At 52.9% G+C, this 57,313-nt stretch carries 54 protein-coding genes, 1 tRNA gene and 2 pseudogenes (2 of these 57 only partly in view); 38 read left to right on the plus strand and 19 right to left on the minus strand.

Annotation, left to right across the window (positions count from 1 at the left end):
• Together ABY734_RS06765 and ABY734_RS06770 are read right to left on the minus strand one after the other, a co-directional pair.
• A protein-coding gene (locus ABY734_RS06765) for an efflux RND transporter permease subunit (RefSeq protein WP_372778249.1) crosses the window boundary here: on the minus strand, positions 1 to 1,573 show its 5' portion. Its footprint begins 1,565 nt before the window's first position; 1,573 of the gene's 3,138 nt are visible here — the first part of the coding sequence; it begins with the start codon at positions 1,571 to 1,573; its stop codon lies off the left edge, out of view.
• 1 nt (position 1,574) lies between these two features.
• Positions 1,575 to 2,816, minus strand: coding sequence for an efflux RND transporter periplasmic adaptor subunit (locus ABY734_RS06770; RefSeq protein ID WP_372778250.1), 1,242 nt, complete (start codon positions 2,814 to 2,816; stop codon positions 1,575 to 1,577).
• Positions 2,817 to 3,039: 223 nt separating this feature from the next.
• On the opposite strand from ABY734_RS06770, the gene ABY734_RS06775 reads away from it, so the two are divergent.
• The 3 genes from ABY734_RS06775 to ABY734_RS06785 all read left to right on the plus strand — a co-directional run bounded on the left by ABY734_RS06775 (position 3,040) and on the right by ABY734_RS06785 (position 5,106).
• Positions 3,040 to 3,498 (plus strand): MaoC family dehydratase, encoded by a 459-nt coding sequence (locus ABY734_RS06775; RefSeq protein ID WP_372778251.1) that lies wholly within the window; start codon positions 3,040 to 3,042, stop codon positions 3,496 to 3,498.
• Positions 3,499 to 3,599: 101 nt separating this feature from the next.
• Positions 3,600 to 4,442: a peroxiredoxin family protein gene (locus tag ABY734_RS06780; protein ID WP_372778252.1), complete on the plus strand. Its 843-nt coding sequence runs from the start codon at positions 3,600 to 3,602 to the stop codon at positions 4,440 to 4,442.
• Entirely contained in the window at positions 4,435 to 5,106 is a 672-nt protein-coding gene (locus ABY734_RS06785; RefSeq protein ID WP_372747105.1) for an NUDIX domain-containing protein, read from the plus strand. Before ABY734_RS06780 ends, ABY734_RS06785 begins: the two co-directional genes overlap by 8 nt.
• A gap of 47 nt (positions 5,107 to 5,153) precedes the next feature.
• On the opposite strand, the gene ABY734_RS06790 is transcribed toward ABY734_RS06785, so the two are convergent.
• Both ABY734_RS06790 and ABY734_RS06795 read right to left on the minus strand, forming a co-directional pair.
• Positions 5,154 to 5,735, minus strand: coding sequence for a lytic transglycosylase domain-containing protein (locus tag ABY734_RS06790; protein WP_372747106.1), 582 nt, complete (start codon positions 5,733 to 5,735; stop codon positions 5,154 to 5,156).
• 1 nt (position 5,736) lies between these two features.
• Positions 5,737 to 7,461 (minus strand): proline--tRNA ligase, encoded by a 1,725-nt coding sequence (locus tag ABY734_RS06795; protein ID WP_372747107.1) that lies wholly within the window; start codon positions 7,459 to 7,461, stop codon positions 5,737 to 5,739.
• A 74-nt stretch (positions 7,462 to 7,535) separates the two neighbouring features.
• Here ABY734_RS06795 and ABY734_RS06800 point away from each other — a divergent pair, with 74 nt between their 5' ends.
• The 17 genes from ABY734_RS06800 to queC all read left to right on the plus strand — a co-directional run bounded on the left by ABY734_RS06800 (position 7,536) and on the right by queC (position 20,346).
• Complete coding sequence (locus tag ABY734_RS06800) at positions 7,536 to 7,940, plus strand: HIT domain-containing protein (protein ID WP_372747108.1); 405 nt, start codon at positions 7,536 to 7,538, stop codon at positions 7,938 to 7,940.
• 227 nt (positions 7,941 to 8,167) lie between these two features.
• Positions 8,168 to 8,638: an HU family DNA-binding protein gene (locus ABY734_RS06805; protein ID WP_372747109.1), complete on the plus strand. Its 471-nt coding sequence runs from the start codon at positions 8,168 to 8,170 to the stop codon at positions 8,636 to 8,638.
• A 175-nt stretch (positions 8,639 to 8,813) separates the two neighbouring features.
• A complete protein-coding gene (locus ABY734_RS06810; RefSeq protein WP_372747110.1) occupies positions 8,814 to 9,074 on the plus strand; it encodes an FmdB family zinc ribbon protein in 261 nt (86 codons plus the stop codon).
• A gap of 51 nt (positions 9,075 to 9,125) precedes the next feature.
• A complete protein-coding gene (aspS, locus tag ABY734_RS06815) occupies positions 9,126 to 10,901 on the plus strand; it encodes an aspartate--tRNA ligase (RefSeq protein ID WP_372747111.1) in 1,776 nt (591 codons plus the stop codon).
• 3 nt (positions 10,902 to 10,904) lie between these two features.
• Positions 10,905 to 11,651: a YebC/PmpR family DNA-binding transcriptional regulator gene (locus ABY734_RS06820; RefSeq protein WP_372747112.1), complete on the plus strand. Its 747-nt coding sequence runs from the start codon at positions 10,905 to 10,907 to the stop codon at positions 11,649 to 11,651.
• A 76-nt stretch (positions 11,652 to 11,727) separates the two neighbouring features.
• Positions 11,728 to 12,255 carry a crossover junction endodeoxyribonuclease RuvC gene (gene ruvC / locus ABY734_RS06825; RefSeq protein ID WP_372747113.1) on the plus strand — a complete coding sequence of 176 codons (528 nt, stop codon included), beginning with the start codon at positions 11,728 to 11,730 and terminating at the stop codon, positions 12,253 to 12,255.
• Complete coding sequence (gene ruvA, locus ABY734_RS06830; RefSeq protein ID WP_372747114.1) at positions 12,252 to 12,851, plus strand: Holliday junction branch migration protein RuvA; 600 nt, start codon at positions 12,252 to 12,254, stop codon at positions 12,849 to 12,851. Before ruvC ends, ruvA begins: the two co-directional genes overlap by 4 nt.
• A gap of 75 nt (positions 12,852 to 12,926) precedes the next feature.
• Positions 12,927 to 13,991, plus strand: a complete 1,065-nt coding sequence (gene ruvB, locus ABY734_RS06835; RefSeq protein WP_372778253.1) for a Holliday junction branch migration DNA helicase RuvB — start codon at positions 12,927 to 12,929, stop codon at positions 13,989 to 13,991.
• On the plus strand, positions 13,991 to 14,392 hold the full coding sequence (ybgC, locus tag ABY734_RS06840; RefSeq protein ID WP_372747116.1) for a tol-pal system-associated acyl-CoA thioesterase: 402 nt from the start codon (positions 13,991 to 13,993) through the stop codon (positions 14,390 to 14,392). Before ruvB ends, ybgC begins: the two co-directional genes overlap by 1 nt.
• Before the next feature lies 1 nt (position 14,393).
• Positions 14,394 to 15,077, plus strand: coding sequence for a protein TolQ (gene tolQ / locus ABY734_RS06845; protein WP_372747117.1), 684 nt, complete (start codon positions 14,394 to 14,396; stop codon positions 15,075 to 15,077).
• 9 nt (positions 15,078 to 15,086) lie between these two features.
• Positions 15,087 to 15,506 (plus strand): protein TolR, encoded by a 420-nt coding sequence (gene tolR, locus ABY734_RS06850; RefSeq protein ID WP_372747118.1) that lies wholly within the window; start codon positions 15,087 to 15,089, stop codon positions 15,504 to 15,506.
• A gap of 3 nt (positions 15,507 to 15,509) precedes the next feature.
• Positions 15,510 to 16,238, plus strand: coding sequence for a cell envelope integrity protein TolA (gene tolA, locus ABY734_RS06855; RefSeq protein WP_372747119.1), 729 nt, complete (start codon positions 15,510 to 15,512; stop codon positions 16,236 to 16,238).
• Positions 16,235 to 17,530: a Tol-Pal system beta propeller repeat protein TolB gene (tolB, locus tag ABY734_RS06860; protein WP_372747120.1), complete on the plus strand. Its 1,296-nt coding sequence runs from the start codon at positions 16,235 to 16,237 to the stop codon at positions 17,528 to 17,530. The genes tolA and tolB overlap by 4 nt, the downstream gene beginning before the upstream one ends.
• A gap of 118 nt (positions 17,531 to 17,648) precedes the next feature.
• Positions 17,649 to 18,158 carry a peptidoglycan-associated lipoprotein Pal gene (gene pal / locus ABY734_RS06865; RefSeq protein WP_372747121.1) on the plus strand — a complete coding sequence of 170 codons (510 nt, stop codon included), beginning with the start codon at positions 17,649 to 17,651 and terminating at the stop codon, positions 18,156 to 18,158.
• 22 nt (positions 18,159 to 18,180) lie between these two features.
• On the plus strand, positions 18,181 to 18,933 hold the full coding sequence (gene ybgF / locus ABY734_RS06870) for a tol-pal system protein YbgF (RefSeq protein WP_372747122.1): 753 nt from the start codon (positions 18,181 to 18,183) through the stop codon (positions 18,931 to 18,933).
• A gap of 63 nt (positions 18,934 to 18,996) precedes the next feature.
• Positions 18,997 to 19,647: a 7-carboxy-7-deazaguanine synthase QueE gene (gene queE, locus ABY734_RS06875; RefSeq protein WP_372747123.1), complete on the plus strand. Its 651-nt coding sequence runs from the start codon at positions 18,997 to 18,999 to the stop codon at positions 19,645 to 19,647.
• Between the two features lie 3 nt (positions 19,648 to 19,650).
• Positions 19,651 to 20,346 (plus strand): 7-cyano-7-deazaguanine synthase QueC, encoded by a 696-nt coding sequence (queC, locus tag ABY734_RS06880; protein WP_372747124.1) that lies wholly within the window; start codon positions 19,651 to 19,653, stop codon positions 20,344 to 20,346.
• Positions 20,347 to 20,359: 13 nt separating this feature from the next.
• On the opposite strand, the gene ABY734_RS06885 is transcribed toward queC, so the two are convergent.
• Positions 20,360 to 21,355: a formylglycine-generating enzyme family protein gene (locus ABY734_RS06885; protein WP_372778254.1), complete on the minus strand. Its 996-nt coding sequence runs from the start codon at positions 21,353 to 21,355 to the stop codon at positions 20,360 to 20,362.
• 432 nt (positions 21,356 to 21,787) lie between these two features.
• Here ABY734_RS06885 and ABY734_RS06890 point away from each other — a divergent pair, with 432 nt between their 5' ends.
• The 5 genes and pseudogenes from ABY734_RS06890 to ABY734_RS06910 form a co-directional block, all read left to right on the plus strand.
• Positions 21,788 to 27,151 (plus strand): hypothetical protein, encoded by a 5,364-nt coding sequence (locus ABY734_RS06890; RefSeq protein WP_372778255.1) that lies wholly within the window; start codon positions 21,788 to 21,790, stop codon positions 27,149 to 27,151.
• Between the two features lie 115 nt (positions 27,152 to 27,266).
• The gene (locus tag ABY734_RS06895; RefSeq protein ID WP_372747127.1) at positions 27,267 to 27,935 is read left to right on the plus strand and encodes a hypothetical protein; all 669 of its coding nucleotides are present in this window, start codon (positions 27,267 to 27,269) and stop codon (positions 27,933 to 27,935) included.
• A 624-nt stretch (positions 27,936 to 28,559) separates the two neighbouring features.
• On the plus strand, positions 28,560 to 28,892 hold the full coding sequence (locus tag ABY734_RS06900) for an antitoxin Xre/MbcA/ParS toxin-binding domain-containing protein (RefSeq protein ID WP_372747128.1): 333 nt from the start codon (positions 28,560 to 28,562) through the stop codon (positions 28,890 to 28,892).
• A 199-nt stretch (positions 28,893 to 29,091) separates the two neighbouring features.
• Positions 29,092 to 29,466: pseudogene (locus ABY734_RS06905) on the plus strand (helix-turn-helix domain-containing protein); the annotation flags it as partial.
• A gap of 10 nt (positions 29,467 to 29,476) precedes the next feature.
• A pseudogene (locus ABY734_RS06910) lies at positions 29,477 to 30,007 on the plus strand (transposase); the annotation flags it as partial.
• A 362-nt stretch (positions 30,008 to 30,369) separates the two neighbouring features.
• Here the strand turns inward: ABY734_RS06910 and ABY734_RS06915 are convergent.
• From ABY734_RS06915 to ABY734_RS06930, 4 genes are all read right to left on the minus strand, one after another.
• Positions 30,370 to 32,040, minus strand: a complete 1,671-nt coding sequence (locus ABY734_RS06915; RefSeq protein ID WP_372747129.1) for a GMC oxidoreductase — start codon at positions 32,038 to 32,040, stop codon at positions 30,370 to 30,372.
• Positions 32,041 to 32,165: 125 nt separating this feature from the next.
• Positions 32,166 to 33,440, minus strand: coding sequence for a cytochrome P450 (locus tag ABY734_RS06920; protein ID WP_372747130.1), 1,275 nt, complete (start codon positions 33,438 to 33,440; stop codon positions 32,166 to 32,168).
• A 20-nt stretch (positions 33,441 to 33,460) separates the two neighbouring features.
• Positions 33,461 to 33,781, minus strand: coding sequence for a 2Fe-2S iron-sulfur cluster-binding protein (locus tag ABY734_RS06925; protein ID WP_372747131.1), 321 nt, complete (start codon positions 33,779 to 33,781; stop codon positions 33,461 to 33,463).
• A gap of 227 nt (positions 33,782 to 34,008) precedes the next feature.
• On the minus strand, positions 34,009 to 35,046 hold the full coding sequence (locus tag ABY734_RS06930; RefSeq protein ID WP_372747132.1) for a helix-turn-helix domain-containing protein: 1,038 nt from the start codon (positions 35,044 to 35,046) through the stop codon (positions 34,009 to 34,011).
• A 427-nt stretch (positions 35,047 to 35,473) separates the two neighbouring features.
• Here ABY734_RS06930 and ABY734_RS06935 point away from each other — a divergent pair, with 427 nt between their 5' ends.
• From ABY734_RS06935 to ABY734_RS06955, 5 genes are all read left to right on the plus strand, one after another.
• Positions 35,474 to 37,951 carry a TonB-dependent receptor gene (locus ABY734_RS06935; RefSeq protein ID WP_372747133.1) on the plus strand — a complete coding sequence of 826 codons (2,478 nt, stop codon included), beginning with the start codon at positions 35,474 to 35,476 and terminating at the stop codon, positions 37,949 to 37,951.
• A 110-nt stretch (positions 37,952 to 38,061) separates the two neighbouring features.
• Complete coding sequence (locus ABY734_RS06940) at positions 38,062 to 39,306, plus strand: cytochrome P450 (protein WP_372747134.1); 1,245 nt, start codon at positions 38,062 to 38,064, stop codon at positions 39,304 to 39,306.
• A 110-nt stretch (positions 39,307 to 39,416) separates the two neighbouring features.
• Positions 39,417 to 39,899, plus strand: a complete 483-nt coding sequence (locus tag ABY734_RS06945) for a hypothetical protein (protein ID WP_372747135.1) — start codon at positions 39,417 to 39,419, stop codon at positions 39,897 to 39,899.
• A 44-nt stretch (positions 39,900 to 39,943) separates the two neighbouring features.
• Complete coding sequence (locus tag ABY734_RS06950) at positions 39,944 to 40,837, plus strand: transglutaminase family protein (RefSeq protein WP_372747136.1); 894 nt, start codon at positions 39,944 to 39,946, stop codon at positions 40,835 to 40,837.
• Positions 40,838 to 40,920: 83 nt separating this feature from the next.
• Complete coding sequence (locus ABY734_RS06955; protein ID WP_372747137.1) at positions 40,921 to 41,733, plus strand: alpha/beta fold hydrolase; 813 nt, start codon at positions 40,921 to 40,923, stop codon at positions 41,731 to 41,733.
• A gap of 230 nt (positions 41,734 to 41,963) precedes the next feature.
• Here ABY734_RS06955 and ABY734_RS06960 read toward each other — a convergent pair whose 3' ends face one another.
• The gene (locus ABY734_RS06960) at positions 41,964 to 42,581 is read right to left on the minus strand and encodes a TetR family transcriptional regulator (RefSeq protein ID WP_372747138.1); all 618 of its coding nucleotides are present in this window, start codon (positions 42,579 to 42,581) and stop codon (positions 41,964 to 41,966) included.
• A gap of 198 nt (positions 42,582 to 42,779) precedes the next feature.
• Here ABY734_RS06960 and ABY734_RS06965 point away from each other — a divergent pair, with 198 nt between their 5' ends.
• The gene (locus ABY734_RS06965; RefSeq protein WP_372747139.1) at positions 42,780 to 43,910 is read left to right on the plus strand and encodes an alkane 1-monooxygenase; all 1,131 of its coding nucleotides are present in this window, start codon (positions 42,780 to 42,782) and stop codon (positions 43,908 to 43,910) included.
• Positions 43,911 to 43,985: 75 nt separating this feature from the next.
• Positions 43,986 to 46,547, plus strand: a complete 2,562-nt coding sequence (locus ABY734_RS06970; RefSeq protein ID WP_372747140.1) for a TonB-dependent receptor — start codon at positions 43,986 to 43,988, stop codon at positions 46,545 to 46,547.
• A gap of 631 nt (positions 46,548 to 47,178) precedes the next feature.
• Here ABY734_RS06970 and ABY734_RS06975 read toward each other — a convergent pair.
• Positions 47,179 to 48,594 carry a cytochrome P450 gene (locus ABY734_RS06975; RefSeq protein WP_372747141.1) on the minus strand — a complete coding sequence of 472 codons (1,416 nt, stop codon included), beginning with the start codon at positions 48,592 to 48,594 and terminating at the stop codon, positions 47,179 to 47,181.
• 14 nt (positions 48,595 to 48,608) lie between these two features.
• Entirely contained in the window at positions 48,609 to 48,920 is a 312-nt protein-coding gene (locus ABY734_RS06980) for a 2Fe-2S iron-sulfur cluster-binding protein (protein ID WP_372747151.1), read from the minus strand.
• A 134-nt stretch (positions 48,921 to 49,054) separates the two neighbouring features.
• On the opposite strand from ABY734_RS06980, the gene ABY734_RS06985 reads away from it, so the two are divergent.
• From ABY734_RS06985 to ABY734_RS06995, 3 genes are all read left to right on the plus strand, one after another.
• A complete protein-coding gene (locus tag ABY734_RS06985) occupies positions 49,055 to 50,125 on the plus strand; it encodes an AraC family transcriptional regulator (protein ID WP_372747142.1) in 1,071 nt (356 codons plus the stop codon).
• Positions 50,126 to 50,461: 336 nt separating this feature from the next.
• The gene (locus ABY734_RS06990; RefSeq protein ID WP_372747143.1) at positions 50,462 to 51,400 is read left to right on the plus strand and encodes a cytochrome-c peroxidase; all 939 of its coding nucleotides are present in this window, start codon (positions 50,462 to 50,464) and stop codon (positions 51,398 to 51,400) included.
• A gap of 190 nt (positions 51,401 to 51,590) precedes the next feature.
• A complete protein-coding gene (locus ABY734_RS06995; RefSeq protein ID WP_372778256.1) occupies positions 51,591 to 51,797 on the plus strand; it encodes a hypothetical protein in 207 nt (68 codons plus the stop codon).
• Positions 51,798 to 52,185: 388 nt separating this feature from the next.
• On the opposite strand, the gene ABY734_RS07000 is transcribed toward ABY734_RS06995, so the two are convergent.
• From ABY734_RS07000 to ABY734_RS07020, 5 genes are read right to left on the minus strand one after another with little or no spacing between them, the layout of a single operon-like run.
• Positions 52,186 to 52,491: a hypothetical protein gene (locus tag ABY734_RS07000; RefSeq protein ID WP_372747145.1), complete on the minus strand. Its 306-nt coding sequence runs from the start codon at positions 52,489 to 52,491 to the stop codon at positions 52,186 to 52,188.
• Positions 52,469 to 53,392, minus strand: a complete 924-nt coding sequence (locus ABY734_RS07005) for a hypothetical protein (protein WP_372747146.1) — start codon at positions 53,390 to 53,392, stop codon at positions 52,469 to 52,471. Before ABY734_RS07005 ends, ABY734_RS07000 begins: the two co-directional genes overlap by 23 nt.
• Positions 53,393 to 53,394: 2 nt before the next feature.
• Positions 53,395 to 53,934, minus strand: coding sequence for a hypothetical protein (locus tag ABY734_RS07010; RefSeq protein ID WP_372747147.1), 540 nt, complete (start codon positions 53,932 to 53,934; stop codon positions 53,395 to 53,397).
• Positions 53,931 to 55,172: an Arm DNA-binding domain-containing protein gene (locus ABY734_RS07015; protein ID WP_372747148.1), complete on the minus strand. Its 1,242-nt coding sequence runs from the start codon at positions 55,170 to 55,172 to the stop codon at positions 53,931 to 53,933. Before ABY734_RS07015 ends, ABY734_RS07010 begins: the two co-directional genes overlap by 4 nt.
• Positions 55,165 to 55,398 (minus strand): hypothetical protein, encoded by a 234-nt coding sequence (locus tag ABY734_RS07020; RefSeq protein ID WP_372747149.1) that lies wholly within the window; start codon positions 55,396 to 55,398, stop codon positions 55,165 to 55,167. The genes ABY734_RS07015 and ABY734_RS07020 overlap by 8 nt, the downstream gene beginning before the upstream one ends.
• 87 nt (positions 55,399 to 55,485) lie before the next feature.
• Between ABY734_RS07020 and ABY734_RS07025 the strand changes: the two genes are divergently transcribed.
• On the plus strand, positions 55,486 to 55,752 hold the full coding sequence (locus ABY734_RS07025; RefSeq protein ID WP_372778257.1) for a helix-turn-helix domain-containing protein: 267 nt from the start codon (positions 55,486 to 55,488) through the stop codon (positions 55,750 to 55,752).
• Between the two features lie 175 nt (positions 55,753 to 55,927).
• Here the strand turns inward: ABY734_RS07025 and ABY734_RS07030 are convergent.
• Positions 55,928 to 56,003: transfer RNA gene (locus ABY734_RS07030), tRNA-Lys, on the minus strand.
• 197 nt (positions 56,004 to 56,200) lie between these two features.
• Here ABY734_RS07030 and grxD point away from each other — a divergent pair.
• Positions 56,201 to 56,536: a Grx4 family monothiol glutaredoxin gene (gene grxD / locus ABY734_RS07035; protein ID WP_372778258.1), complete on the plus strand. Its 336-nt coding sequence runs from the start codon at positions 56,201 to 56,203 to the stop codon at positions 56,534 to 56,536.
• Between the two features lie 100 nt (positions 56,537 to 56,636).
• Here grxD and ABY734_RS07040 read toward each other — a convergent pair whose 3' ends face one another.
• Positions 56,637 to 57,113, minus strand: coding sequence for an Lrp/AsnC family transcriptional regulator (locus ABY734_RS07040; protein WP_372778259.1), 477 nt, complete (start codon positions 57,111 to 57,113; stop codon positions 56,637 to 56,639).
• A 75-nt stretch (positions 57,114 to 57,188) separates the two neighbouring features.
• Here ABY734_RS07040 and ABY734_RS07045 point away from each other — a divergent pair, with 75 nt between their 5' ends.
• Positions 57,189 to 57,313, plus strand: partial view of an acyl-CoA dehydrogenase family protein gene (locus ABY734_RS07045; RefSeq protein WP_372778260.1) — the 5' portion only. 1,024 nt of this gene lie beyond the right edge of the window; only the first 125 of its 1,149 coding nucleotides appear in the window; it begins with the start codon at positions 57,189 to 57,191; the stop codon falls past the right edge of the window.

The raw sequence follows: 57,313 nt of genomic DNA on the forward strand, positions 1-57,313 counted from the left end.
GTTTGTAAACACCCTGGACAAAGGTTTGCAGCAGTCCGTTACAGCCCTTTTGCAGTCTGTCGGTTAGGGCGAAAAAGCCTTTTTTTGACGGTTTGGAGTGAACCAGGTGGGCCGGCAGAATCAATTTCGATTCAATCAGCGAAAAGCTCAGGCAGCACAACACCACCCAGCCAAAGGCGGCGGGGAAGGGGGCAAATACGCCATCGGCAAAGAGGGTAGGCAGGAAGGCCATGATGGTGGTGAGTACACCGAAGGTGGCGGGGGTGGCGACCCGCTTGGCACCGGCAATAATCGCGTCGGTACTGTGGCCGTATTGCTGCGAAAAATTGCCTGCGCTTTCGCCGATGATAATGGCGTCGTCAACCACGATACCCAGCACCAGTATGAAGCCAAACAGGCTGATCATATTGAGGCTGACATCGATCATCGGAGTGCTCATCATGGCGAAGGTGCCGAGGAAGCACAGCGGCAACCCCACCATCACCCAGAAGGCGAGTTTGATATCGAGGAACAGGGTCAGAATGATAAACACCAGCAGCGCACCCATGCCGAGGTTTTTCAGCATCATGCCCAGGCGCCCTTCGAGGTAGTAGGAAATGTCGGCCCAGTAGGCGATGTTCACGCCCTCGGGCAGTTCGAGTTTCTTGCGCTCGACGTAGGCCTTGGCAGAGTCCGCAACTTTCAAAAGATCCTGTTCGTCGGCGGCGTAGACGGTAACGCCCATGCTGAAACCGCCGTTAAACAGCGAGAAGCCGTTCGATTCTTCAAAGCCGTCATTGATCGTGGCGATATCGCCGAGATTGAGGCGGGTGCCGTCCGGGTAGGTAATTAGCGGAATGCGCTCAAATTCGTGCTGGCGATAGGCCTGCCCCTTGGTGCGCAGCATAATCTCGCCAGTATCGGTTTTGATTGCGCCGCCCGGCAGGTTTAATGACGAGCCGCGAATGGCGGCGGCCACCTGAGCGAGTGACAGGTTGTATTTGAGCAGGTTGGCCTCGGGCACTTCGACCGAGACTTCGTAATTTCTGCCGCCGAAAACGTCCGCTATTCGGATCTCGGGCTCCTGCAAAAGCTCGTTTTTAATCTGGTCGACCAGCGATTTCATATCGCGCTCGGACAGGTTGCCCCATATCTGGATATTGGCTGCGTGCTCCTTGAATTCCAGATGTTTGATGACGGGCTTTTCCGACTCTTCCGGCAGATTGGCGATGCCGTCAACAGCGCTTTTAACTTCGTCCAGAACCTCGTTGATATCGACCTTGTCATTGATGTCGAGAGTCAGGGTAGCCATGGATTCCTGAGCGGTTGCCTGCAGGCTCTCGATGTCGTCGATATCTTTCAGGGATTCTTCTATTTTCAGAATAATGCCCAGCTCGACTTCTTCTGGCGACGCGCCGGGGTAGGGCACGGTGATCTGAATGGTGCTGGTTTCAAATTTAGGTTGAACGGTTTTGGGGAGCTTCGTGATCGCACCAATACCGGTAACCAGAATAAGCGCCATCAGCAGGTTGGCGGCCACAGAATTGCGTGCGAACCAGGCAATCAGGCCGCGGTGGGTATCGATGTTTTCCATCTTAAGCCCCTTTATCCGCGCCGCGACTGTTTGAGGTGGTTGCTGACTTGGCGGACAGCAGCGAACTGGTTTTGACGGAGCTGTTCAGTTTTACTTCAGTCCCGGCCACCGCATGGGGCGCGGAAGACAGAGAGACCCGCTCGCCATCTTCCAGCCCCTGATAGATATAAGCCAGCGTGCCATCGGTGCGCAGCAGCTTTACCTGGCGGTTGATCAGGCGGTTGCGATCATCCACTACCCACACCTGATTGCCGGTGCGCAGAATGTGTCGCGGCAGTACCACAATGTCAGACATGGTTTTGCCGGAAATCGAGGCCTGAACAAAGGTGCCGATTCTGAGCGGGCTGGAACGCTCGGTTTTCATGCCGTAGGGGTCAGATACCTCGGCCACTGCGAACAGCACGCGGCTGCGCTCGTCGAGTACCCCTTCCGTGCGCACCAGTTGCGCGGGCCACTCAAGCACCTGATCACCCATTCGAGCGCTCAGGGTCACCGCCGGCAGCTGCGTCGGATCGGCAGCGATGGAGGGCAGGTTAAGGTAGTTCAGGCGGTCGTCGGGGATCGGCAGTCTGACTTCAACGCGATCGATCGCAAAGGTTTTGGCGAGTTGGGTGCCCACGCTGACATATTGGCCGATGTCCACGTGCTTCTGCTGCACCATGCCGTCGTAGGGCAGACGTAAAGTGGTGCGTTCGAGATTGTCGCGGGCGCGGATCAGGTCGGCTTCGGCGGAGTCGAGTTGGGCCTGGGCTTCGGCCAGTTGTGGCTTGCGCTGAGCCAGGGCATCGGCTTCGCTGTTGCGCTTGACGCCATTGGAGAATTTGAGCCAGTCCCGGTAAGCCACTTCGGCGCGGCCTTTTTCGAGTGCGAGATTGCTTTTCGCGCTGGCAACGGCGGCTTCGGCGCGCTTGAGTTCCGCCCGGTAGTCTCGGTCGTCGATCTGCAGCAGCATATCGCCGGCTTCGAAAAAGCCGCCAGCCTTGAATTTGTCGGACACCTCAACCACCCGGCCCGATACCTCGGCAATCAGCAGGGTCTGGGTGCGGGCACTTACCGTGCCTTGAGAGTCAATACTGATGGGAACATCCTGCTTAACGACTTCAGCGACATCCACCACCAGCGGTGTGGATTCGACTTCCACCTTGGCAGGCTCTGGGCGATTGAGATAGAGGACAACAGCGCCTGCAACGGCCAGACCGAGAATGGCGCTACAGACAAACAGATTGGAAACGACTCTACCCACAGGATGCTCTCAAAAAAATTATAAGGATTACAGCGTTTTATAGCACGCCGGTGGGTGTGGATCATTACCGGAGGCTTACCGACGGGTTACTGTTGGTGCACTGGCGTGGCGCTATTTTACGGCAATCTGGCAAAAACGGACGATGTTTTTACCGGCGTGGCCAATGCTATAGTCCGCCCTCGGACAAAACCCCATCAACACGCTTGGATAACAGGACATCATCATGACCAGAGTTTTCACCCATCCCGCAGAGCTGAAAGAAGCGCAGGGCGAACACCTCGGCTGCAGCGAGTGGCTGGAAATCGATCAGAATCGCATCAATCTGTTTGCGGATGCCACCGGCGATCACCAGTGGATTCACGTCGACCCCGAGCGCGCCAAAGACGGCCCCTTCGGCAAATGCATTGCCCACGGCTACCTGACTTTGTCGCTGGTTAACCTGTTTCTGCCGCAGATTATCGACGTGCAGGGTATTTCCATGGGGGTGAATGTAGGCTGCGAGAAAATCCGCTTCCCCTCACCGGTGCCGGTGGGCTCGCGGGTGCGCGGCAGTGGTGAGCTGGTATCGGTAGAAGAAGTGAAAGGTGGTATTCAATCGGTGGTGCGCGTTACCGTCGAAATTGAAGGTCAAGACAAGCCCGCCTGTGTGGTTGATACCATCAGCCGCTATTTTCCGGAATAGGGCAGCGCGCCCGGCCGCTATCGCGACATGCGATAGCGGCGTTTGGCATTCACCGGACGCTCGGCAATAATGGTCGCATAATCATAATAAGGCAGCCGCTCATGCAGCATCTCAAACGCTATTTTGTCGTTCCTTTTCTGCTGTGCTGTGTTCTGGCCAGTGCGCATACGCTTTGGCATATCGCGACCACGTCGTCGGTTGATCCCGCCTGGTATGGCGCGGCTATCGCACTGCTACCGATGCTGGGCTTTATGATTTTTCTCGGAATCGGTTCGCGGGCGCGAACCTCTGCGCGGATGCCTCTGCAATGTCTGGCGGCAGTGGCAGGTGCGCTGCTGACCTTGATGGGTGAGCAGCCGGCGCTGCCGATGGTGTATGCCTGGCTGCTGGGGCTGGGCGGCGTCAGTGCCTACGTTTTCTGGTATTCGCGTTTGGGGCGTGATGCCAACAGCGTTCTGGTTGTAGGCGAGCCACTGCCGGAGTTTGAACTCGAGGATACGGATGGCAATGCCATTAGCTCCAGGCGCTTTCTCGGTCGCAAAGCAGTGCTGCTGTTTTATCGCGGCAACTGGTGCCCCTTGTGTGTCGCCCAGGTGCGCGAGCTGGCCGATCAATACAGTGAGCTGGCCGATCGCGGCGCCGATGTGATACTGATCAGTCCGCAGCCGCACAAGCAGACCCGAGAGCTGGCGGCGCGTTTTGATGTGCCGCTGCAGTTTTATGTGGATCGGGGTGGTCGCGCCTCGCGGCAATTGGATATCCTGCACAAGGATGGCATAGCGCTGGGCATCAGCGGTTACGGCAATGACACGGTGCTGCCCACGGTACTGATTACCGACGAGGCGGGTACGTTGTTATACGCGGACCTGACCGATAACTACCGGGTGCGACCCGAGCCCGCTACTTTTCTCTCGATACTGGACAAGGACACCGCACATGCCTGAAGGCACTGCCATACGCCCGGCGGCGACGCTGGTTTTGCTGCGCGAATCGGCGGGGCAACTCGAAACCCTGTTGCTGAGACGCAAAAGTAAAAGCGGCAAGGGGGCCTGGGTTTTTCCCGGCGGTGTGGTGGAGCCGCAAGACGGTAGTGAAGGTGACGAGGAACTGGCCGCCCGTATGGCCGCGGTGCGTGAAACCCGGGAAGAGGCGGGGATCGACGTCGACCCGGAGTCGCTGCAGTTTATTTCCCACTGGACCACACCCGATGCACCGGAAGTCTCGAAGAAACGGTTTTCTACCTGGTTTTTTCTCAGCGCTCAGCCGGTGGCGGACATCGAAGTGGACAATGAAGAGATCGACGCTTACCGCTGGGTAATCCCCGAACAGGCGATTGCAGAGCACGTGGCGGGCGAGCTGAAAATGCTGCCGCCAACGATTGTGACCCTCACCGAACTGGCTGATTGCATTGACGCGGCAGCGGCTGAAGCGTTTTATCGGCGACGCGAAGTGCCTTATATCGCACCGCGACTGGCCACCGTCGATGACAAGATTTGTATGTTGTACGCCGGTGATGCGGGCTACGAGTCGACAGATGCTTCGGTGCCGGGCTCACGCAACCGCTGTTGGCTGGAAGGCCATTGCTGGCGCTACGAGTACGAGGACTGACCGCGGCAGCGGCGTTTTCGCTTTTAGGTAAGACATCCGACCGCCAATCAAAGATTCCCCACTCGCCAGCGCCGCTCCCAGGCATCAAAGACCCGCCGGGGATACCAGTATTTGCCGTAGCTGCCGTTATAACGCGCCAGCGCATGCATCAGGTTGCCTTTTTCTTTCTCCACATAATATTGAAGAATGCGACAGCCGTAGCGCAGGTTGGTGTATGGGTCGGTGAGGTTGTCTTCCGGGCGGCCAATTTCATTTTTCCAGAAAGGCATAATCTGCATTAGACCCTGGGCGCCGGCACTGGAGACCGCGTAGCGGTCAAAGGCGCTTTCCACCTCAATCAATGCCAGCACCAGATCGGGTTTCAGATTGGCGGCGCGGGCTTCCTGATGCACGGCCCGGAGCAAGTCGAGGCGGGTTTGCGGGTCGTCGATAAAACGCTCCAGCCGCCCGGACATATCCAGAAGCCAGACCTCGGCGTCAAAGCGATCCCGAAAGCTGCTTGCTTCATTAATCGTGCTGATCAGGAACTGGCGCAGTTCAGTGCGCTCTGCATCGCCGCTCGCCGGCTGGGCGCCCACAGCTGCGGCCCAGAACCACAACAGCAGAACCAGCAGTTTTGGGCCCGGCAATTCAGGCCTCAGCGAGTTTGTTGGAAATAAAGCTGACCACATCGTCTAGGCGGATATCTTCGTTATTTTCGGCGCGGCGATGCCGGTATTCCAGTGTACCGTTATCCAGACCGCGATCGCCAATGACGATGCGGTGCGGAATGCCAATCAGCTCGATGTCCGCGAACTTTACGCCCGGGCGTTCATTGCGATCATCCATCAGCACATCGATGCCCGCCGCGGTAAGCTCCCGATAGAGCTTTTCAGTGGCTTCTTTTACCTGTTCGGATTTCTGCATATTCAGCGGTACCAGCGCCAGCTGGAAGGGAGCAATGGCCTCTGGCCAGATAATGCCCTGGGCGTCGTGGTTCTGCTCGATAGCCGCCGCTACAACCCGGGTTACGCCGATGCCGTAGCAGCCCATGGTTACAGTGGCTTCCTTGCCGGCTTCGTCCAGCACTTTGGCATTCAGCGCTTCGGAATATTTGTAGCCGAGCTGGAAAATATGGCCCACTTCGATACCGCGCTTGATCAACAGATTGCCCTGGCCATCGGGGCTGGGGTCGCCCGCCACCACATTGCGGATATCGGCGATGTTGCTGAGCTCTGCGTCGCGCTCCCAGTTGGCGCCTGTGTAGTGAAAATCGTCCTCGTTGGCGCCGCAGACAAAGTCATTGAGTTCGGCGGCACTGCGGTCAATGACCATCGGCAAGGTGAGGCCGACCGGGCCAATAGAGCCGGCACTGCAGCCGAGGACTTTCTTGATTTCTTCGTCGGAGGCGAGCGTCAGCGGTGAGAAAACGCCGGGCTGTTTTTCCGCCTTGATTTCGTTCAGTTGATGGTCGCCGCGCAATACCAGTGCAATCAGGCCCGCTTTTTCGCCCTCGTCATCGGCGCCATGCACCAGCAGGGTTTTCACTGTTTGACTCGGGCTTACCGACAGGGTTTTACAGACTTCCTCAATGGTCTTGGTGGCGGGCGTGGATACTTTTTCCAGTGCTGCGCTGGCAGTCCCGCGCTTGCCCAGAGCGACGGCTTCGGCCATTTCGATATTGGCGGCGTAATCGCTGCTGTCGGAAAAGGCGATATCGTCTTCACCGGAATCAGCCAGCACATGAAACTCGTGGGAGCCTGTGCCACCGATAGAGCCGTTGTCGGCGATAACCGGGCGGAAATCCAGGCCAATGCGTTTGAAGATGGCGGAATAAGCCTGATACATCTTTTCATAGGTCTCGGCCAGCGAGTCCTGATCCAGATGAAAGGAGTAGGCATCTTTCATAATGAACTCACGTGAGCGCATTACGCCAAAGCGGGGGCGGATCTCGTCGCGGAACTTGGTCTGTATCTGGTAGAGGTTGATCGGCAGTTGCTTGTAGCTGCGGATCTCATTGCTGACCAGCTGGGTAATGACCTCTTCGTGGGTCGGCCCCAGGCAGAAGTCGCGATCATGCCGGTCCTTGATGCGCAGCAGTTCCGGGCCGTATTGCTGCCAGCGTCCCGACTGCTCCCACAGCTCGGCGGGCTGAACCACCGGCATCAGCACTTCCAGCGCGCCGCTACGGTTCATCTCCTCGCGAATGATGTTTTCCACTTTCTGCAGTACCCGCAGACCGGCTGGCAGCCAGGTATAAAGGCCGGAGGCGAGCTTGCGGATCAGGCCCGCCCGAAGCATCAGCTGGTGACTGATAACCTCGGCGTCGGCAGGGGTTTCTTTCTGGGTGGCAATAAGAAATTGACTAGCTCGCATGCGACTCTTAGCCTTGCTGGAGAATTTTGCCGCATTTTACACGCTTCCCCGCTGGGATTGTTAGAGGATTGCTTATGTTTGAACTGGATGACCGGCTCAGGGCCGATACGGTGGAAATTGGCGAGCTGAGCCTGTGTCGGGTTTTGCTGATGAACGACGCTCAGTACCCCTGGGTGATTCTGGTGCCCCGGCGTGAAAATGTGCGCGAGATTTTTGAATTGAGCGACGCCGACCAACATCAGTTAATGATTGAGTCCAATGCGGTTGCCAAAGCCATGGCAGATCAATTTAAAGCGGAAAAAATGAATGTGGCAGCCTTGGGGAATATGGTTCCGCAATTGCATATACACCATATTGCGCGCTTCAGTAATGATGCGGCCTGGCCAAAACCGGTATGGGGTTTGCACCCTCCGATTGCCTATGGCGAAGCTGAACTGGCTGAGCGCATAAGCGTACTGAAACGCGTTTTGTTGGGCTGATTTCCTGCGAGAGCTTTGTTGTTTGAAGTGAATGCTGAAATTCTGGTCAAATCGAACAAAAAATAGGCCTTTTTTCCCTGCAAACCCTTGTATTACAGTGCGGGATGCGCTTATATCTTGCGCAGGCTCTATATATACAGTGTGAAATCAACAGATTGTCTACTGATATATGACCTAACGACCTGTCGGGGAAACCTACTCAAACAAGACAAATGGGACTATCACCAATGGCAAAGAAAGCTGCTCCGAAGAAGAAAGCACCAGCCAAAAAAGCTGCTGCTAAAAAAGCACCCGCTAAGAAAGCACCGGCTAAGAAAGTTGCTGCCAAGAAAGCACCCGCCAAAAAAGTAGCTGCTAAAAAAGCAGCACCGAAAAAGGCCACCGGCCCAATCAAAGAGAAAATGACCAAGAGTCAGATTCTCAACGAGATTGCTACCGCTACCGATCTGAACCGCAAGCAGGTATCTGCGGTGATGGACGAGCTGGAATCTCTGATTGCGCGCAGCGTGTCCAAGCGTGGCCTGGGTGAGTTCACTGTGCCTGGTCTGATGAAAGTGGTTACCGTGAAGAAGCCTGCTCGCAAGGCACGCAAGGGTATCAACCCCTTCACCGGTGAAGAGACCACCTTCAAAGCCAAGCCAGCCAGCATTGCTGTTAAGGTGCGTCCGCTGAAAAAACTCAAGGAATTCGCTTCCTGATAGTCTGCCGGCCCCATTCGGGGCCGGCTTTCCCCCTCTTACACCCTCCTTCTGATCCCGGCATTTATCCTGCAGAGCTGTTTACGGTATAATCCGCGTCCATTTTTGGGGCTTCCTCCCCCAATTGGTCTCTGAACGACGTAGCGACAGTATTAAAAGCAGCGAGGATCTCGTTATGCCAATTTATGAATACAAGTGTGAAGATTGCGCCCATGAGCTGGAAGCCATCCAGAAAATGAGCGATGCGCCACTGGTGGATTGCCCCAACTGTGAAAAACCGGCCCTGAAAAAGCTTATTTCGGCGGCAGGATTCCGCCTGAAGGGCGGCGGCTGGTATGAAACTGACTTTAAATCCGGCAAGCGCAAGAATATTGCCGGCGAGACGTCGTCCAGCAGCAGCGACAGTAAAACAAGCTCCAGCACCGACGCCAGCTGATACAGCGGCACAACTAATAGCGGCACCACCGACTCAGACAGGACACAACGCATGCGAAGCCATTATTGCGGCACCCTCCGCAAAGAGCACATTGATCAGGAAGTTACCTTATGTGGTTGGGTAGACCGGCGCCGGGATCACGGCGGCGTTATCTTCCTGGATCTGCGCGATCGCGATGGCATTGTTCAGGTGGTGTTCGACCCGGATACCGAAGAGCACTTCCAGCGCGCTGACAAAGTGCGCGGCGAGTATGTGCTGCAGGTAAAAGGCCGGGTTCGCGCCCGCACCGAATCCACCGTCAACCCGAATATGGGTACCGGTGAAATTGAGGTGCTGGGCAAGGAACTGGAGATCCTTAACGCGTCAGAGACACCGCCCTTCCAGCTCGACAGTCACACCGATGTAGGTGAAGACGTGCGCCTGCGCTACCGTTTTCTGGATCTGCGCCGCAACGAGATTGCCGACAAGCTGCGACTGCGCAGCAAAATCACCTCGATTCTGCGCAATTACCTGGATGGCAACGGCTTTCTGGATATTGAAACGCCGATCCTCACCCGCGCTACGCCTGAAGGCGCTCGCGATTATCTGGTGCCCAGCCGCACCCATGCGGGCAAGTTTTTCGCGCTGCCCCAGTCGCCCCAGCTGTTCAAGCAGCTGCTGATGGTGTCGGGCATGGATCGCTACTACCAGATCGCCAAGTGCTTCCGCGATGAAGACCTGCGCGCCGACCGCCAGCCGGAGTTTACCCAGATCGACCTGGAAACCTCCTTTATGGATCAGGACGAGATCATGGCTATCACCGAAGGCATGATTCGCCAGCTGTTCCAGCAGGTACTGAATGTTGATCTCGGCGACCTGCCGCGCATGACCTACGCCGAAGCCATGCTGCGCTTTGGCAGTGACCGCCCGGATCTGCGTATTCCGCTGGAACTGACCGATGTGGAAGACCTGATGAAGCAGGTGGACTTCAAGGTCTTTAACGGCCCGGCCAATGATCCCAAAGGTCGCGTCGCCGCACTGAAAGTGACCGGCGGCGCCAAACTGTCCCGCAAGGAAATCGACGAATACACCAAATTTGTCGGTATATACGGCGCTAAAGGTTTGGCCTGGATCAAGGTCAATGAACTGGCCAAGGGTGTTGAAGGCCTGCAGTCACCGATTCTGAAATTCATGCCCGATGATATCGTGCTGCAGATGATGGAGCGTCTGGCGGTAGCCGATGGCGATATTGTTTTCTTCGGCGCCGATAAAACCAGCGTGGTCAACGAAGCCCTTGGCGCGTTGCGTGTGAAACTGGGCGAAGATCTGGACATGATCGAGCGCGAGTGGGCGCCGCTGTGGGTAGTCGACTTCCCGATGTTTGAGGAAGACGGCAACGGCAACTGGACCTCACTGCACCACCCCTTTACTGCGCCGACCTGTTCACCGGAAGAGCTCGAAGCCAATCCCGGCGCGGCGCTGTCCAAGGCCTACGATCTGGTGTTGAATGGCACCGAGCTGGGCGGTGGTTCCATTCGTATTCACAAAAGCGATATGCAGCAGGCAGTATTCCGCATTCTGGGTATCAGCAAGGAAGAGGCCGACGAGAAGTTCGGCTTCCTGCTGGATGCCCTCAAATACGGCTGCCCACCCCACGGTGGTCTGGCCTTCGGTCTGGATCGCATCGTGATGCTGATGACCGGCGCCAAATCCATCCGCGACGTGATTGCCTTCCCCAAAACCCAGACGGCCGCCTGTCTGATGACCGATGCGCCGGGTGCGGTGGAGAGCAAACAGCTCACCGAACTTAATATCCGTCTGCGCAAAACTGAGGAAAAACAGGGGTAAATCATGGCGGGTCACAGTAAATGGGCCAATATCAAACACCGCAAAGCCGCTCAGGACGCCAAGCGGGGTAAGGTTTTTACCAAGATCATTCGTGAAATCGTGGTCGCCGCCAAGCTGGGCGGCGGCGTGCCGGAAGACAACCCCCGGTTGCGCGCAGTCATGGACAAGGCGCTAGCCGCCAACATGAAGAAAGACACCATCGAAAAGGCGATTGCCCGCGGTACCGGCGATGGTGACGACAGCAACTACGAAGAAGTGACCTACGAGGGCTACGGTTCCGGTGGTGTAGCGGTTTTGGTGGAATGCATGACAGACAACCGCAATCGCACGGTGGCGGAAGTGCGCCACGCATTCAGCAAGCGCGGTGGCAATCTGGGCACTGACGGTTCGGTAGCCTATCTGTTCAGCCGTGTGGGCCTAATCAGTTTCGAACCCGGCGCCGACGAAGACGCGCTGATGGAAGCGGCGCTGGAAGCCGGAGCCGATGATCTGGTCACCAATGACGATGGTTCTATCGACGTTTACACGCCCTGGGAAGAATTCACGGCGGTAAAAAACGCCATCATTGAAGCCGGTTTCGAGCCTGTCAGCGCAGAAGTGACCATGAAGCCGTCGACAACCGTGGAGCTGGATCAAAGCGGCGCGGAAACCATTCTTGGCCTGATCGATATGCTGGAAGATCTGGACGATGTGCAGAATGTTTACACCAACGCCGAGATCCCCGACGCGGTGCTGGAAGCCCTTTCCTGATACACTGCCCTGCATAGAATAACGAAGGCCGCTCGCCCGTCTCAACGGGTGGGTCTGGCCGCCGCAGGCGGTGATCATGCGCATCATTCTGGGGATAGACCCCGGCTCCGTAAAAACCGGTTTTGGCCTGATTGCCTGTCAGGGCAGCCAGCACACGTATATCAGCAGTGGTGTTATCCGCCTGCCGGTCGGCCCCTTGCCTGCCCGCCTGAAAGTTATCTTTGACTGTATTTCTGAAATTCTGGAAGAACACAGCCCCACGGAAGTGGCGGTGGAGGAAGTGTTTATGGCGAAAAGTGCCGGCAGTGCACTCAAGCTGGGGCAGGCGCGCGGGGCGGCGGTGACTGCCTGTGTCAGCCGGGGGCTGCCGGTGGCGGAATACACCGCGCGGCAGATCAAACAGTCCGTGGTGGGTACTGGAGCTGCCAGCAAGGAGCAGGTGCAGCATATGGTAAAGACCCTGCTATCGCTGCCGTCGGCACCACAGGAAGATGCCGCCGATGCACTCGCCGCAGCCCTGTGTCACGCCCACAGTCAGCAGAGCCTGAATAAATTGAATCAGCCGACCGTACGCGGTCGAATGCGCAGGGGAAGATTGTCTTGATCGGAAGAATTCGCGGCACCTTAATTGAAAAACGCGCGCCGGAAGTACTGGTAGACTGCGCCGGAGTGGGTTACGAAGTGCTGGTGCCCATGACCACACTCTATCAGTTGCCGGAACTGGGCGCGGAAGTGATCCTGCTAACACATCACGTTGTGCGCGAAGATGCCCAGCAGTTATTCGGTTTTATCGACGCCCACAGCCGCGCTCTGTTTCGCGATTTGATCAAGGTCAACGGTGTCGGCCCCAAACTGGCGCTCACCGTGCTTTCCGGGGTCGATGTCGGCGAGTTTGTGGCACTGGTGCTGGCCGGCGATGCCGCCTCGCTAGTGAAGCTGCCCGGTGTCGGCAAGAAAACGGCCGAGCGCCTGGTGATTGAAATGCGCGACAAGCTCAAGGATTACGAGCCTGCGGCTGGTGCCAGATTGCCGAACGTAGCGCCGGCAAAAGTGGATGCTGCCAGCGAAGCTGAAGAAGCTCTTATTTCTCTCGGTTACAAACCGCAGGAAGCGGCGCGGGCGATAGCTGCCGTGGAAGGCGAAGGCTTGCCGGTAGAAGACTTAATCCGTCAGGCTTTGAAAGCTATGATAGGCAAATAGCCCCCTCTTCCTAAGTGGAGAGGGCCGGGGTGAGGGGAATCTCGCTCGCAGTGAACCACTAGTCCAGCGACGAACATGATAGAAACTGACCGACTGATAGCGCCAGAGCAAACCGATCCCCAGGAAGAAAGCCTGGATCGCGCTATACGCCCAAAGACGCTGGCCGACTACGTAGGTCAGGAAGCGGTGCGCGAACAGATGGAAATCTTTGTCAGCGCCGCCCGCAAGCGCAGTGAGCCCCTCGACCATACCCTGATCTTTGGTCCGCCCGGTCTGGGCAAAACCACCCTGGCCTCTATTCTCGCCAATGAAATGGGCGTCTCCCTGAAAACGACCTCGGGCCCGGTATTGGAAAGAGCCGGTGATCTCGCCGCGCTGATGACCAATCTGGAGCCGGGTGATGTGCTCTTTATCGATGAAATCCACCGCCTGAGCCCCCATGTAGAAGAAGTGCTCTATCCGGCGATGGAGGACTACCAGCTCGATATCATGATCGGCGAAGGGCCGGGTGCGCGCTCCATCAAGCTGGATCTGCCGCCGTTTACGCTGGTCGGTGCCACCACGCGGGCGGGTCTGTTGACCTCACCACTGCGCGACCGTTTCGGCATCGTGCAGCGGCTGGAATTCTATCAGGTCAAAGATTTGACCCATATCGTCAAACGCTCCGGCGGCATTCTCGGTATTGAGATTGACGACGAGGGCGCACTCGAGATTGCCCGGCGGGCCCGAGGCACACCGCGTATCGTCAACCGCCTGCTGCGGCGGGTGCGCGATTACGCCGAAGTGAAAGGCGACGGCGTCATCGACAAGGGCATTGCCGATCGCGCGCTGGATATGCTGAAAGTGGATGCGCTTGGCTTTGACCGGCTCGACCGCCGCCTGCTGATGGCGATGATCGAGAAATTCGACGGTGGCCCGGTGGGCGTGGATTCACTGGCGGCGGCGATCAGCGAAGAGCGCGGCACGATAGAGGATGTACTGGAACCCTACCTGATTCAGCAGGGCTATATTGTGCGCACCCCGCGCGGGCGGATGGTGACCCGGAGTGCCTACCGCCACTTTGGCTTAAAACTGCCTCAGGCTCAGGATCAGTTACCCTTATCTGATGATGGGCCAGTGTCGGATGAGGGCGGGACTTAATGCGTGAATATTCCCTGCCGCTGCGCGTTTACATCGAAGATACTGACGCCGGTGGCATCGTCTATTACGTCAATTACCTCAAGTTTATGGAGCGGGCCCGCACCGAGTGGATGCGGGCTGCGGGTTATGACAAAACCGCCATTTTCAGTCACGACAGCATGTTTGTGGTGACTGAGACGGCAGTCAACTATCTGAAGCCGGCGACACTCGACGATGAACTTGTGGTCACGGCGGCAGTCTCTTCTGTGCGGGGCGTGGGCATCACATTTGAACAGAGTGTGAGACGTGGCTCTGATATTTTGTGTCAGGGCACTGTTCAGGTGGCCTGTGTTGACCGTCAGAGCTTGAAACCCCGCAGAATACCTGCTGATATGCGCGCGCAATTGCAAAACGGAGAATAAGGTGAACCACGAACTCACAATAATGGATCTGATTCTGAATGCCAGCCTGTTTGTACAGTGCATCATGGGCATTCTGGTGCTGGCTTCGGTGGTGTCCTGGTTTGTCATCATCCAGCGTTGGTCTTACTTCAGCGCCGCCCAGCGAGCCTACCGCCTCTTCGAGCAGCAGTTCTGGTCGGGGATTGATCTGGGTGATCTGTATCAGGAGGGCAGTGCCAAGGCGGAAAAGGGTTATCGCGCTATTGGTACCGAAAGTATCTTCCGCTCCGGTTTTAAAGAGTTCAATCGCCTGCGCCGCAAGAACGCCAGCCCCGAAGTGATTATGGACGGCGCCGAGCGCGCCATGCGGGTTGCGATGTCCCGGGAAGACGACAGCCTGGAAAAGAATTTGCCCTTTCTGGCAACCGTGGGCTCAACCAGCCCCTATGTCGGACTGTTAGGGACGGTGTGGGGCATTATGGGTTCCTTTCAGGGCCTGGCCACCATGCATCAGGCGACGCTGGCGGTGGTAGCACCGGGTATATCTGAAGCGCTGGTGGCTACCGCGATGGGCTTGTTTGCTGCGATTCCGGCGGTCGTTGCCTTTAACCGCTTTTCGGCTACGGCCGATTCTCTGGAAAACAAGTACCAGACCTTTGCCGAGGAATTTTCCAGCCTGTTGTACCGTCAGGTACACAGCCGCTAAGGGGGCGCCATGAAAGCTGCGCGCAAGAAACGCAAGCCGATGGCGGAGATGAACGTCGTTCCCTATATCGACGTCATGCTGGTTCTGCTGATCGTGTTTATGGTGACTGCACCACTGTTGATGCAGGGGGTGCAGGTCGAGCTGCCCAAAGCGCCCGCTGAACCGATGGGTGAGCAGAACGACGAGCCGCTGATTGTCTCGGTGAAGGCCGACGGCAGCCTCTATATCAATATGGGCGACGCCGAGAAGGCCCGCCCGCTCGATGATATTACCGAGCGGGTGCGCAAGGTCATGAAGCAGAAACCCGAAACCAAGGTGTTGGTGTGGGGCGATGAAGCCGTACGCTATGGTGAGGTGGTTACGCTGATGGCTGCATTGCAGAGCGCGGGTGCCCCGTCCGTCGGCCTGGTGACGGAGAACCCTCGCTAGCCTATGTGGCGCTCATTTGTTAAACCGCTCCTGCTAACCTTGCTGATGCATGGGCTCGGCATCGCGCTGCTTATATATGGTCTGCCGGATGCCCAGGATAAGTTGCTGGTGCGGCCGATGCCCAAGTTCGTCAATGCCGAGCTGGTGGTTCTGGAAAAGCCGAAACCCAAGCCGGCGCCCAAGCCAAAGCCTCAACCTAAGCCAGAGCCAAAGCCGGCACCGAAACCTGAACCGAAGCCCGAGCCCAAAAAACCGGAACCCAAGCCTGAGCCGAAACCTGCGCCCAAGCCCAAGGTCGATGAGGCAAAGCAAAAGGCGGAGCGGGAAAGGGCTGAGCGAGAGCGTCAGGAAGCCCTGAAAGCGCAGCAGCGCCGGGAGCTGGAAAGTGCGCTGTCTGAGGATGAAGAGCTGTTTCAGGAGCAGGAGGACGTGCAGGCGGCGACAACCTATTCACAGAAAATTCGCCGGGCGGTCAGTCTCGCGTGGAGCCGGCCGCCGAGTGCTCGCAATGGCATGGTGGTTAAGTTGCGTATCCGCCTGATTCCGACAGGTGAACTGGTGGATGTGCAGGTCATCGACAGCAGCGGCGATTCGGCTTTTGACCGCTCGGCGGTGCGCGCTGTTCAGAAAGTGGGCGGTTTCCCAGAATTGAAAGAGCTGGAATACCGGGTGTTCAAAGAGTATTTCGAGTCATTTGTATTTGAGTTCCGACCGGAGGATTTGCGGCGATGAGAAAGATAGTGGCCAGCCTGCTGCTGTGTGGCGGCATGATAGTGAGCGCCCTGGTGCAGGCGGAATTGACTATTGAAATTACTCGAGGCAGCGACCGACCGGTATCGATAGCCATCGTGCCCTTCGGTTGGGAGGCCGGCATTGCCCCGCCCGACAGCATCGCCACTATTATCGGTTCGGATCTGCATCGCACCGGTCAGTTTGAGCCCATGAGTCCGGCTGACATGCTAAGTCAGCCCAAGTCGGAGAGCGAGGTGTTCTACCGCGACTGGCGTTCGCTCGGCGTCGATTACCTGGTTATCGGTAAAACCCGGGCTCTGCCGGAAGGTGGCTATGCCGCCGAGTACAGCCTGTTCGACGTTAACCTGCAGCGCAAGATGCTGTCCGGAGAGGAGCGCGGTGGGCGAGCCAACATCCGCGATATGGCACACGGCATCAGTAATCAAATATATGAAAAAATAACAAATATTAAAGGCGCTTTCGCGACCAAGCTCCTGTATGTTTCCGCGCGCAGACTGGAGGGTGGGAAGCAGATTTTCCGGTTGGTGATGAGTGATATTGACGGCGCCCGCGAGCAGGTGCTGCTTGAGCAGAGTGAGCCAATCCTCGCACCAACCTGGGCACCCAACGGCAGAGTCATTGCCTACGTGTCCTTTGAAACCACCCGTCCAGCAATCTATTTGCACAACCTGGATACTGCGCAGCGTGTTCAGTTAACGAATTTTTCCGGCATAAACGGTGGTCCGGTTTGGTCGCCCGACGGCAAGTCGATGGCCATGGTGCTGTCCAAGGACGGCAACCCGGAGATTTACGTGATGGACTTGGCGACGCGCGCCCTGAGGCGAGTAACCAATCACTTCGCGATTGATACCGAGCCGGACTGGATTGACAACAACTCGCTGATCTTTACCTCGGATCGGGGTGGCAAGCCGCAAATCTACCGCGTTGATTTGCGCTCCGAGCGCGTCCAGCGCCTGACCTTTGAGGGCGACTACAATGCCCGCGGTCGGGTGCTGGAAGGCGGCGAAGGCATTGTTATGGTGCACCGTGTGAATGGGCAGTTTCACATTGCACTGCAGGATTTGAAGCGCAACCGGGTATCCATCCTTACCGAAACCACGCTGGATGAATCTCCGAGTATGGCGCCCAACAATACGATTTTGCTCTATGCGACAAAGCATGAAGGCAGAGGCGTATTGGCAGCAGTATCCGTTGATGGCAGCGTGCACTACCGCTTGCCGTCAGATTATGGCGATGTCAGAGAGCCGTCCTGGTCGCCATTTTTAAAGTAATTGTTGGCTACTTCACGAGTTTTCGTTGACAGTAGTCGCAAAGCGTCACATTCTTTTGAACCAGCTGAATGTGGTATTGTCTAGCCAGAGACACTTATTGGAGAAATAGAGGAAGTCCATGGAAATCAAAAAATTACAGATGTTGGGTGTGGTGTTTGCGGCGATGATGCTGGCGGCCTGTTCTAGCACTGACGTAGAAGAAGGCGGTGAAGTAGACAGCGGCCAGTCTCTGTCAGGCTTTGATGGGTCTGTGTCCGGCAATCAGGATGCGGCGAGCAAACCTCAAAAACCGGTTGAGCCAGCCGTTCAGCTTGAAAGCGTTTTCTACTTCGAATTCGACTCTTCAACGCTGACTGCCGATGCGCGTGACGATCTGGATGCGCAAATCGCGCGCCTGAAAGACACCGTTGGCACTATCCGCCTGGAAGGCCATGCCGATGAGCGCGGTACTCGTGAGTACAACATTGCACTGGGTGAGCGTCGTGCCCAGGCTGTTGCGGACTACATGGTACTGAATGGCATTTCCCGCTACCGCATCGAAACCGTTAGCTACGGTGAAGAGCGTCCGGTGGCCTTTGGTCAGGGCGAGTCTGCCTGGTCTCAAAACCGTCGCGTCGAGCTGAAGTAATTCAGCCAGACATAGCGGTACAATGAAGACACTGAAATACCTGATGCCGGCAGCAGCAATGCTGTCGGCACAGTTGTGGGCGCAAGCCCCGATCTATGATGCCTCTCAACCTCCTGCCCGCAATAAGCCCGCGCAAGCCGCTGGTGACATCCCGACCGAACAATCCCTGCAGATGGAAATCTACAGTCAGTTGAAAACCCTTCAACGGGAGCTGATGGAATTGCGCGGTATTGTGGAAGAGCAGGGGCACGAGCTTCGAACCCTCAAGCAGCAAAGTCTTGATCGCTATATCGAACTGGATCGCCGAATCGGCTCCGGGGGTGGCAGTGCTTCCTCCAAGGCAGATACCGGTTCCAGTCGGAGCACTGCCTCAACGGGTGCTGTGCCGGCCGAGGAAATCGATGCCTACCGAGAAGCCTACGAGCTGGTTAAAGCCAAGCAGTTTGAACAGGCCATCAGTGGGTTTGAAGATTTTCTGCGCCGCTTCCCCCAGGGTGAATACGCTCCCAATGCGATTTACTGGACGGGTGAGTTGCAGCTGGTCAAATCCCCGCGCGACCTCAAGGCTGCAGAAGCCGCTTTTTCTGCGCTGTTGAAGCAATACCCGGATCACAGCAAGGTGCCCGATGCCATGTACAAGCTCGGCAAAGTGCATTTTCTGTCGGGTAATAAGGCGGCATCCAAGAAAATCCTGAATGAGCTGATAGCCCAGCACGGCAACAGCGGTCGCTCCGCGATCAAGTTTGCCCGGCAATTCCTGCAGGATAATTTCTGACGATCGGGTATCATTGCCTTCCCCGGACTTCCTATCCCGGCTAATGCCGGGATTTTTGTATTTATGACCGACACCAGCCTGCGTATCACCGAAATTTTCTATTCCCTTCAGGGGGAAGCCCTGACCGTGGGCCTGCCTACGGTGTTTGTGCGCCTTACCGGCTGCCCGCTGCGCTGCCAGTACTGCGACACGGAATATGCTTTCCACGGCGGTGAGCGACTCACCCAAGCCCAGGTGCTGGAGCAGGTGGCCGCTTTCTCGCCACGTTACATCTGCGTAACCGGGGGTGAGCCCTTGGCGCAGCCCTCATGCATCCCTTTGCTCAGCGCGCTGTGTGATGCGGGCTACCAGGTCTCTCTGGAAACCAGCGGGGCGATGCCCATCAATAAAGTGGATGCGCGGGTCTCGCGGGTGCTGGATCTGAAAACGCCGGACTCGGCGGAAAGCAGTCGCAACCTGTGGGACAATATTCCGCTTTTGACCAAACATGATCAGGTGAAATTTGTGATCTGTTCCCGTCGCGACTATGACTGGGCGCGACTGCAGCTCGACCAGTACCAACTGAGTGAGCGGGCTGGGGAAGTTCTGTTTTCACCGAGCTTTGGCCAGCAGAATGCCACCGAACTGGCGGACTGGATCGTGCAGGACAATCTGCCGGTGCGCTTTCAGTTGCAACTCCACAAACTCCTCTGGAATGATGAACCCGGGCACTGAGGTATGACGACACCCAAGCGCGCAGTAATACTGGTATCCGGCGGTCTGGATTCCGCCACGGTTCTGGCGATGGCCCGGGGTGAGGGCTATGACTGCTACACCTTGGCCTTCGACTATGGTCAGCGCCATCGCGCGGAATTGCTGGCAGCAGAGCGCGTATCGAAAGCCCTCTGCGCTGTCGAACACAAGGTAATTCCTCTCGACTTAACGGCCATCGGCGGCTCTGCCCTCACCGACAACAGCATCGCCGTGCCCGATCACAGCGAAGAGGCGGGTATTCCGGTGACCTACGTTCCGGCGCGCAACACCGTGTTCCTGTCGATTGGTTTGGGCTGGGCCGAAGTGTTGGGCGCCGACGATATTTTTATTGGCGTGAACGCGGTCGATTATTCCGGCTACCCGGATTGCCGCCCGGACTTTATTGAGGCGTTTGAGCGCATGGCGAATCTGGCGACCAAAGCCGGTTCTGAAGGGCACAGCCTGCGCATTCGCACGCCGCTGATCGACCTCAGTAAGGGAGAGATAATCCGGCGGGGTATGGCGCTTGGAGTGGATTACGCGTTGACCGTGTCCTGCTATCAGGCTGACGCGGATGGCCGGGCCTGCGGCAAGTGCGACAGCTGTTACTTGCGCCGCGAAGGCTTCGCGGCGGCGGGTCTCGATGACCCGACGCGGTATTGGGGCAGTGTCGCCGAGTAGGCAGCGCAGGCTGTCAGTTCAGATCCTGCACCAAACGAAAGCCGACATGGTTGCTGCTGGTCAATGGGTCTCCGTGGCCGCGGGCACCAGGCCGGAAGCGAGCGCAATAGTCATCGGTACACATAAAAGACCCACCCTTCTGTACTTTTTCCCGCAGGGTGCCGTTAAGGTTTTTGGGCCCCCCTGGGTTGTCAGCGACCGGGGTCGAGCGAAACTGTGAGTAGTAGCCAGGCGAATACCAGTCACTGACCCATTCCCATACATTGCCGCTGACGTCATAGAGACCGTAACTGTTTGGCTCGTAAGAACCTACCGGGGCAGTGAAGGCATGGCCGTCTTCGCCAGTGTTGTTGTGTGGAAAGTCTCCCTGAAAGGTATTGGCCATTATTTTTCCGTCAGGTCTGGCGTTGTTGCCCCAGGCAAACTCGGCTTGGGATAACCCGCCGCGTGCCGCGTATTCCCACTCTGCTTCGGTCGGTAGCCGTTTCCCCGTCCACTCCGCGTAGGCGGTCGCATCCTCCCAGGCGATATGGACAACGGGATGGTTTTCGCGTCCCTCCAGGTTGCTTTCCGGGCCTTCGGGGTGTTTCCAGCTCGCTCCCGGAACGTAGCGCCACCACTGGGAATAGTTGCTCAGATTGACAGGGTGCGCCGGGGTAACAATCACCAGCGAGCCCGGTACCAGCAAGGCCGGGTCGACACCGGGGTAATCCTCGGGATTGATTGGTCTTTCGGCGACCGTTTTATAGCCGGTGGCATCGACAAATTTTGCAAAGTCGCTGTTCGTCACTTCTGTTGCGTCGATAAAAAACGGCGAAATTCGGACCTTATGCAAGGGCGCGGCCTCAGGCATCATGGGGTGCTCCAGCCCCCTGGTATACTCGCCGCCGGGAATATAAACCATGCCCTCCGGTGACTTCGGGCGGCTGTCACTACATGCGGTAATGAGCGCCGCCAGCAGCACTGCAACAATGATCAAGAACGGCTTAAAGGTATTGTCGGTCAACATGTGGAGCCATGTGTTAGCGTTATCAGTGAGATCAGTATAGTGCAGATCGGCCTGTTCTCGGCAGCTACCGAGCTCGGTAATCGATATAGGTCGGAGATTATTTAGCCGCGTAGCGCCGGGTCAAACAAAAAAGGGGCTACCTTGGCAGGCAGCCCCTTTTATGTATGGTGGGTCGTGCTGGATTCGAACCAGCCAATTGGTTAAAAGACAAGTTTTCCTAGTAATAATAAATATATTTAAATACCTTTATAAATTTAAAAAAACATTATAAGTAAATAAGTAATTGATATTTAATAATATTATATATATTACGATAAACTTAACATTAGATAAATAGAGTGGTTTCGGCATTCCGGCCAGCATCAGCAGCGCAAATAATTCAAAAATTCTAGTTATCGTAATAGACTGTGACAAGTTGCCCGGTTGGGGCTTGTGGCCGTTGCTGCAACAGATTCCCTCCCAAGCAGCCAAAAGGACAAAAGCAAAAGAGGCTACCGAATGCCAAGGCTCTTGGGCTGGAGAGAAGGTGCTGGAACGCCGCCATACTCGGCCGATATTGCTCTAGAGATAAGGTCGATAATTGAGCAGTTTCCTGATTTTTTTGACGGTTACCCCGGAAACCCGACACACAGGGAAAAGCTCGAAAGGGTCGCCCTCGCTCTTGAGCAAGCGGAGAGATATGAGCCAGACCGGCCAATAAGAAACGAGCACCGTTTAACGCTTTCAGCCAAAGACAGTCCTGTTTACGCCAGCCTCGACCCGGACCTCATGTTCGTCAGCGGGCCCGCTGGCGTGCGCCCCATACCGGACCAACTGCAGATAGAGCGACTCGGTCGGCTTCTTTTGTTGCTCAGTTTCTGCGGCGCCCGGCCGCTAACTCCCACAACCATCGAATCCATTGATATTTTCTGTCGCAACTTCCCGAAAGCGCTTCGATCTGGGCTGGGTCGAAAGATAAAGCCGCTAGAAAGGGCCAATATAAGTAGATACTTAGAAATACAGAACGATGCGGCCGCTTATATTAAAAAACGAGACTGGTCTGGGCTAAGTGTCTTTATCCGGTCGCTCGACGATTCCACTTTCCATGAGACTTGGCGAAATCGCGTCGAAAATTTGGACATCATCATTGGTGAGCTTAAGGCCATCCAGGAAGAGCGGCCAAAGCGAGAGGCCAGGCGCACGAAAACAGTAAAAGCAGCTCCATCAGAAGACGAAATCAAAGCAAGGCAGCGGAAAAAGCAGGCAGCTCGGGTTAAGGCGATTGTAGGTGAACACTCAATCCCGGGGCTGGAAGATCACCCCGAGGAAGCCCCGGAAACGGCGTCGATTTCAACACTTCCGGTGGATCCGGATAGCGATGACTGCCCCCCAACAGGGGCTATCATCACACCGAGGCCGGAACCTAGAACTGCAGACCTGCCTGAAAGCTCGCTGGAAAAGGTCTCAGTTCGGGGTAGCCAGCTTCGATTCAATTCCATCTGGAGCGGCCAAAGCGTCGAGGCACTCACCGCCACAGAAGCCCGCGTGTGCATGGAGGCGCTACTAGGATATAAAACCAACAGCGACGCTCATGAGATTGCGCGGGTTCTACTGATTGTCAGCGGCCTAACAAGCCATAAGGTCAATAATTTGCTCGTCGGATTTGGGCCTTCGTTCCCACACGATGAACCTGCGCCCAAACTGAGTCTGGCTATCAAGGGAAGCGATCTTGAAATAGAGCACGGAGTGCTTGGGTGTGAAGAGTTTGCTGATCTACCCGGCTCCGATGCTTTGGATAGGTTTGTTGATGGTGTATCGCAGACGGTTAAGGTCCGTGTAAATCTGGCAGAAATCACCCGCAGGCCGGAAATCCTAGCTCGTATTAAACGGATTGATAGCCTGCAATCTCCGCTTCTCGCAGAAATTATTGCAGGGGTGGGCACGCTCAAGCGGCACTTGAGGGAAACAGCAACCGATCGATTTACGATGCACCGCTGGCGGAGCACCATAGTTCAAGCGACCGTACAAGCCACCTCGGATCTACCTCTTGCACAGTTATTGTTGTGTGAAGATCTTGGCGTGAATGCTTCTGCCCAGCACTACATCGCTCGTGACTGCGAGCAAGTTAACCAGATGATGCGCGAGATTCGCCACGAGATTTGGGGAATCGAGCTAGCTGACGCCGTCAGCATCGCTGGAACCGAATTGATTGGGGCGCCTTGGGGAGGGCAGCGCCTTGATCCTATTCGGGAGGTTTCTAAAAGACTACAAAGTCTAGCGACAACTGACAAAATCGAGTTCGAGGGTGTCATTCCAGTAGAACATCACAATGCGCGGGTTGATTGGGTGGCCTGGCTGCTCATGATCACTACGGCGTCTAGAAACCATCGCGATTTTGGCGAATTAAAGCTCGATCAGCTCAGTCTGCCAAACGGACTGATTGTCTATGCCGACAAACCCGCGGACCCGAGCATTTATCGTAGATTGGCCGCTTTCCCTAAATTTGTTGCAGCTGAAATCGAGCGCTTACTTCACTACTACATCCAGCTGAGAGACTACACGCGCAGATTTAATGCGGCCAAGAGTGAGTACACGCTTTCGCTGGAGGTGGATAAAATCCTCAGTGGAAAAGCACCTTTGCTACTGAGGCTCAGCGATAAAGGGAGGGCTGGAAGCGACGACAAATATCCCAAAAAGACGATTCAGCGCGTCCCTTGGAAGGCCCGTGAATTTATTAACCGCTACCTTTCCGATGACTATCGACTCAATTTTAGCCGCACCCTTTTCTCCAGCCATGCCAGGCGACACAATCTACTCAACCCTCTGCTCATCGAGACGCAGTTAGGACATGTATTTGGGAAGTCGCTGTTCGCCAGCGACTCGGTTATCTCTCCGCTCGAATTTTCCAAGGCTCTCGAAGACCCGCTAACCTGCTATCTGCAACTCTGCGGGGTGGATACAACGCAAGTCTACTTAAAGCCATCTTACCGTTTGAAGGGGTTGAACCAAGTCTCAAGCATTGACGAGATATTTGAGGGCGTCAGGGAAACTAGAAAGAGTGATACTCAGCTGATAAGGCGGCAGCGCGGACTCGACTCGTCGTCAATGGAAGGTGAAAAAGCTCGCAAAGCGATTGCTGCTGAGCTGCGCAATCACCTCGGACTCACTGAAGATGCTGCTTTCCCAAAGGGTATTTCACTCAGTCAAGAAGAATGCATTCAATTATCGAAACGAGTGCTTACACAGGTATCTGGGGGTGAGCGAGCGCTGGTTTCAGCATTAAAGCAGTTTCGACACAGGCTCAAGGAGCTAAAGCAATCATATAACTGGAATATCGAATTTCCTCCGCCCATTTACTGGCATATACAAAGCCCGATCCAGGTTACGAAATTCCATCTTCAGGCTAAAGACCTAGTAGACAAAATGCAGCGGGAAATTGCTCAAAAGTTTTCGCAGGCACCTCCCGATAGACTGCATGAGATGACCGCCCTCTTTTTGGTGATGTGTGATTATTTGCCCTCCTTTAAATTGGCGTGGGAGCTACTTAACGCTAAACCGAAACCGTACCAGATAGACAGCTTCAAATGCTGGGCAGTAGATTTTAAGCTAAATAGTAAGACGGAGGACGTGATGGCGCGTTTTTTTCCGAAACCCGCTATCGCCGCTCTGGATAAAACCTTCTCATCTACCGTACCGGTTCCACCGCTCGTTGAGTTCTACCGAAACATCAATGGGCTTCTGCCCAAAAGCGTACGTGATCACCGTAAGTACAGCCGACGAAACCTCGAAAAGATAGAAAAACTCCTCGAAATATCACGCCTAATCAGCTGTCCGCAACTAATTGCCGATGTGGTGAGTGGGCGGCTCCTGCAGCGCGAGCTGCCAGCAAAGCGAGCAGCCGAGCTCTATTCGGGTGGGGGTAGCGCCGACATGCTGGAGGATTCCGGTAAGACCCTGAAGCGTACGCATGCGGAAAGACTGTCGGTTCGCAAAAAAATCGGGCAATTTGAAGAAGAAATTCCTCTGGTCAAAAGTCGTCTCCCCACGACTAACTCCCCCGGAGAGCGCCCCTGGCGTACGGCAAAAAAGGAGCTCGGCGAACTGTTAGAAGATGAGCTTCATCCAACGACTGAACTCTTGCTGAAATGGACATTTAAACTATTTGAACCGACAGCGAATCGTAAGACCGGCGGGAAGCTGCGCTTTAAGACAATACGTGACTACGTGACTGATACAGCGGATATTCTCGCCGCAACGCTGGGTAGCACGTGCATCTGGGATCTAGATGAAGAAGAGATACACGACTTAATAAGCGACTACCTCGGCCAGCCGGGTAAGGCGAGGGAGAAATCGCATGAACATATAAATCGCTTCTTTAGTGACATGCATGAGCTAGAAGATCTCCCGCTGCTTAGATTTTCCGGTGGTGGTACTACACTTGATAGTATCGATGCAGACGTCATTACTAATTCCGAACATCAATACGCTATTAAGCTTCTAGACGCGTGGCACAGCCAAGGCCAATTGACAACTGCCGAACAATCTGCATTAAAACAAGTATCCGCTTATCTCAATACGGCATCATCCACAGGCACAAGGCGAAGCGAATTACAGTTTTCAAAGAACAAGGACTTACAAGAAAATACCCACGTTTTAGCTATTCGGTATAACCGGACTCGATCACTAAAAACATCTGCCGCTCGGCGCTTACTCTTGCTTGAAAAAAACCAGCTGGCATGGCTGAATGCTTTGTTAGATGTCGATAGAGAGTGGCTCTTTAATGATATCAATAGAGCAGATTTGCGTTTTCAGGCACTTAGTTTGGCAACAGAAGCTCTTCGCCTGGCCTGCGGAAATCGTAGAGCAAGAATACATCGCTATCGGCACACGGTTGCAACCACGGCGTTACTTGAGGCCATGCGTGAGGACGATATCCTACATCGATGGCGCCGGACTTCCCAGCTATCAACCCAGCTTGGTCATACTACGTTGCGAACGACAGTGACACACTATACCCACAGCGCTCAAATTCTGTTCGCGTTAGCCTATTCTGGGGCGCGAGACCCAATCACCAAGAGAATGCTCGAATACTTTCAAAACACAGAGGACGTCCGTCGTATTCGGACTGGGGTAACTTTCCGAACCTTCACTCGTCGACTTTCTTGTGGTGCGATGTTGCCGAATACTTATACGAAAACATCTATCCATCCACTACCCGTCGACCTGTCACGGCGAAGACGTAGCAGCGTCCACAGTGCCATAGATCTATTTGAAAGCATGTTTCGCGGTAAGTCGGGTGCGAAGTTGATAGAAAGTGTGATGGAAGGTGAGGTGAAAACTCGCGTTCTAAAAGCGCTATCACGGCTACAGCACGAGACTAACTTTCAATCAGTCCCAAGTGGCGTGCTACAAAGCTGGATCGTTGGAGAGCTTATCCCTGCGAACCAACTCCCACGGCGCAACCTGCCGAGTTACGTTTTCAGAGAATGGCGACAACGTATTGAAGAATTGAGCGATGAGCACATTCTCAGTGCATCTAGTGAATTGATGGCTTTCGCTCGGGGAATACGCTGGTGCAGCCGGCCGGTTGTATGGAATTGTGCGCCTGAGGATAGCCCACGGGTCGGCCAGCTTATTGAATCACTTGGTCTGCCTATAGATGCAATCTCAGAAACGACAGCAGAAAACCGTTTGATCCTTGTCCTTAAGAGAGATGCCGCTACGCCCGCTAGTGCGGCAATAACGATTCGCTGTCTATTGCAACTTGCGCTTTCTCTCTCCGCCATTGCGGAGTCAAGAGTTAAATTTACAGCATAAGCACGTATTTTTTTGCCAACCTCGGTGAAACGGTGTTTTCGACCCGTTTCACCGAGGTTGTCCCCCGAATCCCGGAGTTATGCTTGGAGTAACTATATTCTCTCAGGGGCAGTCCATGGCGGAAATTCACTCGATATCGATAGTTCATAGCGATCTGGAGATCGTGAAAAAAGTTACCAAATTGATTATCTCACCATTTATTTTCCGCAATGATTTTACGGTTGCTTATCTCATAAAAACTGAACCTCGGAGGTCAGTCATAGAATTGGGCTATTCGGCGTTACTTACAGACCATTCAGCGCAATTGCTCATTGAAGAGACCATCCACAAAGTGCTGGGTAAGAAGATTCAGAGGAGGTCAAATTGGGCCGCGCTTGAAATAAACGTAAATGATGACAAATTATTGCTTCCGTCTGAGTGTGAGACTAAGGAGGAAAAAGAGTATGGTCTGACAAGAGTCGGGTCGGGTTGTTTTAGAAAAGGATCTCCGATAGAGAATGCAAGTAGATTGTATTCCGATATACATGGTAAGGAAAAGCCCGTTGAAGGAATGCCCCTTTGCGGAATCGTAGTCCGGGCAGCTTATGAGCAGGTGTTTACGATCCGAGAAATAGGCAATACGCTGACGCTGGATTCGGAAGAAGACGTTGAGAACTTTGTCGAGATCTTTTCGAGTATCAACGACTCTCTAGAGTTTTGCGTCGAGATTGAAACTATGCCGAAAGCCGAAAAGGAGAGGCTTAAGGATATACTCAGTGAAATCATAGCTCGCCTATCGAGCTAGCATGCGTCAGCGAGGAGGTCGAATGCGCATGTATGATGCTTTCCTAGATGTTAGTCAGAGTGTTTCTGTGTGTTTCGTTCAGTTTGTCCGTTGTGCCAAGAGTCGGCTATCTGGGCGAAGAGCCAGTTTCCTAAAAGCTATTTCTTTTGAATCCACAACAGACACAACGCAAAGCTCTTTCCCCTTTAAAGATCGGGACGGAATATTTAGGGATGGAGTTTCGATTTGCGAGGCTGGTCAGTGTTCGCTCTCGTCAAGAAATGCTGTTCGTAATCGGTTATTCGGAAAGGCGCTTGAGACGCTTGTTTCCAGTACGGCTCATAATGTCGGTGCCAGACAGCTTAGTTTTGGGTATAACTCGGCTAGATAGCGTATCTGCGACATGTTATGACGCTCGTGCGGTTATGCTTAACCAATTCATGCCCAAAAAACTCACCTTCAGTATGGTACTTTTCTCTAGGAGCCCCTCAAGGCGTATTTTCGGGGTGGAAGTTTGGAGCGGATTGTCGCTGTCACTGACGAACTAAATAAAGGAAGGCACTTCGGGGTTGCTAAATGCAGGATTTCGCAAGCACCGTCGACGCTTTATGATAAGGCATAATCCAATAAATCGGAGAGAGGCCGGTGGGGAAAACCGAGAAAGAAGGCGTAGACCGGAGAGCAGTCGCAATCAAAGCTGTATTTACGATATTAGACCGCTGGGGTATTCCAAAAGAGGACCGCTTGCCGTTATTGCATATCGCGTCAATGGATGAGCTAAACACACTGCCGCTGGAAAAGCTGGTGGTTTTTGTAACCATCCATCGATACGCACTTGGTCTTCTAGGGGAAGACCGCGCCTACCTTTGGATGACCAACCCCAATCGCGACTTTGATGGGAAGACTCCAGCTGAGCACTGCATTGAAAACGAAGGAGGCGCCCATGAGGTGGAATCATACCTGGCTAGGTTTGTGTAGGGTATATAAGGTGCTTTACGGCGAAGCCGGACGGCGAACCGCAGAGATATCGAGCGACCGAGGCCTGTCACTGGCCTTCCTTTGATTTAGGTGGATTAGTTCAGACCAGATCTGACACCTCTCCTTGAAAAAGTGAGGGTTACCGGTATTGATTGAAGGTGACTAAACCCGAAATCAACCGAAACCAAAGGTAACCCTCATGCTCCATACTAATGACAAGATTGTTAAACACAAGGTAGGTCTGCTCAATTTGGCGGACGAATTGGGCAATATCTTGAAGGCCTGCAAGATGATGGGTGTGTCACGAGATACATTCTATCGTTACAAGGAAGCGGTCAATGATGGCGGTGTAGAATCGCTGCTAGATCAGAATCGACGTGTTCCTAATCACAAAAACCGGGTCGACCCCACCATTGAGTCTGCGGTTGTCGCGTATGCTGTGGAAGAACCGGCACATGGACAGGTACGGGTCTCGAACGAGCTGCGCAAGCGTGGTGTCTTCGTCTCCCCAAGCGGTGTCCGGTCAATCTGGCTGCGGCATGATCTGGCCAACTTCAAACAGCGCCTGAAGGCCTTCGTGGATATTGGCCCATACCCGCCGCAAATTCCACGATCTGCATGTGGCCAATCAAAGCCAGATCACCGAACTGGCGCTGGAGTATATCCAGCAGCTTTACCGGATTGAGCGTGAGTTTAAAGCGTTGTTAGTACAAGAGCGTCAGAAGCAGCGGCAATTGCAGGCCAAACCGATCATAGATCGACTGCATCACTGGCTAATCGGCAATAGACAACAAGTCCCTGACGGCAGCGGCACCGCAAAAGCCATCGACTACAGTTTGAAACGCTGGGCCGCCTTGATCCGCTATCTGGATGACGGCGCCGTGCGTATCGACAACAACTGGGTTGAAAACCAGATCCGCCCTTGGGCTCTGGGGCGCTCGAACTGGTTGTTTGCGGGCTCACTGCGCAGCGGTCAACGTGCGGCGAACATCATGAGTCTGATTCAGTCCGCCGAGATCAATGGGCTGAACCAGCAGGCCTACCTGAAAGATGTGATGCAACGCCTGCCGACGCAGCGGGAGTCAAAGATTGACGACCTCCTGCCGCACAACTAGAAAGCCTGAGCAAGGTGGGTTGGCCGGACGCTTACGTCTAAGACACCAAACCCTGCCGCCGTCCACACCAGCTACGCGAAGCAGTGCGTCCGTGTGAAGTCTCGCAGTCCGTCAGTTTGTGTCGTCTCGAGGTAAAGCCACTTAGTTGCGGTGTCATAATTCATTTCCATCCGGACGGCGGGGTCAAACTGATACTGAATCGAAATTTATGGACTCCACCCCAGACAATGGCTGTATCGAGTTTTATGCTGAAAGCCATCGCCAGCTTCAGGCTCAAAAACCGAAGTGTTGGGAAAAAGTAATTTTTCCGTTTGGGCTTCGTCACATCTGGTGATTGCTCTGGATTCTCCTTTTGGCTAGTTTCAAAAGCCATTTCTACCGCGTAGTTCACGGAGGTGAGATATTGGAGGGCTCTGAGAGATCTGGAGTTTGTCCGGTATAAAGCTCATCGCACGTTCTGCCAATGCTGTGATGGTAAGGCTCGGATTCACGCCCAAGTTGGCTGACAATATCGAGCCGTCGATGACATAAAGATTACGGTAATTAAAAACCCGATTTCTTGAATCAATAACTCCTGTCTCCGGAGAATCCGACATTGCGCATCCGCCCATGCAATGAGCGGTTGTCGGTACATTAAAAGCGATTTCGGATAAGGAGCTTAGACCGATTCCTCCGGTGGCTTTGGCGGATTTTTCCGTGAATTCGTTGGCCTCAGGTATGAACGTAGGAATAGGTTCGCCTTCACTGCAGAGGTCTTTCTTAAAGGGCCAGAACCAGCGTCGCTTCCAGCGCATATTAATATGGCCGTCTATAGTCTGCATAACGAGAAAAATGACAGTTTCTCGTGAGAAGCGCCAGGGTAGCAGGCTTCGGATTCCCTTTGCGGGGTGACTTGCCAAGAGGCGAATCATTGACAGCGCCCAATAGAAAACGCGAACCCATCCTGCGCGTCCATGAGTCAGCACCGTGAACAAGCCACTCATCAAGTTAGAGCCATCGGGATAGCGGACTGCTTCGATGTGGGTGTTATGATCGATATAGATACCTGACCCAATGGCGATTCCCTTGGACAGATCTTTTCCTGTGCCGGGGTAGCGAACTGCCAGAATGGATTCGGAGTTCGTTCGTACGCGATTTCCTAAATCGTCAGAAATATTGGGGAGTGAGCCTTTCTCCTTTAGGTGAAATAATAGGCTCTGAGTGCCGAGTGACGAAGCGGCAAATATTACGTTCTTTGCAGTGAACTCAAATGATTGAGACGGCCAGCGTAAAAATGCGTTTTTCGCGCTCACCTTATAGCCCTTACTGCCATCAAGGGCTCCGCCCAGCGGGCGCACATCGACTACGCGAGTTTCAGAAAGGATCTCCGTGCCAAGTTTCTCTGCAAGGTACAGGTAGTTTTTATCTAGAGAGTTTTTTGCGTTATACCGGCAGCCCACCATGCATCCGCCGCAAGCGATGCAGGAGCTTCTCGCTGGACCCTCACCTTCGAAATATGGATCAGGGTACTCAGTGCCGGGATTGTCATCTTCGTTGCCGAAAAATATCCCCACGTCTGTATGATAGTAGGTGCTCTCAACGCCAGCTTCTTTCGCTAGGCTGTAAAGTAATTCATCCGCGGCCGCTGGCTGTTTATTCGTCGTAACGCCAAGCATGCGTTTAGCTTCTTCGTAGTACGATGGCATCACGCTTTCCCAATCATCCAGGCCGGCCCAGTTGCCGTTCCGCCAAACGCTATCGGGGGGCACTAGCAATGTTTGCGCGTACGTAATGGAGCCGCCGCCGACAGCGTTGCCATGTAAAATCATTACGTGCTTGAATAACCTAAGGCTAAGAAATCCTTTGAGGTTAAGCAGTGGTTTCCATAGGTAATCCCATACTTTCCAATTAGTAATGGGAAGATTTTCTGGTGACCAGCGTCTACCTTGCTCAATTACGAGAACCTTGTATCCTTTCTGAGACAACCGGTACGCACTTACGCTACCGCCGAACCCAGAGCCAATAATCAAATAATCGTAATCGAATTCGGTCATGCTATTCACTCGAAACTACAGGAGATAAAAAAGCCTCCTTTAGCCGGAAAACTTAATCTCCAACTAAAAACACGAGCCATCAAAGCTCGCGTCGAGAGGCGAAGGGAAGAAGACTTGACGAATGATTAGTGCTTAGATTTTATTTTCACCATCATTGACTCATACCCATGTACAAAGTTTGAGTGCACACGGACTGGCTTTCCTACAACATCGATGCTTTCAAACCGTTTAAGAATTTCCTCCCAGGTAATGCGAAGCTGCATTTCGCCAAGACGGTTTCCCATACAACGGTGAATGCCAAGACCGAAGGACAGATGCTGCCTCGCCCGCTGCCTGTCGACGATTACCTGATCCGGGTTTTCGATAATGCGCTCGTCGCGATTACCAGATATGTACCACATGACAACTTTATCGCCCTTTCTAATCTGCTTCCCGTTTAACTCGTAATCGCATTTAGCAACACGGCGCATATGGGCTAGAGGTGTTTGCCAGCGAATAATTTCCGAGACCATATTCGGGACAAGTTGCGGGTTCGCTTTGAGCTTGGCAAATTCCTCTGGGAACTCGTTCATAGCTAATACGCTGCCGGAGATCGAATTTCGAGTGGTGTCGTTCCCGCCAACAATCAGTAAGCCAAGGTTGCCCATAAATTCCGCCGGGCGATTTATCATGTCTCGCGTATCTTCATTGGCCTCAAGAAGACTGATCATGTCAAAGCCGGGTGCGCCCCCTTTTTCACGATGCGCCGCTTTTTGGTGCCAAAGTCGAGCAAAGGTTTCCACCATGTCTTGCAAAGCAGCAAAGCGTTCTTCTTTACAGGCGTTGCCTCCCGATAGCTCTGGTGCTGATGTAGCTATATCTGACCAGTAGACCAGCTTGTGGCGATCTTCATAAGGAAAATCAAATATCGTCGCCAGCATCTGGGATGTTAGTTCTTTGGATACACTGGAGACCCAATCAAAGCTCTCTCCAGTTGGAAGCTGATCAAAAATTTCACTGATTCGGCTTCTGATAAGATCTTCCATCGAGGCAAGGTTTCGAGGTGCAACAACAGCCTGTACAGCATTTCGTTGTTCGTCATGCTTGGGAGGATCCATGGAGATAAAATTTTCAAGTGGGATGTCCGCGTCAGGGTCGCCAATCATGATGAAGGGCTCAGAAGAAAACACTTCATGATTGGTGTCCACGGCAACAATGTCTTCAAACCGCGTCACCGACCAAAAAGGGCCGAAGGGGCTTTCCGGGAGATAGTGGACTGGGTCTTCGTCACGTACACGTTTGAAATAATCTTGCCAGCGATTTTGGGAGTATAGGGCTGGATCGCTCAAATCGATGGCTTCGAGGGGAAGCTCATAGGGGTCTGGCAGTGTTTCTTTTTGTCGGTCTGATTGGCTAGTCATTATTCTATGCCCTGTGTCAGTCACATTTGAAATTCAGGAAGTTCGACAACCAGTCCATTAAGTTCGTCATTGAGCTGCAGCTGGCATGAAAGTCTTGATCGTTCACAGCCTTCTGGCGTCATTTGCAGCATGATGGCCTCTGTCTCGTTCGGAGAGCCGACTTTATCAATCCATTCAGGTGATACGATGACGTGGCAAGTGCCGCAGGCGCAGCCCCCGCCGCAATCTGCGTCAATGCCCGGGACGCTGTTGTTGAGAGCCGCTTGCATCAAGCTGGCACCAGATTCTGCAGTGACTTCGTGCACTTCACCGCTGTGTTCAATAAACTTAACCTCAATCACAATGGCTCTCCTGTCTTAGGTTTGGCTGTGAATTAGCCTGTAAGATAGCCCTCGAACCCCTGTCATTTTCAGACTAAAACTGTTCATTAGCAGACAGTTGGTGTCTTTCCTGGGTCTCGAGCCTAATTACGTTAGGGTGCTGCCGGGTTCACCGGGTCGTGAAATATCGAGGCTGGACAAGATTGTGTGAATGAGAGCGTATAGCCAAGTCTGGGCGAGTGCGGCTTTTATTTACTGGAGCGAAACTGTTTTGGGGTCAATCCAGTAGCATGCTTGAAGGCACGTGCGAAATTGGAGTCGCTGCTGTAACCAGAGGCTAATGCTACCTTGCAAACGGGAAGTTCCGTAGCATTCAGCAAATACTTGGAGTACTCAATGGACACCTGTTGCTTTAGCTCCGCAAATGAAACCCCTTCTTGGTGTAAGCGTCGCGCAAGGGTGCGCTCGGAGATATTCAGCTCTTCGGCTGTCTGAGATATGTTCATCGGCTGCATTCTGGTAAGCCGTTGACGAAGAACCTTGCTCACTTTTGCACTGTAAGTGGCATGCGAGCTCAAGCTGGTTGAGGTTTTCAGGTTTGTATAGACTTGTTCGAATGTTGCCTGATTATGGGTATATAGAGCCTGTGACAGATGGTGTTTGTCAAAGACCACCTCGATGGTCTTCTGTGAAAAAAGAAATTTAGCGTTGAATTTATTTTCGTAATCTTCAAGTTCGCCCATAGGGTCATGGGTTAGGTGAATGCGAACAGCGGGTTCCGGCAAGTTGGCGAAGTGGCGAAGGTTGAGAAGATAGCCGCATACAGACTCGTCGAGCTGATGCTGGATGTCATCGAAATCGACTAGTGGCTCCATCACGATGTGGCAATGTTGCTGAACATCATGCATGGCAAAGCGGTACGCCGGCATAACGGTGTCGGAAAAATCAATCATTACTTCCAGGGCCTGCCTAACCGTTTTTGCCGTAAAAGAGGCCAGACCGAACATGCCGCCAGGTATGGTTATGGGAATAAAATCTGCGAGCTGTACTGACAGAGGGGTCCCTGGCATTGCGATATCTTTGCAGCAGCGAAATAGCTCGCGAAACTGCCAGCCGTTAATGGTGCCCTCCCGGCGAGATATTTGCTCGTTTGATATGAGGCAGCGCTTATACAGATCATTTTTATCAATTTTTCTGAAGTCGTAAAACTTCTCCCCTAGGTCTAGCAGGGCTATAGGGAGTAGGGTTTTCTCGAGCTGCTGTAGGGTGTTAGTAGCATGGGGCATAGGTGTATTTCATCATGCCTTCTTATTGTTGTATGTCATGGGTTTTGAGGAATAACTTGGCCGGAATTGCCCCTGTCACATTGGCGTAATACGACAGACATTGGCTGCAAATGACTATAACTCCCGCCTAAGATTTTAGCCAGACATTAATGGTGGTGTCTGGTGGATAGCGCAACCTCCGGTTGACGTGATTCGGTTGTCTGGAGCTCAAGCGGGCGTTACAAGTCGGTTGCTAGACTTGTCGATGAGCCGCCGGTGAAGGCTGTTTCTGGTTGTAAGTGCTTGTAATTATTAAGCAAACAGAGCCAGTTCGCAGCTCGCAACACAGTTGGGCCGAAAACTCCTGCCGGGACGCTTTCGTTTGAGCATAAAACCATAATATGAGGCATATAGTATGACTTACAGATGCAAATCCCCTCAGAGGCTGATGGCTGGCGCGTTTCTGGTTGCTGTTAACTCGGCAGGAGTTGAGGCAAAGGTGCTGGAAGAGGTGATGGTTACAGCTCAGAAAACTTCTGCGAGCACGCAGGATACCCCGATCGCCATTACGGGGATGACGGGTGACGCGCTGGAAAAATTCGGCTTTCAGAACGCCAATGACATCTCAGCACAGGTCCCGAATATGCAGGTCAGCGGCCCCTACGGAGATGTGCAGCCCATCTTTTCAATACGCGGCGTCAGTATGTCGGACTACAGCTCAAATCAGGCCAGTCCGATAGGCGTCTATACCGATGAAATGTATATGGGGGCGACCTATACCCATGGTATGAACTTCTTTGATGTGGAGCGTCTCGAGGTGCTTCGTGGGCCTCAGGGAACCCTTTACGGGAAAAACACCACCGGCGGCGCGGTTAATATCATCACGAAGTCCGCAAAGGTTGGTGATGAGTTTTCTTTCAACATGAAGGCGGGGGCGGGAAATTATGGCTCTCAAGCTTTCGATTTCGGCATCCAGGATACGGTAATTGAAGATACCTTGGCGCTCCGACTTGGCTATTCCTCAAGTCGTCATGATGGCTACGTTGAAAATGCTTTCGGAGGCAGCAACTTGTCTCAGCTTGATTTTCAAGGCGCTAGGCTGAGTGCGCAATGGTTGGTAACCGATGCGACAACCATTGATTTCAAATACACCAATAGCGGTAACGATTCTCTTGCTAACGGTTCGCGGAATGAGCCGCGCGGCGACCTTTCAAAAAACCCTGAGCAAGCGCAAGCAATAGCTGCGAGTGGTGTCGGCGCGTACACAGAGAAACCAAACAATGGCTTTATTGATAATACGGGCTATTCTCGGCCTGCACATGGGCTTGACCGTCACGAGCAGCAAGATGATTACACCGGCCCTCTAGTTGTCGATAATGAAAGTGCGTTGATGAAAATCGAGCACATAACTGAGTCCTACACATTTACCAGTATCAGTACCTATAGCGAAGCCGATTATCGTCAGAAACAAAATGTCGACGGCGGGCCCGATGGATTATTACATATTCGGTGGGGCGTTCAGACAGATGCAGTCAGCCAGGACCTGCGGGTTGCCGGAAATTTTGATAACGGCTTTAGCTTCATATCTGGGATGTACTACGCAACTGAATACCAGGATATGCACAATATCTACGAAATCTACGAAACTCCTCCGGATACCAGGGTGGCGGCCACCTTTCCCGGGGCAGCTGCGTTCTATCCGTTTCTGCTCGATTTCGGCGGTATCGATCAGAAAATGATCACCGACAAAACAAGCTACGCTGTTTATTCTCAGTTTCGGTTCGATGCAACCGCAAACCTGGGGTTTGACTTTGGCATACGCTATACGGCAGACCAGATCGACCTGGATTACCTCAACATCTCCCGATTCACCTACGATGGCGAGCCTGTAGGCACATGGGTGCCGGGTAACAATACGGGCACTGATGAGCCCTTTATTGTACCAACTGTCGGAAGTAACGGCCCACTGGAAACCGACGCTATTATCGCTGGCTTGGCAGATGGCAGCATCACCCCCCAGGACCTGGCCAGTAATGCCGAAAGCGGTTATACGCATGGCCCCTACACAACGGACTCTGCACCACGCCTTACAGCCAACGAGAAAGAGTGGACCGGTAAGTTGGGTGTTGACTATCGCTTAAGCGAAGATCTCATGGTCTACGCAAGTTACAGCAAAGGCTATCGGGCCGGTAACTTCAACGGCGGTGTCTACTACGAAGTACGTGACTTTGAGAATGCCTATGCAGAGCCCGAATTCCTTGATGCCTATGAAGTAGGCATGAAATCGGATCTTCTCGAAGGCTCCATGCGTCTGAATGCGGCCCTGTTCTACTACGACTACACTAACCAGCAGTTCATTAACGTAGTGGGCGTATCCAATTTCTTGGAAAATGCTGGCGGGTCAGAGATCTTGGGTTTTGAGTCTGAGCTTATGTGGGCCATCGGAGAGCGCCTTGTCGTGAACTTTGGCCTCGGTCTCTTAGAAAGTGAGTACACGGAGCTTACGCTCTCAGATACACAAACGTTGAATGACCCTGACGATAATGTAGATCTTTCGGGCAATGAGCTGATTTCTGCCCCCAAAGTCAGTGGCAATATCTCGCTCGACTACGACGTGCTTGTAACCGACGCTGGCTTTTTGAGTTTCAATGTTAATGCAAACTACCAAGGCGAACAGTGGTATAGCGCTTATAACGACAAGGCCGGGTACGACAAGATAAAGCAGGATCCGTACACGCTAGTCAATTCGCGACTAACTTGGCGTTCTTATGACAATAGCTACTCAGTCGCTCTATGGGGGAAAAACCTCACTGAGACTGAATACGACGGGTACGCAATTAACCTCCAGGCTGGGTTCGGATTTGACTACTTCCAGGAAGGTGCTCCGCGCACCTACGGATTAGAAATGACCTACCGTTGGGAGTAATCAGCTAAAGCCAGCATGGTCGTCGGAATCCGACCTCTGTTCAGATTCCGACTTCCTTAAAAAGTCTATCAACTATTCGCTCACTGATGAGTGATCACGGAGTAATTCAAATGTATATCGCCGAAACTATTCCGGACCCTTGGGCCATACCAATTGAGCAGATCGATGTTAGCAATCCTGCGTTACTGGCGCAGGATGCATGGCGGCCATTTTTTGAAAGATTGCGCAAAGAAGCCCCTGTACACTATCAAGCGAATAGTCCATTTGGTCCCTTTTGGTCGATTACAAAGTTTGATGACATTGTTGCAATTGACACCAACCACGAGGTTTTCTCATCCGAGCCCAATATTTTTCTGGCTGATCTCGGTGACGATCTTCCAGCCGAAAACTTTATTGCCATGGATCCACCTCGGCACGATGTGCAACGCAAGGCCGTGCAGCCAGTGGTGGCGCCCACTAATCTGAAAGAAATGGAGAGCTTGATCCGGCGTAGAGTCGTCGAAATTCTGGAAAGCCTGCCTGTTGGCGAGACTTTCAATTGGGTGGAACATGTCTCCCAGAATCTGACGACCCAGATGCTGGCTACACTGTTCGATTTTCCGTTTGAAGATCGCCATCTGTTGCCATATTGGTCAGATCTGGCCGCAGGCTCGCCTGAGCTAGGTGGTGGCGATTTTACGTCAGAAGAACGACTTACCGGCCTTATGGGAATGCTGGAGTATTTCACTAATCTCTGGCACGAACGTAAAGGAAAAGAAACGAATGGCCTCGACCTAATTACGCTATTGCAGAACAACCCTGATACCGCTGACATGGTCGACCGACCCATGGAATATATTGGGAATCTTGGTTTGCTTATCGTGGGGGGGAACGACACTACGCGAAATTCTATCAGTGGCGGTGTGCTTGCGCTGAACCAAAATCCGGCAGAGTACAAAAAACTGCGAGAAAATCCTGGTTTGATTCCAAATATGGTATCGGAAATTATTCGATGGCAGACACCCTTGGCTCACATGCGACGCACAGCCAAAGTGGATACAGAATTCCGCGGGCAAAAGATCAGAAAAGGCGACAAAGTGGTCATGTGGTATCTGTCAGGAAATCATGACGACACTGCGATAGATCGCGCTAACGAATTCATTATTGACCGGAAAAACGCCCGCCACCACATAGCTTTTGGTTTTGGTATACATCGCTGCATGGGTAATCGTCTGGCTGAAATGCAGTTACGGATACTTTGGGAGGAAATCATGCAGCGATTCCACAAAGTGGAAGTTGTTGGAGAGCCCGAGCGGGTAACCTCCAACTGGGTACGTGGTTACAGGACGCTGCCCGTTAAGCTGCATGCCTTGTAGTAATGCCATGGTCTCAATCCTTGCCCGCGCTCTTTTTTTTGCCGGGCAAGGAAGTAAACCATATATCAGTTAATCGTGACTGCTTCATCGGAGATAGTGCGAGAAAGAATATGAACTATTCCTACGGCTCCAAGCTTTTGAGACACGGGTTTATGGCGCTTTTGGTTGGCCTAGTCGGTGGTTTTTTGTTTACTTTCTCACTCATAGGCGGAGTGTCGTTCAGCCCACTTCCTGTCGCGATCGAAATGGATATTCCTGGTACGACAAAGGGGTGGCGTGTTCTTCATGTCGGGATGCTCATGAACGGTCTAATGGCAATTGCGGTGGCTCTGGCAATGCACGATGTGTCCTTGAGCCCGCGGGTAGCTCGCCGAGTATATGTAGGGACTGCGATTGCCGTATGGGGTAATTTTTCATTTTATTTTTTCGGTATGTTCGCGCCTAATCGGGGTTTGACTGCCGGCGGCAATCAGTTGGGTGAAGCAAGCGTTGCAGGTGTGCTTGCCTTCTTTCCCGCCATCCTTAGTGCCGCAACATTGATCTATGTCTGCTGGATAATGTTTCGGGCGGATCCGTTGCCCGAAAAATCATAGAAGCTAATTGATTAACCGTTCGAAACAAGAAAAGGACCATCCAGGTGGGATCGCTCTATAGCAGCAATTCCAGCTTTTTCTGCCGGCTGAGCCCCCACTCCCGGCAGTTTTTTCTTCTTCAACTATTGGATAGCTGGCGTTTTAATAAAGCCGGGATGAGACTAATTCTTTTTAGTCCGTACTATGTAGTGCTGGTTAATCCTAAAATCTTAGATGGATGGCTTTTCTCATGCGGAATATGGCTGTCTGAAGTATTTTTGGGAGAAGTAAAAGTGAGTATCGACGGCTATCTTGAAGCAAGTACATGTGTGGATAGCGAGCATCCACTCGTCCGGCGTTTTTCCCGGGAAAACGCAATTGGTGGTAATGATCGGGAGCGTGCGGTTGCATTGTACTATGCGGTCAGAGATGGTTTCCTCTATGACCCTTACCGAATAGATGTTAGTGAAGCCGGCTTACGCGCCAGCTCAGTTTTGGAAAAAGGTTATGGGTGGTGTGTCAGTAAGGCCGTGTTGTTGGCAGCAGCCTGTCGTGCGGCGGGAATTCCCGCCGGCCTAGGTTACGCTGATGTACGTAATCATTTATCTACGGAACGACTGCGTAATACGCTAAAAACCGACGTCTTTTTCTTCCACGGGTATACCATTATTTGGCTAGAGGGGCAGTGGCGAAAGGCTACGCCGGCCTTCAATATAGAACTATGCGATAAATTCAGCCTGCATCCTCTGGAATTTGATGGCTTGAGCGACTCGATCTATCACCCGTTTGACAAGGTCGGTCAGCGGCATATGGAATACCTCAATTTTCGTGGTGAATATCCGGATGTGCCATTAGTTGAGATGATAGAAACCTTCAATCGTGAATATCCCGGTGTTTTTGAGGCGATGGAGGGGGCAGACTTTTCTGCGGATGTCGAAAAGGAGATTCAGCGCCCCTGAACTCAACTCAATTCCGGCATGCTTTCTCTCTGGGCTTCATGTTCTCAGCAGTGCCTGCTGACTGCTGTGGTTGAAACGGTGGTATGACAGTAATAAACATAGATGAAACGATGGTTTCGGTTCCTGGCGGTGAGATTTTCGTCCGCCGGTGGCATGTGAGTGGGGGGCGCTGCGAAACACCTGTTGTTCTGCTTCACGACTCGCTCGGGTGTGTGGAACTTTGGCGAGACTTTCCGGAAGTGCTTGCGCTTAAACTGGGGCGCCAGGTCGTAGCCTATGACCGGTTAGGTTTCGGGCGTTCAACAGAGCGCACGGCCCCACCTTCTCTGCGGTTTATTGACGAGGAAGCGGAGTCGGTATTTCCCGCCTTGTGTGCGTCCCTCGGTCTGGAGAAAGTCATTCCGTTTGGGCATAGCGTAGGTGGTTGTATGGCCATAGCCATTGCCAGCATTCACTCGATGACAGGTCTGTGTGCCGCAGTTATAACTGAGTCTTCCCAGCCGTATGTTGAAGAGAGGACCAAGCGTGGAATTATTGCATCCAGAAATTATTTCAATCAGGGAAATAACTTCGAAAAATTAGCTAAATATCACGGACCTAAAGCCCGTTGGGTTCTGCAGGCATGGACCGATACATGGTTGCATCCGCAGTTCCTGTGCTGGAATCTGAAGACTCATCTTAATAACGTCCACTGTCCGATTCTGGCGGTCCACGGAGATCGTGATGAATATGGCTCAGTAGACTTCCCGGAATTTATAGCCGGCCAAGCTACAGGGTATTCGCGATCCGTCGTATTGCCTGGTATTGGTCATGTTCCGCACAAAGAGAGCTGCGCCGAAATTTTGGATATGGTGTCTGGTTTCTTGGCTGAGAGCGTGGAAGAGGGCGCGCTGTGATGCGCTATTGGATCCCTCTCAGGGAGGGATAATTCTAAATATTATAGCGTGCGATAGAATTACCCGTCACCATCAGAGACAGAAAGGTTTTCCTTCAAAGAGAAGCGGTGGCGTCAGTCTATATATTATATTGGACGCTGCAGCGCAGTTTTTGAGAAAGCATAAGTTTAATTTTTGTGTTCGTAATGTAAATAAGATTCGAGGTGAGCGATTGGAAACCGCAGTTGGTTTTACGAAATAGGTTCCGCTTTATAGCCGTTTTTCAGCATTGTGCGCACTTGAAATTCGAACTCTCGCAATAGGTAATCAGGCTCTTCGGGTTCTGCTTCTGTTAAGTCCAGTAGGTCGGGTATCAGGTTCAGGCCAAGCGAAACAATAGCAGATACCATCGCTCTCAGTTCATCTAGGTCGTATTGAGGGAATAGCCCGCTGGTAGCAAAGTCGTCGCTCATGTCTTCGATGATTGCACGCACATTCAGGCGGATAGCCTGCCGAATAGCCGCAGAGCTGCCTGCTCGCTCACGGGCGATAAAGATGAACAATGCCCTGTGGGTTGTTATGTAGTCAAAGGCGATTTCTACTGATCGGCCGATAACTTCTTCAACTGAATCGGCGTCACGCACTGACTTCAGGAGTCCTCGGATGACTGTTCCGGCTTCTTCGACAAGAGCTAATCCCAGCTCTTCAGTGCTGCTGAAATGATTGTAGAACGCTGGCGGGCTGAGCTCGCTTTGCTTTGTGATCTTGCGCAAGCTGAGGCCGGCTAATCCACTTTGGTCCTCCAGAATCAGGGATAATGTCGCATTAAGTAATTTCTCTCTGTTGCCTTTTCTGCTTTGTTTTGCCACTACGGTTCCCGTCACCCTGTTTTGCAAGTCATTGAAATGACCGCCTGAAGCGTAAGACTAACAAGTGTTTTGTGTTTAGGCGACATCGCGGTTACGGCATACAAAATCGCCCGAAAATTTAAGTTGACAAGTGTTAATATCGAACTTAGCATAAGTTTACATGTGTAAATATGATAATGAAGCAAGCGAGGCGGGTATATGTCAGCGGTGACTCAACAACGCACATTCAATGAAGCTTTCCTATGGCGCGATTCCAAGAAGCCACTGTGGGCGATGGGGTTAGTGGTCCCTTTACTGCCAATCGTTGCCTCTCTGCTGTATATGGCCACCGGCTCCGAATTGAGTTGGTGGATGGCGCCGTTGGTCGTATATATCGTTATTCCAGCGCTCGACTACTTGGTGGGGACCGATCGTAGTAATCCACCGGAATCCGCAGTTGAGCGACTAGCCCGCGACCGCTATTACCGTCATATCGTCTATGCATACATTCCTCTTCAATTTATCGGTACGTTGGCGGCTGTTGCCTGTGTCACTGAAGGTGGGTTGAGTTGGTTTGGCGTAGTTGGTGCAATTCTTAATTGCGCCTACGTTAATGGAATAGGTATCAATACTGCCCATGAATTGGGACACAAGCGGGAGGCGCTGCCGCGTTTCCTGGCGAAGCTAACTCTCGCTCCGGTTGCCTACGGACATTTCTTTGTTGAGCACAACTTTGGTCATCATCGTCGTGTGGCCACGCCAGAGGATCCTGCAAGCTCACGCTACAACGAGGGCTTCTGGTCTTTTCTACCGCGTACGGTGATTGGCAGTATTCGTTCTGCTTGGGAAATTGAGGCGCAGCGGTTAGCTCGAAAAAAACTGCCCTCTATACATTGGCGCAACGAGGTGTTGCAAGCGTGGAGTATGACCATTGTTTTTTTTGCGGGCTGTATGGCAATTTGGGGTTGGCCAGCGCTCCCCTTCCTTGTGGTTCAGGCGGTGCTCGGAGCTTCCTTGTTGGAAGTGATTAACTACATTGAGCACTATGGACTCAAACGGCAGAAAGGTGAGGACGGCCGCTATGAGCGCTGTCAACCAAGACATTCATGGAACAGTAACCATACGATTACCAACATACTGCTGTATCAATTGCAGCGTCATTCAGATCATCACGCAAACCCATCACGGCCTTATCAAGCACTTCGTCATTTCGACGACAGTCCTCAGCTCCCCTCCGGCTATGCATCGATGATGATGCTAGCCTATTTTCCGCCGCTTTGGTTCAGGGTAATGAACCCAAAGGTTAAGGCGCACTACAAGGGAAATCTGGCTTTGGCCAATCACGGTTAGGCGGACCTGTGTGGTACCGCTCTTTTGGTAGCGGCGACCGGATTCTCTGCTTTAGAACAATAAAGGATCAAAACTATGTCATATAAAGTCATATTGCGAGCTCTATTGACAGGGGTTGTTGTAGGTGTCAGCGCTGTGGTGAATAGTGCTCCAGTGCTTGAAGAGGTTGTTGTAACCGCTCAGCTTCGCGAACAAAGCCTTCAGGATGTTCCAGTGTCAGTTAGCGCTATTGGTGGCGAGAAGATGATGGAGGCCGGGTTGGCTAAGATCGAGGATCTACAAGCCTATGTGCCTAATTTCACAATGACGGAATCTAGCATTGGTACCGATATTTATATTCGTGGTATAGGGTCAGGAGAAAATCAGGGTTTCGAGCAATCCGTCGGCATGTATGTCGACGGAATCTATTATGGTCGAGCGCAATTGGCCCGAGCCCCATTCTTGGATTTGGAGCGAGTTGAGGTGTTGCGAGGGCCGCAGAATATTCTGTTAGGAAAGAACAGTATAGCCGGTGCTATTAATATAGCGACCGCGACACCATCCCAGGAAAAAGAGGCGCGTTTTCAGTTAACTTACGAACCGGCTATGAACGAGCAAATTCTCGATGTCATGTTCTCTGGCCCAGTTAACGACACTATGGCTCTCCGCTTTGCCACTCGTCAGAGAAAGGTCGACGGATTCATGGACAACCCAGTACTTGACCGAGATGAGGCAAAGAGAAGTGAAGCTACATATCGACTCATACTCGACTGGAAGGCCACGGATAGTTTGGATGCGAAATTCAAATTAGAGAGTGGCCGTTTTGACGTTGTGGGAAGGCAGTCTGAAATTATAAGCGACAATCCATCGACGTCAGATATATTTTTGTTTACTGGTCGAACCTATGGTGAAATCCTGGACCGGACCGTATTTCCAAGTGCAGGGCCGGCGTCGGAGTTTTTTGCAGCTTTGCCACAGGAGTTACGAGATCTAGTGCAGTTGCAGCCGAACGGAAGCATATTGAATATAGATTCACACCCTGCCGTACTGGATTCTGTCGCGGATCGAAGTAGACACGCTAACGGCGATTTCAGTTACAACGATACACAAAACTTCACTGCTAACTTGGACTGGTATCTGGGGGAACACAGCTTTAGCTCTATTACTGGCATCATGGCGTATCAATATGATGAAGAATGCGACTGTGATTTTACCGGAGCTCCATTATTTCAAGTAGCGTTTCAAGAAGACTACGAACAGTATAGCCAAGAGTTCCGTTGGATATCGCCAGTAGGGCAACGCTTCGAGCATATAGCGGGGGCTTACTTTCAATACAACGAGCTGTACTTTTTTGACTCGATAATTCTGCCCTCTACGCTGATTCCGCAGCTGATTAATGCGGCGGATCTAATTGAGGGTGGTGGCCGTGGCGACTATGACCCAGGTGCGGATGGAAGCACAGGTTTTGAGGCCGCTGGTATTGGTGATGCGGGTAACGCTGTTCTGGACATTCGATCTCCTCGAGACTTTAAAAGCGATTCAATTATTGCGTCTGCCTTCCTGCAAACTACATGGACCATTAATCAAGATTGGCGTTTAACGCTAGGTGGGCGCTATACCTTCGAAAAGAAAAGCGGCAGCCGGGTTTTGGAGTTTGCGAAACCCGATGGCACGATTATCCCGATAGGAGAGACTGACACTGCTGCAGCAGTAACCTTCGCCGCAGAGAGGCACTACCTTAAAGGCAAGAGAACAGAATCGCAGTTTGCCCCGTTAATCAACGTGCAGTGGGATATAACCCCTGAGCTGATGAGCTATGCTTCGGCTCGCCGTGGGTTTAAGTCCGGTGGCTACGACGCCCGCTCCAACTCATCTCCTAGTTCTGAGCCGACGCCGGCTAACCCGAACGCGGCCCCGGGAGGAACTAATCAGCGTACGCTTATAGGTAGTTTTGAGTACGAACCGGAGGAAGCAACAGCCTTCGAACTCGGTTTTAAATCGACGCTCTTGGACGGTGCTGCCGAACTAAATACCGCATTATTCTGGACCGAGTATGAAAACCTTCAGGTTAGTGTGTTTGACGGCACGCTGGGTTTTAATGTGGGCAACGCCGCGAGTGCGGTGACCCGAGGGATTGAGTTCGACGGTCGGATAGCTCTATCAGAACGTCTTCTCCTCGCCGGGGGACTAGCTTTTCTAGACTTCGAATTCCAGGATCACAAATTTGGTACCTGTATTCAGGATCAGGTGCCAGATCAACCGAATGGCATTAACTGCGACTACTCCGGAAAAACTAATCAGTACGCGGCGGACTATTCAGGCAATATTACATTGGCCTATGAGCGCGCCTTTGACGTCGGCTATATGCTCAGAGCTAATCTGGATACTATTTTCACGGATGATTATCACCCTTCGCCCAACCTTGATGAGCGCATTAAACAGGATGCGTACGTGCAATTTAATGGTAGGGTGTCTTTGTCGTCACTGGATGGTTTATGGGAGGTGGCGTTGTTGGCAAAAAACCTGACTGACGAGCTGGTTATTTTATACGGCGTAGACACGCCCGTCGCCAAAAAAGTGATCGCCGGTACAACCACTCACCACGGGTTTGTTAATGCACCGCGCAGCGTTGCTTTGCAAATGAGTTACCGCTGGTAATGCGCTAAAGTTGAGTGGGATATCTGGTCGACTCTCTATTTTTTCATCTAGTAAACGTAATATGTATTTTAAGTCAGGTTGTACAGAACTGTACGCGGGTTATTTAAATTGCCTAAATTCTAACTTGGCAGATTCGCGCCATCCTGTACGTATTGTCGGGCAGACCTCACTTTCAGGTTGTTGCTTGAAACAAGGAAGCTTCGCTGGAGAAGGAGTTCGTCGTCGTGGTACTGCGGCCTATGCTGTGGAAGAAATCCGATGCTCTAAGTTGTTATTTATTCCGACACAATGCTTTATATGAATTTTATAACTGGTTTCGTTGCTACAAAACGCACAATCTAGAGCTAGATATTTTATATAGAGTAAATTTCGGGGCAACGCAAAACAGTTTGCAGGGCGTAGCCGCTCGAAATTGGACTGACGCTTAAAACGGTGACTAAACATCCGCTGCGGGACAGGCCGCAGCTGCTCTTGCAGAGCATTTCGCGGCGGTTGTCCGGTCCTGTTTGGTTCACCACCGCCGAATAGAGGCCGCTGTCGCGCAGTTTCTTGGCGGCCGCATATCCAACTCCAATCAAACCAGGCTGTGACTATATAATTGTTATGTCCGCACGCTCCTTCGTTAGATCTTCTATTTGCGTTTTGCCGTCAGTTTCACCATCAGCTTAGAGTAGCCCCGCACGAAGTTGGACTGCACAAGCTCCGGTTCTCCAACAACCTCAATACTTTCAAACCGTTCCAGCAGCTCTTCCCACAAAATTCGTAGTTGGAGTTCGGCGAGTCGGTTACCCATGCAGCGGTGTATGCCGTAGCCAAAGGAAATATGATTTCGTGCGTTCTTGCGATCAATGATGAGGTGATCAGGATTATCGAACTTGCGCTCGTCCCGATTGCCCGAGGCATACCACATTAATACCTTGTCTCCTTTCTTGATTGTTTGACCTCGCAGCTCTACGTCCTGCGTAGCAACCCTACGCATATTTGCCAGTGGGGTTTGCCAGCGAATGATTTCCGAAACCATATTAGGAATTAGATCCGGGTTTGCCTTCAGCTTTTTGAATTCCTCGGGGAACTGATTCAAGGCCAGTACGCCGCCGCTCATGGAGTTGCGTGTAGTGTCGTTGCCACCAACGATAAGCAGTGCCAGATTTCCGATAAACTCCATTGGCCGGTTGATGAGGTCCTTTGTGTCTTCGTTGCTCTGCAACATGCTGATCAAATCGAAGCCAGGCTCTTCGCCCGCTTTGCGGCGGGCTTCCTTGTCACGCCATAGTGTGGAAAACGCCTTGGCCATGTCTGCCGCATCATTAAACATTGAGTCTTCGTCAGTAAATTCTCCGCCAGTCGCAGATGCTGAACCGGACAAGCGATCCGACCATTCAACTAGTTTGTGACGGTCTTCATAAGGGAAATCCAGCAGCGTAGCCAACATACGCCCTGTAAGTTCTTTTGACACAGCGGGCACCCAGTTAAAGGGTCTATCTAGGGGTAAGTTGTCGAGCACTTCAGCTGCGCGAGAGCGTATTAAGCCTTCCATTTCCTTGAGATTTTGCGGAGCTACCACACCCTGAACTGCCCGACGTTGTACGTCGTGCTTGGGCGGGTCCATAGCAATGAACATTTCTACCGACAGCCCTTCCGGTGGCTCACCCAAGATAATTTGGGGCTCAGAAGAAAACAGTTCATGACTCTTGTCCACGAATAATATGTCGTCATATCGCGTAATCGACCAGAAAGGCCCGAATGGACTATTCTTTTGGTAGTGCACCGGTGCCTCATCACGCAATCGCTTGAAATAGGCGCGCCACTTGTCTTGTCGGTATAAAAATGGGTTGCTGGTGTCGATGTCTTCGAGTGCCAAAGTGTCGACGTCTGGGACAGGCGTTTCGACGAAGTTAACCTGGGGGTGTCGAGAACCTACGGTCTTTTTCTTTGCCTTCATTAACGTCTTCAGCGTTTTGAGTTGCAGATGCATCGGCACGATTTTGGACGAAGCGTTGATTATTTTAGTCTGAAGAGCATCGGTTGAGCTTGTTTTCGTAGACATAGTGTCCTCCATGTTTACATCTGGAATACAGGCAAATGCACGGTCATGCCGTCCATCGCCTCTGTTGTTTCTACCTGGCACCCCAGGCGAGAGGTTTTCGTCCGCTCGGGTGTCATAGACAGCATCTGTTCTTCTGCATCACCCGCAGCGCCGGCATTTTCGAACCATTCGGCTGCCACAATTACGTGGCAGGTGCCGCAATCGCACTCCCCGCCGCAGTCCCCGTCGATGCCGGGAATGGCGTTATCGACGGCGACTTGCATCAGCGTTGTTCCTGCCTCGAATTCCGTGACATGCTTGGTGTTGCCATGCTCAATAAAAATAATTTTGCCCTATGTCTCTCTCCTGCGAGTAACTCACAATTTCATAGTGACTTCGCAAGACCATTTCGGGGAGGTCATTTCTTGACAGGAGGGGGGTCATTTAATGACAATATTCAATATTTTTAGTAGTGGCTCTGATGACGCAACCTGCAGACGCTTGGCAACTCCTGAAAGCCGAAATTCCATCGAACTATTCACGCCTTATTGCCCGAGAATTGGACCTGACGGCCGGCCAATTACCGACGTTGCTGCGTGGTACCGGTATTGAGGTCCAGCAGTTCATGAACGAGGACAGCCTGCTCACGGTGGCCCAGCAGGTAAGGATTCTGCACAACGCGCTGGCGCTGGGCGGTCAGCCCGAATTCGGTTTGCGCCTGGGAAAACGTCTGACGCCGGCTACCCACGGTGCCATGGGTTTTGCCGCTTCAAGCAGCCCGGACTTTTTCAGTGCGCTCCGCGCGATACACACCTTCTTGCCGACACAGCTCGGCGTGATCCAGTTGCATTTGAAGCAGATCGAAGATCACTTGGAATGCAGGCTGGTGGTCCAGGTTATGCTGGACGCCACTCTCGAGCGGTGTTTGTCGGAAACGCTGCTTATGGCGTTGCTTGCATTTGGTGAATTCATTGTCGGGCGTCCGTTACATGAGGCTGAAATCTGCTTTACTCACCCGGCACCCGAATACCATGCGATCTATTCCGAGTATATGCCCGGTCAGATCCATTTTGACTGCGATCAGTTAACGCTCCGATTACCAATAGCGCTGTGCCATGAACCCAACGCCTCTGCTAACCATGAAAACTACAGTCTGGCGCTGCAGCAGTGTGAAAATATGCTTGCACAACTTCAGAATGAGGAGTCAAGCTACCAGCTTCGACTCAAGAAGATGATGCTGTCCCGGCCACCTGGGACCCTCAGTGAGGGAGAGGCCGCAGCCTCCCTATTCATGAGCAAACGCACCTTAGCTCGCAAGCTGAAACAGGAACACTGCAGCTTTCGAAAAATTCGCGACGATATTATGTCCCAGCAGGCGGCAAGCTACGTGTGTGACGGCAAACTGTCGATCGAGGCCATTGCCGCGCTGATGAATTATCACGACAGCGCCAATTTCCGGCGCGCCTTCAAACGCTGGTTCGGCCATTCGCCCGAACAGTACAGGCAACGAGTCGGCTCCCCGGACGCTTTGCCGCGCGCCCCTTTGGAATGACTTGGTTAGCCTACCAAGCGAGTTGGCATGGGGTCTTTTGCACTCTGGAAAGGTAAGGAAGGAGCCGCGCTAAATTGCGATATCGGCAGGGCCGATTTTTAGTGTAGAGTCCGAATAATCTCATCAGAAACGATAGCTCGCTTCCAGCCCCCAGGTTCGCGGAGGCCCCGGAAGAAGCTGTGGTTTTGTTGTAGCGCGGGCAGCGCCACCTCCCTGAACACGCAGTGCCCGCCGTCCTTCGTCAAGGCCGACGATGGTTATTGCGATCTGGTCAGCCTTTACCAGCTCTACGAAAGTTTCGAGGGGCAGGGTGGCCTGCGCGCCGACCTACCACCCATGGAAGCGCGCTACCGACCCGAGCAGATTGATCTGGGCCGCTACCTGTTTTTCGACCCACGCCTGTCCGGCGATGGCACCCAGAGCTGCGCCAGTTGTCATCAACCTGACAAGGGCTTCAGCGACGGTTTGCCACGCAGCATCGGCGCCGGCCAGCGCGAACTGAAGCGCGGCGCGCCCAGCCTCTGGAATATCGGCTTTCAGCACTTGCTGATGTGGGATGGACGCAGCGAGTCGTTGCAGGCGCAGGCGCGATTGCCGCTGTTTTCCGAAGAGGAAATGAACACCACGCCTGAGCAACTGGAAGGGCGCATCAATGCCATTGCCGCCTACCGGCCACTGTTTGCGCAAGCCTTTTCAAGCGTGGGGGGCAGACCGATCACGACGGAGCATATCGCCCAGGCGCTGGCCGCTTTTCAGTCCAGTCTGGTATCGCTGAACAGCCGCTACGACCGTTATGTACACAGCAGTCAAAATGCGCTGAATGAACAGGAAATTCGCGGCCTTAAATTATTTCGCTCGTTTGACACCCGCTGCTCCCAGTGCCATACGCCACCGCTGTTCACCAACCAGCAGCTTGCGGTGACCGGTACACCGGAACCGGAGGGCTTGCCCTTCGACCGTGGCGCAGGCCCGGTGTTTGATGAGCCAACCCTGTTGGGCGCCTTCAAGATTCCGTCCTTGCGCAATGTCGCGCAGTCAGCGCCTTATATGCATTCCGGAGTATTTGCGGACCTCAAGGCGGTGGTGGGCTTCTACGCCAAGGGGCGTGGCAACGCAGCGCCAGTGGGTGTTGATCTGAAGATACACTGGCATATAGTAAATCCCGCTTTGAATGAGCAGGATCAGCGGGACCTGGTGGCTTTTTTGAAAACCTTGAATGATGAGACAGCGATGCCTGTCGAGCCTGATCTATCTCAGGTGATGCTTTATCCCTGAAATCTTCGCGAGCGGGGGCTTTCTTACAAACCCTCACCCTGTCCCTCTCCCAAAGGGAGAGGGAGCCCTCTTTGGCAGCCGAAAAATTACGGGAAACCAGAAATCCTTAATTTGAAAGTTGCTCTTCTGTAATCTGCGCTACAATGCAGATATAGATCATTATCCGCCACATCAACCAAGGGGGTTATCGATGGAAATGACATCTCGCGATTTCCTGCGACCTATGCTGTTTCTGGCGCTCTCCGGCGTGCTTGCTATCTGGAGCATATCCTTCATCGGTTACCACGCGCTTTCTGGAGAGCTCGCCAAGGTATTCGTCCCAACGCTTGGCGTCACGCTGTCTGCGCTTTGGATTCCGATTAGTGGGATACTAGTCTGCAACAAATTTTCCCATTGACTGCCCCCGGATTGGGCTTGGTCCCCTCAACGTAAATCCAGGCATCTCGATATGCGATGGTGACCGGCAGAAATGCATCCCTGTTGATCCGGCTCACCTACACTATATTTCTTCTCTTCCCACCGGTGGATCTTTCAGCCAATCGTCATCCTCCTGCGACCGACTGAAATCCGGCGATACTCCGGGGCCTTCCTTAAAGAATGAATCCCAAACACCCTCGCCTGTTCGGTGCTTGATGATTTCACACCGCGGAATACCGTGCCGGGTGATCTCATACACATCGACCTCTCCACGATCGATACACCCTACTAACTTACGGAATTCCCGCCTGGCCCGCGACAACGGTAGTGAGATACGTTTTGTCGTCACAATAGACCTCCTCTGGTACCTACGCGGTTTCCTGTTTGTATTTGGCATACATATCCAGTGACATAGCCTCGGCTAATTGCTCATCGGCCATATCAATCCCGAAAACCCTATCCGCCATTGCGGGAAACAACACCTCGGTGGGCTTGGCACCAATGAGTGTGGCTTTTTCACTCGTCAGCCTGACCAGAATCTCATTGGTTTGCGGGTTGCCGTAAACTGACCAGCATACCTGCGGGTCCTCTTTATCCTTAACGTCTTCCATGTAGGGAATTAGTTGCTGCGCGGCTTTAAGTGTCTCGAATTCATCGCTTGTCAGATAGCGCATGGTAAGGCTCCTTCAGTGTGTCGACGTGAATGGGTTTGCGGCTAGCGCTGCGTCGGTCCAGCCGGGATAGCCAGTCGTGGAGGTAGTGGCGTTTCTTGGGGTGATACCGCGCTGGCTTGAACATCGCCCGAATGAAGTGGGCAAGCTTGGGCGCATTGCGGTCCAGGGCGGCCAGCGGAGAGGCCAGTAGCTCAAGCCCTGCTGGCTCATGGGGCTGCCACTCCCCGCGTCCGGTGTAGGCGCCAGAGGCATGGGTGACGGTTTTGCCAATGTCGTGGACAACAATCAGCGCCCGCATCAGATCCTGCAGTATCGGCTCAAGAGTCGGCGGCTGGTGCTGCTGGAAGTCAATCAGCATGTCCACCGTGTGCTCAAGCAATCCGCCAGGGAAGGCATGATGGTGTCGACAGGAGGCCGGTACCGTTAACAGCCCGAGCGCGGTATTGGTATTGAGCAACACGTCGACCAGGAAGCGTCGGATCGCCCGGTGACTGACGGCGTTAAGGGACTGCAGCAGCAGGGTTAGTGCGGGGACTTGAGTGGGCACCACCCACGTTTGCGGGAGCAAGGCCTCAAAGCAGATTTCGTCTGGGTCCAGCAATCGGATCCGCTGAATCGCCAGCCTGGGTGTGCCGGGCTCGCGCCGCTGCGCCTCTTGTTCTGGCAAGGCCTTCACAGCCACCACATCACCGTAAGTAAGTGGATACTGCGGGTTCCCGCACTGATCAGGGCGCAACTGTGTTTCCAGCTGGTAGTGGCTATTGGCCAGCGCCAATACTGTGGCAGCCAGCCCGCTTTGGGTCCTGCCAGCACCCATAAACACGATCCGCAGTTGCTCGCGAATCAGTCCGTCAGGCTGCAACGGCGGCCAGACCTCGCCTGTCCCATTCTCCTTGATCATCGTCACACCTCCTCCAGCGCAAGCAGCGCTCGCTGCAGACGCTGCGCCAGCGATAGTGTGAGTTCAGATGGGTAGAAGGCGTAGCGGTCATCTTGAGCACGCACCCAATGGTAGAGGGCGCTCTCACCGCAAGCTGGCTTACCAAGTACCAGTCCCGCCGCTGCCTCCAATTTGTCGCGGTAGAGTGGCCCCGCCACCAGATACGCAATAGTTTCCGCCAGTCTCTGGCACTCAATATCGGTCAGGGGGATTCGCGGCAAACAATCGACGTTCTCCATCTGCGGTGCCCTGCACTGATGGAGTAGGGCCCATTGGTCTTCCAGGTAATCGTCGAAGAGCTCACGCAACCAACCCACGGCATTTGGTGCCAGCGAGGTGTCCTCCTCGGTTCGAGCCACTATCCAGGCACAAGTAGCCGCCAAGTTATCAGCTTCCCGGCCAGTCCCCACCAGAGCCACCAGTTCACGCCCATGAATGTCGTGGCGACCGGCCAGTAGTCGGTGGGCGATATAATCCACGATTTGATGTTCTAGTGATTTCATTCGGCCCCCTTTTCACGTGCGGTGTCGACTCCGTTTAGTGTCAGACGGCTTGCCAATACTCGCTCGATCGCTGAACCGTCTTGCCGGGTCAGGTTGGGCACATAACGTGAATACACATTGAAGAGCATCTGGGTGCTCGAATGGCCCATCTGACGCGCTATCCACTCGGGTGCCTCTCCGGAAGCAAGCCATAAGGTGGCGGCGGTATGTCGGGTTTGGTAGAGCCGGCGGTAGGGTAGTTCCAGCCGGAGAAGAGTTGGTCGCCAGACACGCTTGCCTACAATCGATATATCGAGGGGCTTACCTGTTCGGGTACAAAACACATATTCACCCAGATGAGCTGTCGCCTTGTATTGCTTTTGCAGTGCTTGGTAGACCGGTTCCGACATTTTGATCTCACGCTGAGATCCGTCGTTTTTCGTGTACTCGACCCGGCCCAGTGAGTACGTTTCTCGGACTAGAATTTCGCGCCGGTCAAAATCCACACAACGCCATTTAAGGCCGTGTACTTCGCCGCTGCGCATTCCAGTGAAGAAGCGAACCGTAAAATAGGGTTGGTAGTCGGCGCGGACAGCCTTAAGAAATCGCTCAACTTCGTCCAGGTTTAGCGGTTGAATGTCTTTCTTACGCACGCTCAGACGTTTGAGTCCCTCTCCGGGGTTTGAGAAATTGAAGCGAAGGGAGGCTTCCTTCAGGATGGCAACCAATGTCCCCATGATTTCATTGATGGTCTTCGGGGAGCGCTCGCGAATCCGGTCGCCGCTCTCGATCTCCGCTAAAGTCGACCGAAAGGACATCAGCTCGGCACGCGTAATCTCGTGAACGCGCCGGTGACCGAAGCGCGGCAATAGATGTTTGCGCATGTGGCAGCGATGCATCTTTTGGGTGTTTACTCGCCAAGCGATCTTGTTTTCCGAAAACCAGGTTTCGGCAAAGTCAGCGAAAGGGGGCGTGTCGATTTCGACTGCGGGTGCCGGCAGTTCCACTTCAGCTCTTTGAGAAGCCTGCTGTCGCTGCTTTTTGGTGAATTGCTCTGATCGACGACTACCGGGGAAGAAGGTTGCGTAATCGAAGGTGCCATCGACGATCGCCCGTTCGATTTTCTCCAGCACCTTTTCCATATTGCGACGATTGCGAGGAGTATCCTTGAGTGTGGTTTGCTCGCGGCAGCGAACTCCCATATACCGGAAATCAAAATACAGGCACTCGGTTTCTTTTCGTACGTTCACTCTAGACATGGCAAGCATCTCCCGAAGCCATAGGGATGGCAACGCGATCGTCAACTTCCCCCACCATATCTCGCTCGATATTTTCCCAGAGATATAGAATCTTCCGCCCGCCAAAAGGCCGAATATAGTGAATGCCTTCAAGCAAAACAGAGTCTTTGAGACTGGACCGAATCGTTGATGGCTCGTAGTGAATTCGCTCTGCAAGCGCCTCTGTAGTCAGGTATGTATAACTCATGTATATTCCCCTTCATATGAAGTTCTTTGGTTTCATGTGTAGCCATTTCGCTACACTTAAAGTCAAGAATACACATCAAAAATCAAAATGCAACTTCTTTTGAAGCCTAGTGACTACAAATATAGCGATATGATTAGAATAAAGTTTAAAGAAGTACTTGCTGAAAAGGAGTTTCAGGAGAAGCGTTCGATCACTCTGGGGGAGGTCGCCGAAGCGACAGGAATCCACCGAGTGACACTCTCAAAAATTGCCAACGACCACAGCTACAAACCGGGCCTTGACCTCATTGATCGCCTATTAGGTTACTTTAAGTGCGATTTAAATGACCTGTTGGTATACATTCCGGAAGAGTGACCAGTCAAAACCAACCGGTCAAAATTGATTGTTATTTGTTCAACTCTGAGGTTTGAATTTTGGCTGGTGGTCACAATCTGGGCACAGATTGGTCACAATATGGTCACAGGTGAATTCGGCAGACGAAAAAAAAGAGCTGCATTTCTGCAACTCTTTATTTTTACTGCTTTAAAGATGGTGGGTCGTGCTGGATTCGAACCAGCGACCAATTGGTTAAAAGCCAACTGCTCTACCAACTGAGCTAACGACCCTTAAAGAAGGCGCATATGGTAATGATTTCCATGAAAATGACAACCTTTTTTTGCGGGGAATTGCGTCGGCTTTTCGCGGTCAAAAAACAACCAGCTCCCGCAGGTCGTGTTTCAGTGATTACGAGCGTTTTTTGGCCAAAACCTGTAAAATGCGGCGCCTACTGAGCTCGAATGAACCGAATTAACAGGTGGTAGCAATGGATATTATTGAAACGATCAAAAAGCAGATCGAAGACAACCCGATTATTCTCTATATGAAGGGCTCTCCTAACCAGCCCCAATGTGGCTTTTCGGCCCGCACCTCCCAGGCGGTGATGGCCTGCGGTGAACGTTTTGCCTTTGTCGACGTATTGTCCAACCCGGATGTACGCGCCAATCTGCCTAAGGTCGGCAACTGGCCTACCTTCCCACAGCTGTGGGTGGACGGTGAGCTGGTCGGCGGCTGCGACATCGTGTGTGAGATGCATGAAAACGGTGAGCTGCAAACCCTGCTGAAGGAAGTGGCGGCCAAGCACCCGGCACCGGAGCAGTAAATCCCAGGCACTTTTGCCGCAGAACCTGAAAGCCGCTCAATTCGCGTTGGGCGGTTTTTTTTGTTCGGGATAAGTCCGGCAGCATTATTGCCGGATCAGGCTAAAGCTGGGTATCCAGTGGCAGCTCGGTGGTATTTTTGATTTCCGTAACAGCGATATGGGAGTGGGTTTCGCCCACCATTGGCAGGGAAAGCAGGCGCTCGCGGACAAACACCTCGTAGTGGCGAATGTCTTTGGCCACGACTTTTAGCATATAATCCCACACGCCGGTCATGGTGTAGCACTCAATCACTTCGGGCAAGGTGCGTACGGCGTCTTCAAAATCTTCCAGATATTGTCGACCCACAGTCGTCAGGTTGACGGTGGTGAACACCACCAGTTCCATGCCGAGTTTTTCTCGATCCAGCAGGGCGACTTTCTTCCGGATTAATCCGGTCTGCTCAATACGATTGATGCGGCGCCAGCAGGGCGACTGCGACATATTCAGTGTTTCAGCAATTTCAGTCGAGGTTTTGCTGGCATCCTTCTGCAGAATATTCAGGATGGTAATGTCCTGATTGTTGAGTTCTGTAGCCATTGTCAGCCCCCATAGAAGAATAATAAATCCACTATATAGAGAAATTGGGTCTACACAAAATAGGGTGTGACAGCTATGGATTTTCAACTGAGCGAAGAGCAAAACATGATTCGCGACACTGCCGCCCAGTTTGCCGAGAGCGAACTGGCACCGCTGGCGGCAAAATTCGACAAAGGCCAAGAAAAAGCAACGTTCATGGC

The organism is Litorivivens sp., from assembly GCF_041624475.1.
Classification (GTDB): Bacteria; Pseudomonadota; Gammaproteobacteria; order Pseudomonadales; family Spongiibacteraceae; genus Litorivivens.

Bases quoted from the DNA above. Each gene is read 5' to 3' on its own strand.
- ABY734_RS06775 (WP_372778251.1), top strand. From the start codon at position 3,040: ATGACCAGAGTTTTCACCCATCCCGCAGAGCTGAAAGAAGCGCAGGGC.
- ABY734_RS06780 (WP_372778252.1), top strand. From the start codon at position 3,600: ATGCAGCATCTCAAACGCTATTTTGTCGTTCCTTTTCTGCTGTGCTGT.
- ABY734_RS06785 (WP_372747105.1), top strand. From the start codon at position 4,435: ATGCCTGAAGGCACTGCCATACGCCCGGCGGCGACGCTGGTTTTGCTG.
- ABY734_RS06795 (WP_372747107.1), bottom strand. From the start codon at position 7,461: ATGCGAGCTAGTCAATTTCTTATTGCCACCCAGAAAGAAACCCCTGCC.
- ABY734_RS06800 (WP_372747108.1), top strand. From the start codon at position 7,536: ATGTTTGAACTGGATGACCGGCTCAGGGCCGATACGGTGGAAATTGGC.
- ABY734_RS06805 (WP_372747109.1), top strand. From the start codon at position 8,168: ATGGCAAAGAAAGCTGCTCCGAAGAAGAAAGCACCAGCCAAAAAAGCT.
- ABY734_RS06810 (WP_372747110.1), top strand. From the start codon at position 8,814: ATGCCAATTTATGAATACAAGTGTGAAGATTGCGCCCATGAGCTGGAA.
- aspS (WP_372747111.1), top strand. From the start codon at position 9,126: ATGCGAAGCCATTATTGCGGCACCCTCCGCAAAGAGCACATTGATCAG.
- ABY734_RS06820 (WP_372747112.1), top strand. From the start codon at position 10,905: ATGGCGGGTCACAGTAAATGGGCCAATATCAAACACCGCAAAGCCGCT.
- ruvC (WP_372747113.1), top strand. From the start codon at position 11,728: ATGCGCATCATTCTGGGGATAGACCCCGGCTCCGTAAAAACCGGTTTT.
- ruvB (WP_372778253.1), top strand. From the start codon at position 12,927: ATGATAGAAACTGACCGACTGATAGCGCCAGAGCAAACCGATCCCCAG.
- ybgC (WP_372747116.1), top strand. From the start codon at position 13,991: ATGCGTGAATATTCCCTGCCGCTGCGCGTTTACATCGAAGATACTGAC.
- tolR (WP_372747118.1), top strand. From the start codon at position 15,087: ATGAAAGCTGCGCGCAAGAAACGCAAGCCGATGGCGGAGATGAACGTC.
- tolA (WP_372747119.1), top strand. From the start codon at position 15,510: ATGTGGCGCTCATTTGTTAAACCGCTCCTGCTAACCTTGCTGATGCAT.
- tolB (WP_372747120.1), top strand. From the start codon at position 16,235: ATGAGAAAGATAGTGGCCAGCCTGCTGCTGTGTGGCGGCATGATAGTG.
- pal (WP_372747121.1), top strand. From the start codon at position 17,649: ATGGAAATCAAAAAATTACAGATGTTGGGTGTGGTGTTTGCGGCGATG.
- ybgF (WP_372747122.1), top strand. From the start codon at position 18,181: ATGAAGACACTGAAATACCTGATGCCGGCAGCAGCAATGCTGTCGGCA.
- queE (WP_372747123.1), top strand. From the start codon at position 18,997: ATGACCGACACCAGCCTGCGTATCACCGAAATTTTCTATTCCCTTCAG.
- queC (WP_372747124.1), top strand. From the start codon at position 19,651: ATGACGACACCCAAGCGCGCAGTAATACTGGTATCCGGCGGTCTGGAT.
- ABY734_RS06885 (WP_372778254.1), bottom strand. From the start codon at position 21,355: ATGTTGACCGACAATACCTTTAAGCCGTTCTTGATCATTGTTGCAGTG.
- ABY734_RS06895 (WP_372747127.1), top strand. From the start codon at position 27,267: ATGGCGGAAATTCACTCGATATCGATAGTTCATAGCGATCTGGAGATC.
- ABY734_RS06915 (WP_372747129.1), bottom strand. From the start codon at position 32,040: ATGACCGAATTCGATTACGATTATTTGATTATTGGCTCTGGGTTCGGC.
- ABY734_RS06920 (WP_372747130.1), bottom strand. From the start codon at position 33,440: ATGACTAGCCAATCAGACCGACAAAAAGAAACACTGCCAGACCCCTAT.
- ABY734_RS06930 (WP_372747132.1), bottom strand. From the start codon at position 35,046: ATGCCCCATGCTACTAACACCCTACAGCAGCTCGAGAAAACCCTACTC.
- ABY734_RS06935 (WP_372747133.1), top strand. From the start codon at position 35,474: ATGGCTGGCGCGTTTCTGGTTGCTGTTAACTCGGCAGGAGTTGAGGCA.
- ABY734_RS06940 (WP_372747134.1), top strand. From the start codon at position 38,062: ATGTATATCGCCGAAACTATTCCGGACCCTTGGGCCATACCAATTGAG.
- ABY734_RS06945 (WP_372747135.1), top strand. From the start codon at position 39,417: ATGAACTATTCCTACGGCTCCAAGCTTTTGAGACACGGGTTTATGGCG.
- ABY734_RS06955 (WP_372747137.1), top strand. From the start codon at position 40,921: ATGACAGTAATAAACATAGATGAAACGATGGTTTCGGTTCCTGGCGGT.
- ABY734_RS06965 (WP_372747139.1), top strand. From the start codon at position 42,780: ATGTCAGCGGTGACTCAACAACGCACATTCAATGAAGCTTTCCTATGG.
- ABY734_RS06970 (WP_372747140.1), top strand. From the start codon at position 43,986: ATGTCATATAAAGTCATATTGCGAGCTCTATTGACAGGGGTTGTTGTA.
- ABY734_RS06975 (WP_372747141.1), bottom strand. From the start codon at position 48,594: ATGTCTACGAAAACAAGCTCAACCGATGCTCTTCAGACTAAAATAATC.
- ABY734_RS06985 (WP_372747142.1), top strand. From the start codon at position 49,055: ATGACGCAACCTGCAGACGCTTGGCAACTCCTGAAAGCCGAAATTCCA.
- ABY734_RS06990 (WP_372747143.1), top strand. From the start codon at position 50,462: ATGGAAGCGCGCTACCGACCCGAGCAGATTGATCTGGGCCGCTACCTG.
- ABY734_RS06995 (WP_372778256.1), top strand. From the start codon at position 51,591: ATGGAAATGACATCTCGCGATTTCCTGCGACCTATGCTGTTTCTGGCG.
- ABY734_RS07000 (WP_372747145.1), bottom strand. From the start codon at position 52,491: ATGCGCTATCTGACAAGCGATGAATTCGAGACACTTAAAGCCGCGCAG.
- ABY734_RS07005 (WP_372747146.1), bottom strand. From the start codon at position 53,392: ATGATCAAGGAGAATGGGACAGGCGAGGTCTGGCCGCCGTTGCAGCCT.
- ABY734_RS07010 (WP_372747147.1), bottom strand. From the start codon at position 53,934: ATGAAATCACTAGAACATCAAATCGTGGATTATATCGCCCACCGACTA.
- ABY734_RS07015 (WP_372747148.1), bottom strand. From the start codon at position 55,172: ATGTCTAGAGTGAACGTACGAAAAGAAACCGAGTGCCTGTATTTTGAT.
- ABY734_RS07020 (WP_372747149.1), bottom strand. From the start codon at position 55,398: ATGAGTTATACATACCTGACTACAGAGGCGCTTGCAGAGCGAATTCAC.
- ABY734_RS07025 (WP_372778257.1), top strand. From the start codon at position 55,486: ATGCAACTTCTTTTGAAGCCTAGTGACTACAAATATAGCGATATGATT.
- grxD (WP_372778258.1), top strand. From the start codon at position 56,201: ATGGATATTATTGAAACGATCAAAAAGCAGATCGAAGACAACCCGATT.
- ABY734_RS07040 (WP_372778259.1), bottom strand. From the start codon at position 57,113: ATGGCTACAGAACTCAACAATCAGGACATTACCATCCTGAATATTCTG.